This is a genomic window from Leptolyngbya sp. GGD, assembly GCF_026735145.1.
GTDB lineage: Bacteria > Cyanobacteriota > Cyanobacteriia > Leptolyngbyales > Leptolyngbyaceae > Leptolyngbya > Leptolyngbya boryana.
The window spans coordinates 56,567-114,237 of sequence record NZ_JAPQKE010000011.1 but is presented as its reverse complement, the minus strand read 5'-3'; the positions used below and the strand labels follow the sequence as shown (position 1 = coordinate 114,237).

The 57,671-nt window shown below is 46.8% G+C and carries 44 protein-coding genes and 21 tRNA genes (2 of these 65 running past the window's edge); 46 read left to right on the top strand and 19 right to left on the bottom strand.

Translation table 11 applies throughout. The features are described from left to right. Positions 1–3,047: the 3' portion of a magnesium chelatase subunit H gene (bchH, locus tag OU814_RS29160; protein ID WP_268242997.1), read on the top strand. It extends 622 nt beyond the left edge of the window; the window shows 3,047 of its 3,669 coding nt (coding positions 623–3,669); its start codon lies beyond the left edge, outside the window; the stop codon is at positions 3,045–3,047. A 246-nt stretch (positions 3,048–3,293) separates the two neighbouring features. On the opposite strand, the gene OU814_RS29155 is transcribed toward bchH, so the two are convergent. Continuing rightward, positions 3,294–4,247, bottom strand: a complete 954-nt coding sequence (locus tag OU814_RS29155) for a hypothetical protein (RefSeq protein WP_268242996.1) — start codon at positions 4,245–4,247, stop codon at positions 3,294–3,296. A 369-nt stretch (positions 4,248–4,616) separates the two neighbouring features. Here OU814_RS29155 and OU814_RS29150 point away from each other — a divergent pair, with 369 nt between their 5' ends. Genes OU814_RS29150 through OU814_RS29135 form a run of 4 tightly spaced genes read left to right on the top strand, consistent with a single transcriptional unit; the run spans position 4,617 to position 8,839 of the window. Further along, a complete protein-coding gene (locus OU814_RS29150; protein WP_017288439.1) occupies positions 4,617–5,924 on the top strand; it encodes an ABC transporter substrate-binding protein in 1,308 nt (435 codons plus the stop codon). Between the two features lie 3 nt (positions 5,925–5,927). Next, positions 5,928–6,833, top strand: a complete 906-nt coding sequence (locus OU814_RS29145; RefSeq protein WP_017288438.1) for a carbohydrate ABC transporter permease — start codon at positions 5,928–5,930, stop codon at positions 6,831–6,833. Position 6,834: 1 nt separating this feature from the next. Further along, positions 6,835–7,719, top strand: coding sequence for a carbohydrate ABC transporter permease (locus OU814_RS29140; RefSeq protein ID WP_017288437.1), 885 nt, complete (start codon positions 6,835–6,837; stop codon positions 7,717–7,719). A gap of 19 nt (positions 7,720–7,738) precedes the next feature. Beyond that, complete coding sequence (locus OU814_RS29135; protein ID WP_017288436.1) at positions 7,739–8,839, top strand: ABC transporter ATP-binding protein; 1,101 nt, start codon at positions 7,739–7,741, stop codon at positions 8,837–8,839. Between the two features lie 148 nt (positions 8,840–8,987). On the opposite strand, the gene OU814_RS29130 is transcribed toward OU814_RS29135, so the two are convergent. Next, positions 8,988–11,507, bottom strand: a complete 2,520-nt coding sequence (locus OU814_RS29130; RefSeq protein ID WP_268242995.1) for a beta strand repeat-containing protein — start codon at positions 11,505–11,507, stop codon at positions 8,988–8,990. Between the two features lie 486 nt (positions 11,508–11,993). Between OU814_RS29130 and OU814_RS29125 the strand changes: the two genes are divergently transcribed. The 21 genes from OU814_RS29125 to OU814_RS29025 all read left to right on the top strand — a co-directional run bounded on the left by OU814_RS29125 (position 11,994) and on the right by OU814_RS29025 (position 19,621). Then, complete coding sequence (locus tag OU814_RS29125) at positions 11,994–12,998, top strand: hypothetical protein (RefSeq protein ID WP_268242994.1); 1,005 nt, start codon at positions 11,994–11,996, stop codon at positions 12,996–12,998. Between the two features lie 20 nt (positions 12,999–13,018). Further along, the gene (locus tag OU814_RS29120; protein WP_017288433.1) at positions 13,019–13,225 is read left to right on the top strand and encodes a hypothetical protein; all 207 of its coding nucleotides are present in this window, start codon (positions 13,019–13,021) and stop codon (positions 13,223–13,225) included. Beyond that, positions 13,225–14,007 carry a hypothetical protein gene (locus OU814_RS29115; protein ID WP_017288432.1) on the top strand — a complete coding sequence of 261 codons (783 nt, stop codon included), beginning with the start codon at positions 13,225–13,227 and terminating at the stop codon, positions 14,005–14,007. Before OU814_RS29120 ends, OU814_RS29115 begins: the two co-directional genes overlap by 1 nt. 21 nt (positions 14,008–14,028) lie before the next feature. Continuing rightward, positions 14,029–15,543, top strand: coding sequence for a GMC family oxidoreductase (locus tag OU814_RS29110; protein ID WP_268242993.1), 1,515 nt, complete (start codon positions 14,029–14,031; stop codon positions 15,541–15,543). A 2-nt stretch (positions 15,544–15,545) separates the two neighbouring features. Continuing rightward, entirely contained in the window at positions 15,546–16,868 is a 1,323-nt protein-coding gene (locus OU814_RS29105) for an FAD-binding protein (RefSeq protein WP_268242992.1), read from the top strand. 330 nt (positions 16,869–17,198) lie between these two features. Continuing rightward, entirely contained in the window at positions 17,199–17,717 is a 519-nt protein-coding gene (locus OU814_RS29100; protein WP_268242991.1) for an HNH endonuclease, read from the top strand. Positions 17,718–18,123: 406 nt separating this feature from the next. After that, positions 18,124–18,198, top strand: a tRNA-Cys gene (locus OU814_RS29095). 178 nt (positions 18,199–18,376) lie between these two features. Beyond that, positions 18,377–18,453 (top strand) — tRNA-Glu (locus OU814_RS29090). 5 nt (positions 18,454–18,458) lie between these two features. Next, a tRNA-Tyr gene (locus OU814_RS29085) sits at positions 18,459–18,543 on the top strand. A 3-nt stretch (positions 18,544–18,546) separates the two neighbouring features. Further along, positions 18,547–18,634, top strand: a tRNA-Ser gene (locus tag OU814_RS29080). A gap of 13 nt (positions 18,635–18,647) precedes the next feature. Continuing rightward, positions 18,648–18,720, top strand: a tRNA-Phe gene (locus tag OU814_RS29075). Positions 18,721–18,741: 21 nt separating this feature from the next. Continuing rightward, positions 18,742–18,817: transfer RNA gene (locus OU814_RS29070), tRNA-Asn, on the top strand. A 5-nt stretch (positions 18,818–18,822) separates the two neighbouring features. After that, positions 18,823–18,899: transfer RNA gene (locus OU814_RS29065), tRNA-Gln, on the top strand. Between the two features lie 36 nt (positions 18,900–18,935). Next, positions 18,936–19,010: transfer RNA gene (locus OU814_RS29060), tRNA-Gln, on the top strand. Between the two features lie 51 nt (positions 19,011–19,061). Next, a tRNA-Leu gene (locus tag OU814_RS29055) sits at positions 19,062–19,139 on the top strand. A gap of 8 nt (positions 19,140–19,147) precedes the next feature. Beyond that, positions 19,148–19,224 (top strand) — tRNA-Pro (locus tag OU814_RS29050). Between the two features lie 4 nt (positions 19,225–19,228). Further along, positions 19,229–19,301: transfer RNA gene (locus tag OU814_RS29045), tRNA-Leu, on the top strand. Positions 19,302–19,305: 4 nt separating this feature from the next. Further along, a tRNA-Leu gene (locus OU814_RS29040) sits at positions 19,306–19,382 on the top strand. A 3-nt stretch (positions 19,383–19,385) separates the two neighbouring features. Continuing rightward, a tRNA-Ile gene (locus OU814_RS29035) sits at positions 19,386–19,463 on the top strand. Further along, positions 19,464–19,535: transfer RNA gene (locus OU814_RS29030), tRNA-Lys, on the top strand. 11 nt (positions 19,536–19,546) lie between these two features. After that, positions 19,547–19,621 (top strand) — tRNA-Leu (locus OU814_RS29025). A 33-nt stretch (positions 19,622–19,654) separates the two neighbouring features. Here the strand turns inward: OU814_RS29025 and OU814_RS29020 are convergent. After that, complete coding sequence (locus tag OU814_RS29020) at positions 19,655–20,062, bottom strand: HNH endonuclease (RefSeq protein ID WP_225885739.1); 408 nt, start codon at positions 20,060–20,062, stop codon at positions 19,655–19,657. Between the two features lie 337 nt (positions 20,063–20,399). On the opposite strand from OU814_RS29020, the gene OU814_RS29015 reads away from it, so the two are divergent. The 6 genes from OU814_RS29015 to OU814_RS28990 all read left to right on the top strand — a co-directional run bounded on the left by OU814_RS29015 (position 20,400) and on the right by OU814_RS28990 (position 20,976). Next, positions 20,400–20,476: transfer RNA gene (locus OU814_RS29015), tRNA-Thr, on the top strand. A 3-nt stretch (positions 20,477–20,479) separates the two neighbouring features. Further along, a tRNA-Gly gene (locus OU814_RS29010) sits at positions 20,480–20,553 on the top strand. A 25-nt stretch (positions 20,554–20,578) separates the two neighbouring features. After that, positions 20,579–20,653 (top strand) — tRNA-Arg (locus OU814_RS29005). Positions 20,654–20,659: 6 nt separating this feature from the next. After that, positions 20,660–20,732 (top strand) — tRNA-Arg (locus tag OU814_RS29000). A 4-nt stretch (positions 20,733–20,736) separates the two neighbouring features. Then, positions 20,737–20,810 (top strand) — tRNA-Ala (locus OU814_RS28995). Positions 20,811–20,892: 82 nt separating this feature from the next. Continuing rightward, positions 20,893–20,976: transfer RNA gene (locus OU814_RS28990), tRNA-Ser, on the top strand. A gap of 16 nt (positions 20,977–20,992) precedes the next feature. On the opposite strand, the gene OU814_RS28985 is transcribed toward OU814_RS28990, so the two are convergent. Then, positions 20,993–21,760, bottom strand: a complete 768-nt coding sequence (locus tag OU814_RS28985) for an RDD family protein (protein ID WP_268242990.1) — start codon at positions 21,758–21,760, stop codon at positions 20,993–20,995. Between the two features lie 43 nt (positions 21,761–21,803). Further along, positions 21,804–22,622 (bottom strand): hypothetical protein, encoded by an 819-nt coding sequence (locus OU814_RS28980; RefSeq protein WP_017288426.1) that lies wholly within the window; start codon positions 22,620–22,622, stop codon positions 21,804–21,806. 85 nt (positions 22,623–22,707) lie between these two features. Here OU814_RS28980 and OU814_RS28975 point away from each other — a divergent pair, with 85 nt between their 5' ends. Beyond that, on the top strand, positions 22,708–23,673 hold the full coding sequence (locus OU814_RS28975; protein ID WP_268242989.1) for a stage II sporulation protein M: 966 nt from the start codon (positions 22,708–22,710) through the stop codon (positions 23,671–23,673). A 48-nt stretch (positions 23,674–23,721) separates the two neighbouring features. Here the strand turns inward: OU814_RS28975 and OU814_RS28970 are convergent, their stop codons facing one another. The 3 genes from OU814_RS28970 to OU814_RS28960 are packed head-to-tail and all read right to left on the bottom strand — an operon-like array spanning position 23,722 to position 27,041. Continuing rightward, entirely contained in the window at positions 23,722–24,441 is a 720-nt protein-coding gene (locus tag OU814_RS28970; protein WP_316426451.1) for an ABC transporter ATP-binding protein, read from the bottom strand. A gap of 2 nt (positions 24,442–24,443) precedes the next feature. After that, on the bottom strand, positions 24,444–25,658 hold the full coding sequence (locus tag OU814_RS28965) for an ABC transporter permease (RefSeq protein WP_268242988.1): 1,215 nt from the start codon (positions 25,656–25,658) through the stop codon (positions 24,444–24,446). 9 nt (positions 25,659–25,667) lie between these two features. Beyond that, positions 25,668–27,041 carry an efflux RND transporter periplasmic adaptor subunit gene (locus OU814_RS28960; RefSeq protein WP_268242987.1) on the bottom strand — a complete coding sequence of 458 codons (1,374 nt, stop codon included), beginning with the start codon at positions 27,039–27,041 and terminating at the stop codon, positions 25,668–25,670. A gap of 583 nt (positions 27,042–27,624) precedes the next feature. Here OU814_RS28960 and OU814_RS28955 point away from each other — a divergent pair. Next, positions 27,625–28,692 carry a hypothetical protein gene (locus OU814_RS28955; RefSeq protein ID WP_071596163.1) on the top strand — a complete coding sequence of 356 codons (1,068 nt, stop codon included), beginning with the start codon at positions 27,625–27,627 and terminating at the stop codon, positions 28,690–28,692. A 30-nt stretch (positions 28,693–28,722) separates the two neighbouring features. Here the strand turns inward: OU814_RS28955 and OU814_RS28950 are convergent, their stop codons facing one another. The 4 genes from OU814_RS28950 to OU814_RS28935 all read right to left on the bottom strand — a co-directional run bounded on the left by OU814_RS28950 (position 28,723) and on the right by OU814_RS28935 (position 35,811). Further along, positions 28,723–29,571: an alpha/beta fold hydrolase gene (locus OU814_RS28950; RefSeq protein WP_017288420.1), complete on the bottom strand. Its 849-nt coding sequence runs from the start codon at positions 29,569–29,571 to the stop codon at positions 28,723–28,725. Positions 29,572–29,792: 221 nt separating this feature from the next. After that, a complete protein-coding gene (locus OU814_RS28945; protein WP_225885695.1) occupies positions 29,793–32,360 on the bottom strand; it encodes an MHYT domain-containing protein in 2,568 nt (855 codons plus the stop codon). A 970-nt stretch (positions 32,361–33,330) separates the two neighbouring features. Continuing rightward, positions 33,331–34,239 carry a histone deacetylase family protein gene (locus tag OU814_RS28940; RefSeq protein WP_268242986.1) on the bottom strand — a complete coding sequence of 303 codons (909 nt, stop codon included), beginning with the start codon at positions 34,237–34,239 and terminating at the stop codon, positions 33,331–33,333. 42 nt (positions 34,240–34,281) lie between these two features. Then, positions 34,282–35,811 (bottom strand): SagB/ThcOx family dehydrogenase, encoded by a 1,530-nt coding sequence (locus tag OU814_RS28935; RefSeq protein WP_268242985.1) that lies wholly within the window; start codon positions 35,809–35,811, stop codon positions 34,282–34,284. Between the two features lie 221 nt (positions 35,812–36,032). On the opposite strand from OU814_RS28935, the gene OU814_RS28930 reads away from it, so the two are divergent. After that, positions 36,033–36,584 carry a pentapeptide repeat-containing protein gene (locus OU814_RS28930; protein ID WP_202806921.1) on the top strand — a complete coding sequence of 184 codons (552 nt, stop codon included), beginning with the start codon at positions 36,033–36,035 and terminating at the stop codon, positions 36,582–36,584. 12 nt (positions 36,585–36,596) lie between these two features. On the opposite strand, the gene OU814_RS28925 is transcribed toward OU814_RS28930, so the two are convergent. The 4 genes from OU814_RS28925 to OU814_RS28910 all read right to left on the bottom strand — a co-directional run bounded on the left by OU814_RS28925 (position 36,597) and on the right by OU814_RS28910 (position 41,163). Beyond that, complete coding sequence (locus tag OU814_RS28925; RefSeq protein WP_268242984.1) at positions 36,597–37,427, bottom strand: hypothetical protein; 831 nt, start codon at positions 37,425–37,427, stop codon at positions 36,597–36,599. Positions 37,428–37,695: 268 nt separating this feature from the next. Beyond that, the gene (locus tag OU814_RS28920) at positions 37,696–38,883 is read right to left on the bottom strand and encodes a lipase family protein (protein WP_268242983.1); all 1,188 of its coding nucleotides are present in this window, start codon (positions 38,881–38,883) and stop codon (positions 37,696–37,698) included. A gap of 3 nt (positions 38,884–38,886) precedes the next feature. After that, complete coding sequence (locus tag OU814_RS28915; protein WP_268242982.1) at positions 38,887–39,372, bottom strand: hypothetical protein; 486 nt, start codon at positions 39,370–39,372, stop codon at positions 38,887–38,889. 24 nt (positions 39,373–39,396) lie between these two features. Next, the gene (locus OU814_RS28910; protein WP_268242981.1) at positions 39,397–41,163 is read right to left on the bottom strand and encodes an alpha/beta hydrolase; all 1,767 of its coding nucleotides are present in this window, start codon (positions 41,161–41,163) and stop codon (positions 39,397–39,399) included. 340 nt (positions 41,164–41,503) lie between these two features. Between OU814_RS28910 and OU814_RS28905 the strand changes: the two genes are divergently transcribed. Then, positions 41,504–43,129 (top strand): gamma-glutamyltransferase family protein, encoded by a 1,626-nt coding sequence (locus OU814_RS28905; protein WP_268242980.1) that lies wholly within the window; start codon positions 41,504–41,506, stop codon positions 43,127–43,129. A gap of 87 nt (positions 43,130–43,216) precedes the next feature. Here OU814_RS28905 and OU814_RS28900 read toward each other — a convergent pair whose 3' ends face one another. Next, positions 43,217–44,719, bottom strand: a complete 1,503-nt coding sequence (locus tag OU814_RS28900; RefSeq protein ID WP_268242979.1) for an N-acetylmuramidase family protein — start codon at positions 44,717–44,719, stop codon at positions 43,217–43,219. A 163-nt stretch (positions 44,720–44,882) separates the two neighbouring features. Here OU814_RS28900 and proB point away from each other — a divergent pair, with 163 nt between their 5' ends. From proB to OU814_RS28875, 5 genes are all read left to right on the top strand, one after another. Continuing rightward, positions 44,883–45,986 (top strand): glutamate 5-kinase, encoded by a 1,104-nt coding sequence (proB, locus tag OU814_RS28895; RefSeq protein WP_268242978.1) that lies wholly within the window; start codon positions 44,883–44,885, stop codon positions 45,984–45,986. Between the two features lie 37 nt (positions 45,987–46,023). Beyond that, positions 46,024–46,815 (top strand): WecB/TagA/CpsF family glycosyltransferase, encoded by a 792-nt coding sequence (locus OU814_RS28890; protein ID WP_268242977.1) that lies wholly within the window; start codon positions 46,024–46,026, stop codon positions 46,813–46,815. A 90-nt stretch (positions 46,816–46,905) separates the two neighbouring features. After that, entirely contained in the window at positions 46,906–47,547 is a 642-nt protein-coding gene (locus tag OU814_RS28885; RefSeq protein WP_268242976.1) for a DUF488 domain-containing protein, read from the top strand. After that, on the top strand, positions 47,531–47,977 hold the full coding sequence (locus OU814_RS28880; RefSeq protein WP_268242975.1) for a DUF488 domain-containing protein: 447 nt from the start codon (positions 47,531–47,533) through the stop codon (positions 47,975–47,977). Before OU814_RS28885 ends, OU814_RS28880 begins: the two co-directional genes overlap by 17 nt. Positions 47,978–47,984: 7 nt before the next feature. Next, positions 47,985–48,797 carry a dual OB domain-containing protein gene (locus OU814_RS28875; protein WP_268242974.1) on the top strand — a complete coding sequence of 271 codons (813 nt, stop codon included), beginning with the start codon at positions 47,985–47,987 and terminating at the stop codon, positions 48,795–48,797. A 79-nt stretch (positions 48,798–48,876) separates the two neighbouring features. Here the strand turns inward: OU814_RS28875 and OU814_RS28870 are convergent, their stop codons facing one another. Next, the gene (locus OU814_RS28870) at positions 48,877–50,307 is read right to left on the bottom strand and encodes a hypothetical protein (protein ID WP_268242973.1); all 1,431 of its coding nucleotides are present in this window, start codon (positions 50,305–50,307) and stop codon (positions 48,877–48,879) included. Between the two features lie 243 nt (positions 50,308–50,550). On the opposite strand from OU814_RS28870, the gene pyrR reads away from it, so the two are divergent. The 3 genes from pyrR to OU814_RS28855 all read left to right on the top strand — a co-directional run bounded on the left by pyrR (position 50,551) and on the right by OU814_RS28855 (position 53,817). Continuing rightward, positions 50,551–51,087 (top strand): bifunctional pyr operon transcriptional regulator/uracil phosphoribosyltransferase PyrR, encoded by a 537-nt coding sequence (gene pyrR / locus OU814_RS28865; RefSeq protein ID WP_017288410.1) that lies wholly within the window; start codon positions 50,551–50,553, stop codon positions 51,085–51,087. Between the two features lie 2 nt (positions 51,088–51,089). Beyond that, positions 51,090–52,124 (top strand): type 2 isopentenyl-diphosphate Delta-isomerase, encoded by a 1,035-nt coding sequence (fni, locus tag OU814_RS28860; protein WP_268242972.1) that lies wholly within the window; start codon positions 51,090–51,092, stop codon positions 52,122–52,124. Positions 52,125–52,323: 199 nt separating this feature from the next. Beyond that, a complete protein-coding gene (locus OU814_RS28855) occupies positions 52,324–53,817 on the top strand; it encodes a NupC/NupG family nucleoside CNT transporter (protein WP_017288408.1) in 1,494 nt (497 codons plus the stop codon). On the opposite strand, the gene OU814_RS28850 is transcribed toward OU814_RS28855, so the two are convergent. Then, positions 53,804–54,394: a Uma2 family endonuclease gene (locus OU814_RS28850; protein ID WP_268242971.1), complete on the bottom strand. Its 591-nt coding sequence runs from the start codon at positions 54,392–54,394 to the stop codon at positions 53,804–53,806. The two genes, OU814_RS28855 and OU814_RS28850, sit on opposite strands and share 14 nt — an antisense overlap. A 101-nt stretch (positions 54,395–54,495) precedes the next feature. Between OU814_RS28850 and OU814_RS28845 the strand changes: the two genes are divergently transcribed. Together OU814_RS28845 and OU814_RS28840 are read left to right on the top strand one after the other, a co-directional pair. Further along, complete coding sequence (locus tag OU814_RS28845; RefSeq protein ID WP_268242970.1) at positions 54,496–56,121, top strand: DUF2079 domain-containing protein; 1,626 nt, start codon at positions 54,496–54,498, stop codon at positions 56,119–56,121. Between the two features lie 121 nt (positions 56,122–56,242). After that, a protein-coding gene (locus OU814_RS28840; RefSeq protein WP_268242969.1) for a DUF3352 domain-containing protein crosses the window boundary here: on the top strand, positions 56,243–57,671 show its 5' portion. 179 nt of this gene lie beyond the right edge of the window; 1,429 of the gene's 1,608 nt are visible here — the first part of the coding sequence; its start codon is at positions 56,243–56,245; the stop codon falls past the right edge of the window.

Below are 57,671 nucleotides of genomic sequence, written 5' to 3'. Positions count from 1 at the left end.
ATGATGGTTATTTTGAATCTCCAAAGCAATATCTAGGCTGGTATCGCCAGCGTTTTAATTCTCATCATCCGACTGTTGGAATACTGCTCTATCGAAAGCATGTCATTACAAATCAGCAATATATTCCAAAATTGATCAAAGCGTTTGAGAAAGCCAATTTAATTCCCGTTCCAATTTTTATTAACGGCGTTGAAGGTCATGTTGCTGTTCGTGATTTGATGACGACAGACTATGAACAGCAACAGCGCGATCGCGGCATCAATGCAACGCTTTCACTTTCAGATCAAGCGGTAAAGGTAGATGCGATTGTTTCCACGATCGGATTTCCCTTGGTCGGAGGCCCCGCCGGATCAATGGAAGCAGGAAGGCAGATCGAAGTGGCTAAACGCATTCTCAATGCTAAGAATGTTCCCTACATTGTTGCGGCTCCATTACTCATTCAAGACATTCATTCTTGGACAAGGCAGGGAATTAGCGGATTGCAGAGTGTGGTGTTGTATGCGCTGCCTGAGTTAGACGGCGCGATCGATACGATTGCGCTCGGTGGTTTAGTCGGAGAAACCATTTACCTCATTCCAGAACGAGTAGACCGATTAACCGGGCGATTAAATCAATGGATTAAACTCCGCCAAACTCCTGCTGAGCAAAGAAAAATTGCGATTCTACTATATGGATTTCCGCCCGGATATGGAGCAGTTGGAACAGCAGCATTGCTGAATGTTCCGCGATCGCTGATCAAACTATTACACGCGATGAAAGAGCAAGGATATGCGATCGCGGATTTACCCGAAGATGGAGAAACTCTGATTCAAGCTGTCAAACGCTCAGATGAAGGAGATGCGATCGCAATTTCAACCCAAACACTTGAGAAATGGTTAGGCTATCTGCTCACGTCTAGAGTTGAAAAGCAGTGGAAATCGTTATCCAGTAGTGGCATTAAGACACTCGGTGATGATTTAGTGTGGGGAGGCGTTCAGCTTGGCAATGTTTGGATCGGAGTGCAGCCTCCACTCGGAATTTCAGGAGATCCGATGCGACTGATGTTTGAGCGGGATTTAACGCCTCATCCGCAGTATGCAGCATTTTACAAATGGCTTCAGAACGACTTTGGGGCAGATGCGATCGTGCATTTCGGAATGCATGGCACAGTCGAATGGCTCCCCGGTTCACCGCTTGGAAATACAGGTTATTCTTGGTCAGATATCTTACTCGGCAATCTTCCAAATCTTTATGTCTACGCGGCAAATAATCCTTCAGAATCGATTCTGGCAAAGCGCCGAGGCTATGGCACTTTAATCTCTCACAATGTTCCGCCTTATGGTCGAGCAGGATTGTACAAAGAGCTAGTCAACATTCGAGACTTAATTGCAGAGTATCGCGAAGATCCAGAAAAGAACTATGCGCTCAAATCCGCGATCGTGCAAAAAATCATCGATATAGGAATTGATGCAGATTGCCCGTTTGCAGAAGCAAAGCAACTAGGCATTGCGTTCAATCTTGAGAATATCAATCTCTTTAGCAATGATGCTTTTAATCGTTATCTGATTACTCTGTACGAATACTTGCAGGTCTTAGAAAATCGATTGTTCTCATCGGGCTTACATACCTTAGGTGAAATGCCCTCACCAGAGATGCTTGAAAGTTATCTCAAAGCATATTTTGACGATCGCATTCCTGAATCGTCGATCGCTCAAATTGCTCAAGGTGAAGATTTAGCACAATGGCAAGAAGCCGTTGATATTCGTAATCTGCTACTACAAACGACTGACGAACTGACGAATCTACTACGCGGATTGAATGGCGAATATATTCCTCCTGCGCCCGGAGGTGATTTACTTCGAGATGGCTTAGGCGCATTACCCACGGGTCGAAATATTCACGCCCTTGATCCCTATCGAATGCCTTCTCCTGCTGCTTATGAACGCGGTCGCGAGATTGCTCGTAAAATTATCGAGCAACATCTGAAAGAACATCAAACCTATCCAGAAACGGTAGCAGTAATGCTCTGGGGACTGGATGCCATTAAAACCAAAGGTGAATCGCTCGGAATCTTACTCGAACTCGTCGGAGCGGAACCTGTTAAAGAAGGAACTGGCAGAATTGTCCGATACGAACTCAAGCCAATCTCAGAAGTTGGACATCCTCGAATCGATGTTCTCGCAAATCTTTCAGGCATTTTCCGAGATGGCTTTGTCAACATCATCGAGCTACTCGACGATCTCTTTCAACGAGCCGCAGACCTGGATGAACCAGCAGACCAGAACTTTATTCGCAAACATGCGATCGCGCTGCAAACTCAAGGAGTAGACAATCCAACCGCCCGCTTATTCTCCAATCCCGCAGGTGATTACGGTTCGCTCGTCAACGATCAAGTGGTTGCCTCAAACTGGGAATCCGGTGAAGAATTAGGACAAACTTGGCAGAGTCGAAATGTCTTTAGCTATGGCAGAAAAGATAAAGGAGAAGTGCGATCTCAAGTCTTAGAGACTCTCTTGAAAACTACCGATCGCATTGTCCAAGAAATTGATTCAGTCGAATATGGCTTAACTGATATTCAAGAGTACTATGCCAACACAGGCGGACTCAAACGCGCCGCAGAACAGCAAAAAGGGACGAAAGTTCAAGCGAGCTTTGTCGAAAGCTTTTCAAAAGATACAACGCCTCGAAACCTAGAAGACCTATTGAGAATGGAGTATCGAACAAAACTGCTAAATCCAAAATGGGCAGAAGCAATGGCAGCCCAAGGATCAGGAGGAGCTTACGAAATCTCGCAACGCATGACTGCTTTAATCGGTTGGAGTGGAACAGTTGATTTCAAAGAATCTTGGGTCTACGACCAAGCGGCGGATACATATGCTTTAGATGCAGACATGGCAAAAAGACTTCAAGAAGCGAATCCTGAAGCCTTTCGCAATATTGTGGCACGAATGCTAGAAGCAAACGGACGAGGATTTTGGAATCCCGATGATGAGAAGCTGTCGAAACTCAGAGCGCTCTATGAACAATCGGATAGCAAGCTTGAAGGAGTAGAAATTGCTTCAGTTTAGCTTGCTTCCCGACGATTCAATCGGAGCACATCCTAAGAGTATGCTTTAAAAGTAATCGTTGAGGCGCATTCACCCGCCCTGGAATGGAATTCCGGGCTAGTTGAACGAAGTCCACTGAAGGGACTAACAGCCAATCAGAATGGGGTCTTCAGTCCTTTTCAAAGGACTTCGCACCGTTAGCCCCGAATTCATTCCGGGGCGAGCTAGAACGGAGCGAGGAAACGGTTGATACTTTTAAAACACCCTCTAACGGCGCAGGTAGGTAAACTTCGCATTCGGTCTGCCCACAAAGCAAGACTGATTAAATCCATACTTCCGAATCACCGCCAAAGACTGTTCTGCCTCAGCCTGATTTCCTTCAAAATCAAACATCCAGTGATTGCCATCTACAATTTTCCAACGATTGTTAATCTTGCTCACCGTCGTCGTCGCCGGATTGAACGGAATACAATCTTCACCGCGCATTGCGCCTACTGGAGCAGCATTGTTCACCAACATATATTGGAACGAAGGCTGAGGTCTGCCCACAAAGCAAGACTTGTTCATTCCATAGCGCTTGATCGTGCGGAGAGACTGTTCTGCTCTTGCGCGATCGCCCTCGAAATTAAACATCAAATGATTGCCATTTTCCACGATCGTCCAACGCCCCTGCACATTCTCAACGGCTGTATTGTTGGGATTGAACGCAATGCAATCTTCATTCAGCGCAGTTTGACCGAGCGAAACTGCATTCGATCGATATTTTCGATCCGTTTTACGATCGTGCAACACAATGTAAACCGATTGGGGCGGGGTTTTGCCTTGCTGAACTGCAAACCAGAGCTTCGTCAGATTTTCTGGATTTGAAAAAGCACAGAACCCATAGATTCTCTGATTCGATTGAGCATCATAGATATCAACCCAAGTTCTCGAAGAATTGGTGTTCGCACCGCAAGCAGGCAAATCCGGAGCACTCGTAAACAGCGCAGCATTGATTTGCTGCCAGTTCGTAACCGTCAAATTGTAGTAAGTATAGCCATTTTTGTTTTCGGTTCCTTTGAAAGCGAGAACAGGATTTGGAGAATTCAGTGCAGTCAAGTTACCAAACAGATTTGGATTCACATGAATCGGTTTAATTTCATTTGCAAACCCGGCTGTTGTGCCTAAACTTAACATTAGCCCAGCCAATAATGTGCTTGCTAACAAATGTTTAGATTGCATATTCCTTGAAGCTCCAGTAAATGAGTGGATACGGGTTAATAGGGAAGCGATCGAGACTTTATGCACTGCATTTCTATCGCTTGTCATTTCAGCCTAAGCGCCCCTACAAAACATCCACAGTGCCCAAACGGGTAAGAAAAACGGAGCGAATTATTATTAGGTATTGGTAGGTTTATTCAAGTAACTTAACAGCTTTTCTCAGGCGATCCATCTTAGAGGAGATGAGGTAGGGATCACCGTATTCGTATGATTTTCCAATGCTAGGACTTCTACAGAAATGATGAGTTTTAGCGATCGAAGTGTGAAACAAACCATTTATTCACTAAAGCGCGATCGTGAGTGAAGTTGCGATCGCAGGGTGACACGCCTATGGAAATGCTACAAGAATATCGCTATAAATTAGCGCAGTTTTGGCGATCCTCGATCGTCTTTCGCAGTCTTAGCTTACTTACAATCTTTGCCATCTCTGCGCTTCTGATCGTGTTACCTGCGCGATCGCAGCCCGTCGTTCTCACATTTTTGATGAATGCACCCGAAGTGCCAAATCTGCGACCTTTAATTGCAGAATTTGAGAAGCAAAATCCAGGCATCAAGCTCAACATGATTGAAGGTCCCAACGCTTCAAACTTGATCGAAGACTTGAATACGTCTGCTTTTCTTTTAGGAAGTGCGCCTTATGATCTCGTCAATATGGATGTCACTTGGGTCGCAAAATTTGCAGCAGCAGGATGGCTGCGTGACTTAACTAATGAAATTCCCCAAGAACAGTTAAACGAGTTCTTGCCCGGAGACATCGAAGCCAGTCGCTATCAAGGCAAACTCTATCGAGTGCCCTGGCGAACAGATGCAGCGTTACTCTTCTACCGGAAAGATTTGCTTGACCAAGCAGGACTTCAGCCACCCGAAACTTTTGATCAGTTGATCAAAGCCTCGCAGCAAATTCAAGGTAAGAATGGCGCACAGTGGGGATACGTTTATCAAGGGCGACAGTACGAAGGCGTTGCTGCGATGTTTATTGAGGTCTTAGAAGGCAATGGCGGCTTCTGGGTCAATCCTCAAACAAATGAAGTTGGACTCGATCGACCTGAAGCGATTCAAGCCTTAAACTTCTTAAGAACCACTGTTGACAAAGGTGTGACACCAGCTGGGGTCAGTACCTATCAAGAAGAAGAAGCGCGGCTCCTCTTCCAAAGTGGGAACACCGTATTTATGCGAAACTGGCCTTACGCCTGGGCATTACTCAACAAAGAAGACTCACCTGTTCGCGGCAAAGTCGCCGTCAAACCTGTGATTCACGCACCTGGAAAACTGAGCGTGTCTTGTCTAGGCGGATGGGGTTGGGGAATCGCTAGCACGACTCAGCATCCCGTAGAAGCTCGGAAAGCGCTCGACTTCTTTACAGGAACCCACGTTCAAAAAACCACATCCCTTTCCTCTGGGTACTTGCCGAGTCGCAAAGCGTTGTACAAAGACCCAGAAATTCTCGCGAAATACGACTTTTTCCCAGTCGCGCTCAAAGCTCTGGAAAATCCTGGAATTCGACCTCCGATCGCGCAATATGCCCAAGCGTCTGATATTTTGCAGCGCTATCTCAGTTCCGCAATCTCAGGACGCATTTCACCCGAAGAAGCGATGAAGTCAGCAGCCCGGGAAACACGCGCATTGTTAGGAGTTTAGCCGATGAAAGATGTGATTCGAGAGCGAGAACGTCGTACAGGTTGGCTCTTAACGATTCCAGCCTTGCTGATTTTGACGCTGGTCTTTGCTTATCCAATTCTGCGAGCGTTCTGGCAAAGTCTATTTGTTCAGAACTTAGGAAATCAACTGAATCCACATTTTACAGGATTGTCTAATTTTGCCCGGATGGCTCAAGACGGGCGATTCTGGCAAAGTATGGTCAATTCAGCGATTTTCACGTTTTCATCCGTGGCGATCGAACTTGTGCTCGGGATGGGAATTGCGCTCGTACTCAACCAATCTTTCCGAGGTCGAGGAGCAGTAAGAACGATCGCAATTCTGCCGTGGGCTTTGCCGACCGCACTGATTGCACTCGGTTGGACATGGATTTTCAATGATCAATACGGGATTGTCAATGACATTTTGCTGCGGTTGGGATTCATCGATACTGGTATCAACTGGCTCGGCAATCCGACTTTAGCCATGCTAGCAGTCATCTTTGCAGATGTTTGGAAAACAACACCCTTCATCAGCATTCTATTGCTCGCTGGACTGCAATCCATTCCAAATGATCTGTACGAGGCACAAGCGATCGATGGAGCTTCCCCTTGGCAAAGCTTTCGACAGATTACCTTGCCTCTACTGATGCCCCAAGTGGTTATCTCACTGTTATTCCGGCTCGCTCAGGCATTCGGAATCTTTGACTTAATCAGTGTCATGACCGGAGGTGGTCCTGGAGGTGCGACTGAAACAGTTTCGCTCTACATCTACGCCACAGTAATGCGCTATCTAGACTTCGGTTATGGAGCAGCATTAGTTGTGGTGACGTTCTTACTGTTAGTGTTAGCCGTTGCGATCGCAAGTTACTTCCTAACTCGATCCAGAGCTAAAGCATCGGGAGCAATTTAATATGACAACTGTATTTCCAGAATCCGTCGATCGACGAATGCCAGGAGGCAAATCAACTCGAATTGGGCGAAAAGTCGTCTTGCCGATTGCAGTTGCCTTCACTGTCATCTTTTGCCTGGCTCCAATCCTTTGGCAGCTCTTAACCTCATTCAAAGTGAATGCCGACATTGCGGCAATTCCCAATGTTTATTTCCCAACTCGATTTACATTAGATCATTACCGTTCTTTGTTTGAGCGTCGCCCATTTTTGAACTATATCTTCAATAGTGCGATCGTCTCTTTTGCTTCAACTATCCTCGCTTTAGGAGTCGGCTCTCCCGCAGCTTATGCGCTCGCCAGACTGAAACTTCAAGGAGAACGCTGGATTTTAGCAGGTGTTCTGATCGTGACGCTATTCCCACCGATTCTGCTCTTCCTGGGACTCCTCGAAATCGTTCGGGCGCTTCATCTTGGAAACAACTATCTTTCATTGATCATTCCTTACACCGCGATTAACTTGCCGCTCACGATTCTGGTGATGCGAAGCTTCTTTCAGCAACTTCCCAAAGATCTCGAAGATGCGGCAAGAGTTGATGGCTATAGCACTCCTCGAATGCTGCTGGAAGTCGTTTTACCGATGACAATCCCAGCACTCGTGACGACTGGAATTTTGACTTTCATTTCTGCCTGGAATGAATTCATCTTTGCCCTGACTTTCATCACTCGCGAAGACATGAAAACAGTTCCAGTTGCAGGCGCACAGCTCGGCGGAGCTTCGCCCTTTGAAATTCCATTTGGACCGATCGCAGCAGCAACGGTTCTCGGAACAATTCCACTGGTGTTGTTAGTTCTCTTCTTCCAACGCCGCATTGTTCAAGGGCTAACGTCTGGCGCAGTCAAAGGTTAATTCACTCTTCTCAAACATCATGGATAAGAAACTAGAACTCATTAACTTGAGAAAAGCTTACACTCAGCAAATTGTTCCTGTAAAAGACATTAACTTGAGTGTCGAACAAGGCGAATTTCTCACTTTGTTAGGACCTTCAGGATGCGGTAAATCGACGATCTTGCGCTTGATTGCGGGATTAGAACAGCCGACTAGTGGACAAATCCTGATCAATGGTCGGGATGTGAGCCGCTTGAATCCGGGCGATCGCAATATTGCAATGGTCTTTCAAAGCTATGCACTCTATCCGCACATGACCGTGTATGACAACATCGCATCCGGGCTAAAACTGCGGAAAACGCCCCATGCAGAGATCAAAGAAAGAATTCGTGAGGTCGCAGATTTCCTAGGATTGCATGATCTGATGAATCGTAAGCCGGGTCAACTGTCTGGCGGACAGCGACAGCGAGTTGCAGTCGCAAGAACCTTGGTTCGTCGTCCTGATTTATTCCTACTAGACGAACCGCTGAGTAACTTGGATGCGTTACTCCGGGAACACGTCCGGGCTGAATTGAAGCAATTGTTTGGTTCACAAAATGCGCCTGTTGTTTACGTGACGCACGACCAGACTGAAGCAATGACCCTTTCAACCAAAGTAGCTGTGCTGAATAATGGTTACCTGCAACAGTTCGATCGACCTGATGTGATCTACAGCCAACCTGCCAATCAATTTGTTGCAGGCTTTATTGGTAGCCCACAGATGAACTTTTTACGGGTTCCTTGTCAGAATGGCAATGCGATCGTGGGCAATACTAAAATTCCTCTACCCCGAAGCGTTAGCGCTCAAGAGATTATCTTAGGAATTCGTCCTGAGCATGTGCATCTTGCGCAAAACCGCAATGAACCGACGCTAGAGGGTGAAGTGTTCCTAACCGAGAATTTAGGCATGCACGATTTGGTCAGTGTACGGATCGGACATGGAACAAGTGAACCGATCAACCTGCGCGCGATCCTCCCAGTCCATTCGGGCTTAAAAGCAGGAAGTGCCGTGCAGTTAGCCTTTTCAGATGAAACCATTCATTGGTTTGATGTGGCAACGGGCGATCGCATAACAGATGCGCGATCGCATGTGATGGCATAGCTCTGTTGCAATCTGCAATTTACCCCTCAAATCTTCACTGCCTGAAGACTTGAGGGGTATAGGTTTATTTGATAATAGATTACAGCAATGCCTGTATAGCTCTCAGTGCTAACCTTATTTGGAAATCTCAGAATACTCAATCTTTTAACTAAGGTGCTGAATTAATGTTTTCTCCAGCGCAATTCAGTGCGGAAATTGATGATACAGGGGCGTGTTTCGCAATTAATTCAACCTGACCCGCCGCATTGCGTCGCCATTCGGTTGCCTCTACCATCATTTCATGCATTTCACTGCCCGAAGACACTGTTGAGCGAGATGCACGACCGTTTGACAATTTTAAATCAGCAAGATCTCGCAAATCAGACCAGACCGAATTGTGAGCCACAGCATGAGTCGGATCTTCTGGAATTCCACCTCGCCCTGTGACGACAAAACGGCTGCCTTCGAGCGCTGAACATCCTTTTGCAACTTGCTGTCCTGCGTCAAGGAACTCAACAGGTAATTGCAACAATCCTGCATTGATATCTACATCAGGACTCTTAATGGCAACACTGCCATTCACACCAAAATCCGAACTCGCAGTAATGTCATTTTCAGGGGTCTGCTGCGATCGAAACTTTAAGCCAAAAATGCCTTGAGTCGTAATTTGAATATTACCGCCATTGCCTCGCTCAGCCCTAGCAACAATATCACTGTTTTCTAACCCTAGTAGAATCGGCGCATTGACAGTAAGATTGCCTCCATTGCCTCCTCCCCTCGCCTCAGCCGTGATTCCACTTCCACGACGCATGATGATCGACTCTTGAACTTGAAGATTCATATTTCCACCATTGCCAACCGTCGTCGAAGCAGCAAGACTTCCTCTTTGATCTAGATAAATTGAATTTGCATTGACATTCAAGTTTCCAGCATTTCCAGAGCCAAGATTTCTCACTGTGACCAGTGCGCCATTTGCTACCTGTAAACGATCAGTATTGATCGTGACGCTGCCTGCATTCCCACTTGGCAAACGTGGAGTATTGTAGAGCAACCGTACGCTCTCTGGCAGAATATTGCCAGCAGAACTAATTTGGCTAGGAATTCTGGCAACAGGCGCAATTCCTTTCACAGTTACAGATTCACTTGCATTGACGGTAATATTTCCAGCATTACCAAAAGCAACCGTCGAAGCACCAAGCCGTCCCCCGTCCCGAATCAACAATCGCTTTGTATCAAGCGTGAGGTTGCCTGCATTTCCTGTTCCAAAAGAGACATCAAACAAAGTACTAAACTGCCGGAATTTCGGCTCTTCTCCTCCCAATTCTACAGACTCAGTTGCTTTAATATCTAGGTTTCCGGTTGAGCCAGCGCCCAAAGTCCCAAGCCCAATCGATCCTCCATTTACACTGCTCAACTCACGAGTTGAAATACTGATATTGCCTGTATTTCCTGCACCGCTGCTTCGACTATAAGTGTAGTTAGTAATCGAAGAGAAATTAGAAGAATCGATCGCTGAAAAATCCTGTACTCGGACTGCTTGATCAGCATAAATTCTGATATTTCCTGTATTAGCACTGCCAAAGGTTTTACTGCTAATTCCAGCCCCCGCTAGTACTTCAACCTGTGGCGCAACAATATTAATCTCATTTCCATTTCCCGTATTGACTTGTTGCATGTGCAGCCCAGTCTGAATCGTGCCATCTGGTGTCGTGCCGCTCAGATAAAGCTTTTCAGAAGCGCGAATTTGAATTTGACCAGAAGATACCGTTCCTTGATTCTGAATCAGCGCAACAGACCCTCCACTTAGCGAGATCTGAGCACCATCAAGCTGGATAGATCCATTTCCTAAACCACTCGCATCGAGTAGAGCCTTCTGAGATAGTTGAATGTTCTGCTTGCCCTGGACTTGTTCATAGCCTAGCTGCCAGCCCTGTGCATTGGGCAGAAGGCTTACATAACCTGAACTGACACTACCCAACGCCAAATGCCCCTCAGGTGCACTGAGAATTCCGCCATTAAGTGTTACGCCAGAGCCAATCAAAGCCAACGTCTTTCCAGACTTTACGCTCAATCCTGTTGTGCTCGTTCCTGCACCTACAAGAGGATTTCTCACATCTGGACGTGTTCTACCCGTTAATGGATGTCCAATACCTTGAACTTGGATTGCTCCAGCAGGTTGCCCAAACTGCACGCCAATCGGGGCACTGACGGTTAGTAAAGGACGCGCATTAAGATCTGTTGCTCTAAATTCTGCACCATCTGCGAACCGAATACTAGAAGCTGTTGTCCCAACAAAAGAGCCGCCAATATTCAACTGTGCATTCGCACCAAAGAGAATCCCCGCTGGATTGAGCAGAAACACATTAGCAGTGCCTTGCGCTTCAATCAAACCATTAATATTAGATACAGTGCCGCCTGTCACTCGACTGAAGATGTTCTGAATCTCTGAGGCATGATTGAATCTCGCCGATCCCGATGTCGGAATTGAGAACTCCCGGAAACTGTGGAATAGGTTATTACCCATACGATCGCCAAAATCGATCGTGAAGTTTAATCCATCTGGAGAGGTGACTTTTGTCGATAACGTACCATCTTCAACCACTCGAAGCTGAGCAGATGCTGGACGTGCAAAGCTTAATCCAAGCAGCGCAATACTAGTTAAACCAAGGGAACAAAGTAAAGGGCGCATAAGGAGAACAGAGCATAATTCAACTTTAATGTGCCCAAAAGATAATAGTTTGAGTCAACTTTTTTCGTAAAGATATAATTAATCCAATCTTCAGAAAATTGATAGCAGGATTCGCCATTTTTTCACTCTATTTTATTAAAAATTAACTTAGACAAAGCAACATATTTCACGAATTCTAAAGATTTTGCTCTGTTTAAAACAGCGGATTCGTATTGAGTTAAAGCTCAATTCTAAGCAAATCAATTAATATATAAAATCTTCATTGAATCTTGATGTATAAGAGCTTCACATTTATAAAAAGCCTAAATTCCAATTTTTTCAGGCTGAAAATTTAGTGTTAATACTGAATTAAATAGAAGAAATAAATTGATAGGCTAAAAGCTCAAGATGAAACCACAATTGACTTGAGTACTACCTTCTCGCTATTACTCAACCCAATTTCATCAAGGTGCAGAAACCATGACCTACTCGATTTTCAGTTAAATCATGCATGCTCTAGCGCTCTCTCGAATCTCATCCGATCATTCAGCAAAGCTCTTAACTGTCCCAGAATTTGAATCCGTCAATTTTGGTCAGGTGTCACTCAATCCAGAGCAAACTTCAATGCTCTCCTTCATGAATCGCCAAATGATTGAGCTATGTCGCGCCCTCCCAGAGCCATTGCGCGGATCTGCTCTTCTCACAATTCAAAGACACTACACAGGGTTTCAACTCTCAAACTTGGTGAACTTCTTTACGAAATTCTATACTCCAAGTTGGTCGATCATCTATTGGATGCAGCAAAATCAGCCTACTCTGCAACAAGATGAGCTAAAAGCTGCCTTGAGCGCACAGGCAATGGCATATTTCCTACATATGCTGGACGATCACATTTCAGATGGGCAGCTTGCACCAAGCCATCTCCTCCTGCAACTGAGAACACAGGCATGGATGAAGTTTAATCAAGAGACCTTATCTCTTGCTAAATGTTTACCTGAAGGCGAAACGATTGTTAACTCTCTGTTAGCTCGATACTTTAGTGGGGTACATTGCCCGACTCCAGTAGTTGGGTTGGATGCTTACTGCGAATTGTTCCGTAAGCAGTTGAGTACGACCTTAATTTCACCGATGTTGACTGCACATCGTACAGGAAGTGATGCGATCGCGGTTCAAACTGCTTACGAGGCATTTTGTATTGCATGGCGACTGTTAGATGATTTGCGCGACTGTAGCAGCGATGCCTTTGCAGGGGAACTCTCAGCTGTGTATCACCTACTGTCTCCAGAATACCAACTCGTCTGGTTGGGGTGCGGAGGGAAAAATCATCAGTCTCCTGAATGGAGAATTCTGCAACAGCATCTCGAAGAAACGAAATTGCTTTCTACTCTCGTTTCTTACATTCTTCTCTGGTTAAGGGAAGCCCAACAGGCAGCAGAATCAATTTCCCTCAAAACCTATGCTTCTGAGTTGCGGCAACTCGCTTGCCCCTTGGAAGAATTATCTACAATTTGACTTCAATAGGAAGTACTCTCATGAAAACTTACACCGATTTCATTTTAGATATCACAACTCAAACCGATTTGCTTCAAGAACTCAATCTTGTTCTACCTTTTCCCGAAGCTGAGCAGATGCAATCGTGGTTTGTCAGCAAAGGTTACCATCTGGAATCCTTTGATATTGAGATGCTTTATCAAAACCAGAATGCATTATTAGAGGCAAACGAACAGGTCAACTATTAATGCTGAAACAACTACAATCCGCTCCTACCGTCCAAACAATTTTTAACTTGAGAGGATGGAATCCGCGCCCTGTCTTTCGCGTTGAAGCAGGTTGGTTGCCTAAGATTTTCTGCCTTGCCATGCAACCTCACTGGCAACACATTCAATGTGGGGATGCCATTCAAGATCTCAAGGGGACAAGCTATTTGCTGTTTCCTGCACCTACCCCTGGTTGTTCTTACTCTGCTCATTTTGATGCAACGAGTCCTTATTTTCATGCCTTTTTTGGGGTCTATGTGATTCCATCTGTTGATGGGCAGAGACTACCGCCAGAGATTTTTGCTGAACTTGGCAATCGAGATAACTTAGGTTGGCTTCGCCGCATGGGAGATCCATCTCCTGTTTCAATTCCGACCCAAATTGAAGAACTAGAACAGATTGAAACAGATAGATGGTCATTTCAAGTCACTTACAAAATGCATAGTGGCTTGGGGGATAACATGCCTCAGTCGGGTATTCCAGAGTTATTCATTGCTCCGAGCGATGCTTGGGATTCGCATCTCGATAGTTATCAAGAACTTCATCTCACGTCTTATGGTTTTATTTGGTATGAAGGCAACTATCTTGTCATGAATTTCTTTAATGGCATTGAGTTTCAAGACAAGGCAGGGCGATTCGTGAATACAATGCAAGACTATCCAGAGTTGCGATCGCAGATGGAGCGCATGGCATCTGCAATCAAAATCATCAATGATGGCACTGACTTTTCATCGCCTCCAGTCGGGAACTTCGCTGGAATCTAAAAGAACCTTGGAGTAGGCGGGATGCTACAGCAGCAGTCGTTTGACTATGTCGTGATCGGTGCGGGTTCCGCTGGATGTGTAATTGCGAATCGTCTCAGTGCTGATTCTGACACTACTGTTTTAGTCTTAGAAGCAGGAGGTTCAGCAAAGCATTCTAATATTGATCAACCGTCGGAATTATTTAGTCTTTGGGGATCTCAACACGATTGGTCTTACTTCACTGAGGAACAGCCTGGACTCTGTAACCGCCGCATCTTCATGTCACGAGGCAAAGTTTTAGGGGGATGCAGTAGTATTAACGCGATGATCTACGTTCGAGGCAGCCGTCATGATTTTGATGGCTGGAAGAACTTAGGGAATGAGGGATGGAGCTACGATGAAGTACTTCCCATCTTCAAGAAGTCAGAGAATTATGCTGGAGATGTCTCTGATTTTCATGGAATTGGTGGGGAGATGAGTGTTCGGTACTGTCCTGAACCCACTGCCGTTTCAAGAGCTTTTGTGCAAGCAGGCAGAGAACTTGGCTATGGCGTAGATTGGGATTTTAATGGGGAGCAGCAAGAAAATGGAGCGGGCATTTATCAAGTGAATGTAACTCCAGATGGGCGAAGATGTAATGCCGCGATCGCATTTCTCAATCCGGTTCTCCACCGCTCGAATCTAACGATTCAGACACAAGTCCAAGTCACTCGTATTTTGCTAAAAGGCAATCGTGCCATTGGTGTGGAATATATTCAAGCAGGTGAAATTCAGCGAGTTTACTGCAATCAAGAAGTCATTCTTTGTGCAGGAGCGATCGACTCACCCAAACTTTTAATGCTTTCTGGGATTGGTTCTACCGCTCAGCTTAAAGCGCACGACATTTCAGTTCAAGTCAATTTGCCAGGAGTCGGACAGAACTTACACGATCATCTGATGATGGTTTTGATGTATCGAGCTAAACAAAATCTTGAGCTTCCTACTTTTCTAGGAGAAGCCGGATTATTCGTCAATACAGATGATCAGCATGAAGCACCAGATTTACAATTTCACTTCACAGGAAATATGCGTGGATTGATTCCTCAAGAATTGTCGATCGAAGATTCTGTGTTTTTTTGTGCGCCAACGTTAGCCAAACCTGAAAGTCGAGGTCAGATCAATTTGCGCTCTGCCAATCCGTTGGATTCAGCAAGGATTGATCCAAATTATTTGAGTTGCGATCGTGATTTGAAAGTATTACGACAAGGGATTCAGCTCGCTCGTGAACTGACTCATACTTCAAGCTTAATGGAGTTCAATGGCGGCGAATTTACAGCAGATGTCGATGACTTGAACAGTCTCATTCGCACTCAGGCAACGACGATTTGGCATCCTGTTGGAACCTGCAAAATGGGACAAGATGAAATGGCAGTAGTGGACTCAAAGCTCCGAGTCCATGGGGTTGAAGGACTGAGAGTTGCCGATGCCTCGATTATGCCTGTGATTGTGAGTGGGAATACTAACGCAAGCTGCATCATGATTGGTGAGAAAGCAGCTCAAATGATTCTGGATAAGTAATTATGTCTGACATTCTAGATTCACTTCGGCAAGGCATACAGGGCGAAGTTACAGATATTGTGCCTGCACAGTATCAAACTGATTTCGGAGGGTTGCGACGCAAGCAACCTGGCATTTTAGTAACAGCGCATCAGGAGAAAGATATTCTTCATGCGTTAGAAGTGGCTCAGACGACTGGAACTTCGCTAACAGTTCGAGGGGCTGGTCATTCATGTAATGGGCAGAGTCTCAATTCTGGAGGCATTCTTCTTGAAAACTTTAGTCGATCGGCTGAAGTTGAGTTCTTAGAAGATGGCTTGGTTGAAGTTTCGGGGCGAAGCTGTTGGCGTGCGGTTGAGGAATGTTTGAACCAGGCAGGCAGACAATCAGCCGTTCTGACTGATTATCTGGATTTGTCAGTGGGTGGAACGCTTTCAGTAGGTGGAATGGGGCTGAATTCGATCGCGCATGGTTTCCAAGTCGATCAAGTTCGTCGCCTGCGTTTGATTCAGCCGAATGGACAGGTTCTTTGGTGTTCTCCGCACGAGAATGAAACGCTGTTCCGCTTTGCTTTGGCAGGATTAGGACAAGTTGGCATTATTGACAAAGTCGTAATGCAGACTCAGCCCTTCTCAAAATTTACACATACTGTTAAGCGACAGCATGATAGCGTTTCTGAAATGCTGGAGTTTTTACCAGAGCTAGCTGCCCCGAACAGTGGAATTCAGCATTTCAATGGCTATATCTCTTTGAATGAGATTGCTTCTGAGTATGGTTATATGAGCCAGCAAGAGCAATTTAGTGACGCTTGTATTGCCCCTGCTTTGTATCAAGATTCAGATCAAGTCAAGACTGAGCAGGATTTTCCCTTTCAGCTACAAGCGCGCAGAGATGTCTGGCTTTCCGCATTCCCAGATCATTTTCAGATTTGGACAGATTATATCTTTGACTATGCTAACGTAGTTCGCTTCATGGAATTTCTGGAACCTTTGATGAGAGAACAGCCTCTATCTGAAGCACTCAAAGCAATTTACATTCTCATGATTCGTCGCCCAGTAGACCATACGAATTTTGCTTTTCTTCCAGCACCGAAAGGAACATTACTCTTTAGCGTGGGGCTTTACACAATGGTGAGCCGCTGGAACCCGATGCTGCTGACCAAGACGCTTCCAGTTTTACAAATGGCACTACAACAATGTTGTGCTCTAGGAGGTCGTCCTTATCTTTATGGCTGCAATGAGATGGACGAACGGCAAAAGCAAGCGTTTTATGGTGCAGACTATCTCACCTTGCATGAGTTACGTCGTCAACATGGGTTGTCGAATTTGAATCGAGAGAGTTTCTAACGAGATTGACGATCGCTCAAAGCTGAATTGACGAAAAAATTCCCGAAATCGCCTGGACAAATTTGTAATATATCTGTAGTATGTAAATAAATCATACTACAGATACTACATCGCAATGATTTACGGCTTTTCCCATTTATGTGACTGCACCTCTGCCCCAGTTCCGGGTGTAGAAAGTGCGTGCATGTCGGAAAACTGGCTGAAAAATCATGGTGCAAAAAGCGGGCGAAATCGGGAGATTCTATCTCCAGCGTAAGGGCATTTACTCACCACCCTTTCCCCGCTTCTGGCACATCAGGAGCGGGGTTCTTTTTTAGGAGTGAAACCGTCATGCAGGCAACTGAACCACATATATTACAAGCGTCGATCGTGGTTTTTTCTAAAAACTATTTACCGATCGCGCGCATCAACATCAAACGTGCAATTGTTCTGATTATTTCTGGACAAGCTGAAGCACTCGATTTTGAAGATGCTCAGCAATGGGAAGTTCGTTCTCCCAATGTTGTACTACATGTTTCTGAGCACATCCGTTTAACGGGATCGAATCCAGAACGGCATTGGAAAGTGCCAGCAGTCAGTCGCCGAGAAGTTCTCCGACGAGACAGTCATACTTGCCAATACTGCGGCAGCACCAAGCATCTGACGATCGACCATGTGATTCCCCGTTCCAGAGGTGGAAGCCATTCTTGGGATAACGTTGTGACTGCTTGTGCAGGTTGTAATTCTAAAAAAAGCGATCGCTTTTTGTCTGAACTCGGAATGAAGCTGAAAACCAAGCCAAAAGCCCCGATTCATCCCGCAATTGCCTTTGCTGAACAGTTCTGGAAGGCATCTGAAAAAAAGTTGTAGTACGCTCTTGACAACCCTGTAATACAGAATGTAGTATTAATGTAGTACGAAAGAAGACAAACCGGAGGCGACGAAATGATTCTGTTTCTAAGACATCCGCGATCGGACTCCTGGAACTTTAGCTGGGATCGACGCAGAGATCAATCAGCATCGGATCGGCGAAAACAAGCCGAAGCCGTTTCAAAAGTGCAAAGTGAAGGCTTTTTGCAACGGCGAACACTACTTTAGACTGCACTAACTTCTGAACCATGAAAACTGAATAGTTCACCCATATGATCCAGAGCAGGTAAGCCTAGCAATCTTACCTGCTTCTTGAGAGGATGTAGTTCAGCCGAGTCAAGCACTGAACTATCAAGCCAGAAATCGCAAGGTTCAAATCTTGTGCCAAATCTCGTTATCCTCGCCTGTCCGGGTAGCCAAGTGGGAAGGCGGCAAACTGCAAATCTGCTCAACAGGGGTTCGATTCCCCTCCCGGACTCCAAATTCTAAAGTTTTGCAGTGTCCTGACGGTCAGGATCTTGATTCATATCCAAGACATTCGGGGTTCAACTCCCCGCACTGCGACCAAACACGTTGGGATGGTGTAACGGTAACATTTCGGTCTCCAAAACCGACGATCTGAGTTCGAGTCTCAGTCCCTTCGCCAAATCAAATTTCATGGTGCTGTAGGCAAATTGGTAAAGCCACAACTCTTTCAAAGTTGCGTTTGCGGGTTCAACTCCCGTCAGCACTGCCAAATCTGGGTCGATATCCAAGTCTGATCAAGGAAGCCGTCTGTAAAACGGTTGCGCAAGCATCGTTGGTTCAAATCCAACTCGACCCACCAAATGGAGAGGTCGCCATTGGCAAGGCAAGTCGTTTGCTAAACGATCGAGGTTTAATCCCCTCTGTGGGTTCGACTCCCACTCTCTCCGCCAAACAAACTTTTCAGGGAATGTAGCTGAGTTGGTTTTAGCATCAGGTTGAAGCTCTGAGGACGCGGGTTCGATCCCTGCCATTCCCATCCTGAAATCTTCAGGAACATTGCCCCATAGCTCAACTGGCAGAGCATCCGACTGTTAATCGGAGGGATGTAGGTTCAAATCCTACTAGGGCAGCCAATCAATGCCGAGTGGACGACTTGGAAAGTTGCTATGACTCTGAATCATGGAGATGTTGGTTCAAATCCAACCTCGGCATCCAAACTATTCAAATCATTCAGATCATTCAAATCGATAGTGGGAAGTGCGCAAATTAGGTAAAGCGATCTGTCTTTGAAACAGATGGTTGAAGGTTCGATTCCTTCCTTCCCAGTCGGGAGGCATGAAATGCTTTTGGGTCAGCACTTCTATCCTCCTGTCTTTTGCTCCTGTAGCCCAACTGGTAGAGGCAACTATCTCAAAAATAGTTCATGTATGAGTTCAAATCTCATCAGGAGTACCAAACACGATCGGGGTATGGCGCAATTTGGTAGCGCGGCGACTTTGGGAGTCGAAGGTTGTAAGTTCAAATCTTACTATCCCGACCAATTCACCCTTGTAGCAGAACGGAATATGCACTGGTCTTAGAAACCAGGTTTTGTGGGTTCGACTCCCACCAGGGGTACTGTGCTCTCGTGGCGAAACGGTAAACGCCTCCGTTTGAGGGACGGAGTTTATGCAGGTTCAAGTCCTGTCGGGAGTACCAAATGCACCGAAGGCGGAAGTGGTCTACGCGCACGCCTGATGAGCGTGTTACTAGCAGGTTCGAGTCCTGCTCGGTGTACCAGGGCGTTTGGCAGAGCGGTGATGCATCTGGCTTTTAATCAGACTCAGACAGGTTCGATTCCTGTAGCGCCCACTAGACCATCTGCCCCTGTGATGCAATTGGGAAGACATCGCTTACTTAAAATAAGCGTCTTGCTGGTTCGAGTCCAGTCGGGGGTATAGCGGGGGTAGAGCAGGAGTGGCTCGGCAGTCTCATACGCTGCGATCACTGGGTGCAACTCCCAGCCCCGCGTCCAACTCTTTCAACAAGAGTAATCCATTATCTAGCTCCCAATGATGATTTGGACAAAGAGCAATCAAATTTGAAAAAGCATTAATTTCGGAGATAAGAGCATGATCTGAAAATTGACTAACAGGCTTTCTATGGCAGATTTCTATATGCAAGCTATACCCGCAAATAGCACATTGTTTTCGACCACCACTAGCAAGATAGATTCTTGAGGCATGATTTCTAATGCTAGTTCTAGCTGATTGCCAGTTCTTTCTTCTACTAAACAATTCTGCTTTTGTTAAAGATAGAACATTGATTCTCTTAGCCTGGTACTCTTTAGTATTCTTGGCAATAACTGTTGTGCCATGTTCGGATAGAGAACGTTTCAAACATGAATCGCAGTACTTTCTCTTGTAGTACCCACCTCTTGCTGCTCGCTTAAGCTGAATAGGTGCAGAACATCGTTGACAGGGAAGAATACCCCCTGTTGGTGAAATTGTAATTTTTCTGGGAAACATCCTACCGTTGTACGACGCAGAGCAAGAGCGATCGCAAAACTTCTTCTTTTTGAAGTCAGAAAGACGCTCATTTTCGCGCCTATGAAAGAGTTGCCCGCAGTGTAGGCATGTTTTTGGAGGAGGATTAATAGCCATGAAAATACTATAAGCGTTCTTAAATGCGTTAGAAAAACTGTCTAGAAAGTTTTACACAGTATTTCAAGTTCTTGCTGATGTAGCTCAATTTGGCAGAGCAGCTACCTTGTAAGTAGCTAGTTGCAGGTTCGATTCCTGTCATCAGCCCCATTTGTGGATATAGTGTAACGGTAGCATGAGAGTCTTCCAAACTCTGGGTGCGAGTTCGAGTCTCGCTGTCCATACCAATTTTTTACTATCTGAGAACTATCTGAGAGTGTCGTCTAATGGAAGGGCATCGGTCTTCTAAACCGATCTGTGTAGGTTCGAGTCCTACCACTCTCGCCAAAACATAGGAGTGTAGCTCAATTGGAAGAGTACCAGGTTTCGACCCTGGATGTTGTAGGTTCGAGTCCTATCACTCCTGCCTTGGGTTCGTAGCTCTAACTGGGAGAGCGATCGTCTTGCACACGATAGGTTGCGGGTTCAAATCCCGCCGAATCCACTGTGACTGAATCCGAAGTGATCGAGGAGCTAGTCTGTGAAACTAGTGTTAGCGAGTTTGAGTCTCGTCAGTCACCCCAAATGGAGAGTATCGCTAAATGGCAAAGCAACTCGTCTTGAAAACGAGGACTGGGTAAAACCTGGGGGTTCGATTCCTCTACTCTCCGTCTATTGTTGCTGAATCTATTGTCTCTGATACGCCAAGTAGACTGCTTCCAAAAACAAATCTGCTGTCATCTCAAATGGAAGCTCTTTCATCTCTAGTAAATCTCTGACCTGTCTTGCTAACTTCAGGCTGAGATCATTTTTAGCTCGATTGTCTAACATCGATCGACGTTGCAAATACTCCCGAATGACCGCAAAATCATCAGGTAACAACACGGCGACATTTTGAGTTGCGACTAGTTGATTTGCCAGCGAGTCTGCTTCTGGAGACAGCTTAAAATTCGCAGACGAGATCGAACGTTGTTCTTGAACAACCAAAGTTCCCGCAATCCAATCTCCCAAACGTTTTTCGCGTTTCGTCAGAATAATCAACAACATTCCGATAAAAGCAATATCATCGATCGGGCGAACCAATGCTCGTAAAATTGCCTGAGTCGCCCCCACTGGCTGTCCATCATCTCGAATGACTCGGATTTTGGTATAGCGTTTTCCTGGCGTTTGTCCCTGCCATAGGGTTTCAAACAGAACAAAATAGCCCGTGTAGATGGCAAACGAAAGCAGGATCGAAATGGCAGTCAACCACATCTCAATGTTTCTGGTATTTGGAAAATACTGCTGAATTTGGACAGACAGAATTAACCAAACCATTAATACACCGATCAGCAACGCACCCCAGATGAGGTAATCCACAATCAGCGCGATCGTACGATTGCCAATTCCTGCGAGCGTAAACTCTAATTCGACGCTCTCTGGAGTGCGGACTTTGATGTGGTTAAACAGACTCATGACCGTGATTCGATAAGGAGGACTATCTCAAGTCATTCCCACTTTAACCGCGATCGCGCAATTCCAAGCCAAAACCTTCTCGTCGCGCTCTCAAATCGTAGTACACCACCGCTTTAATGGTTTGCCACAGCGGAGTAATGAACGCACTGCCAATTAGGCTAATCGCAAAAAACAAGAGTGTGGCAGTCACAGCAATGGCAGGATCAGTATCTTCCCCTACAGGAAACGCTGCACCCACAAATTGAGAAGGAACGTTGACGATCAGCGTCAGGATGAATGTGACAAAGAAAATCCACTGAATCCGACCGACCGATCCTTTCGTCAGATTCCAACTGCGACCAATACAACTCGAAGCATCCAGATTATCCTCGATTGCTAACGCCGCATCATAAATAAAGACCCGAGACATAATCCGGATAAAAGTAAACAATCCAAATATGAATGCAACAACCATTAACAAGCCACCAACGATTCCTAACGGCGGATTCACCGCTGTTAATGCTGCTGTAATCACAATCAGGATGAAAAAGGCAATTAAAAAAGCCATGTATATCCCAATCACAATTAACCCCATCAGTAATCCCGCGCCTAGAAAATTCCAGACTTTTGGTTCAGTGTTTTGCTGAGCTTCAGTGAGAGTCTCTGGTTGATTAATTAATTCTTGATAAGCAAGGCGAGAGATGCGACCCGTAATTTCTGCACTTTTTGCCCATCCGTACACGGGAACAAAAATCCAAAGATAAGTCCGCAACACTAAAATCAAGTATCGTTTGAGATTGGAGCGGTACAGACGCACACCTGCACTGATCACATCTCCAACACTGAGGGGCTGAATGGGATTACTAGGGCTAAGATTAGACATAAATTTCGACGTGAATGAATCAAACCGTACGGTCTGAGGCTATCTTAGGCGAGGTTGTCCGAAACACCCGAAAATTTTACAAACTATGAATGTTAAGCGCTGGATTGCTCGACGTGAGCCGAATTGGAAACAATTAGACGAACTTCTCACCCGGATAGAAAAGCGAGGACTGCGATCGCTCTCGACACAAGAAATTAAAAGTCTTGCCAGTTTATATCGCTCGGTATCTGCCGATCTAGCCAGAGCACGCACCAATCAAGCCCAGGTTGGCAATACGCTCGTCCAGGATTTACAACGGCTCACCTCTCGTGGATATAGTCAGATTTATCAGGGATCGCGCAAGCAAGATTGGAAAACTGCGATCGACTTTTACAAATGGGGCTTGCCTGCGGTGGTGCAGGAGACGTTCGGCTATACTGCGATCGCAACCGGAATATTTTGCTTAGGTGGATTAATCGCTTGGTGGTTTTCCTGGCGCGATCCGCAGTTTCTCGAAATGATTGTTCCAGATCATCTGATTCGTACTGTAAGGGATGACGGGAGACTTTGGATGGGTTCGATTCTAGGGGTTGAGCCAGAAGCAGCAAGCCAGATTATGACGAACAATCTAGGGGTGACTTTTCGAGCCGTTGCAGGGGGGATGACACTCGGACTATTTACAATCTTCTTGCTATTTATGAATGGCTTGCTGATTGGGGGGGTAGGCACTTTAGTGGAACAGAACAATCTCGCTTTTCCATTTTGGGCGTTTGTGTTTCCACATGGTTCGTTGGAACTTCCTGCCATCTTCTTTTCTGGCGGAGCAGGATTGTTAATTGCAAGAGGCATTCTGTTTCCAGGACAGTATCGACGGATTGATGCGATTAAAGTCTACAGTTTGAAGGCAGCACAACTCATGTTTGGAGTTATTCCCATGTTGATTGTTGCAGGCGTGATTGAAGGCTTTTTCTCACCGAGTCCAATCGTGCCTGATCCCCTGAAATATTTTGCAGGCATTGGCTTATTCATTGCATTGATTCGCTATTGCAGTCGCCAGCGAGAGCATGTTTAGCGATCGCGAGAAACTTGCTAGATCTTCTCTTGGAAGCAGATCAATTTTTTAGCTCACCGTTGCAACGCCTATCTCTTCTGGAGCTAAGTACGGCGTGAGTACCTGTCCATCTTTGAACCAAATCACTCGCCGAGTACACCGAGCAACTTCCGGTTCGTGCGTTACCATCACAACTGTCATTCCACTCGCATTCAACTCGGTGAAAATATTCAGAATTTCCTGAGTCGTGGTCGAGTCTAATGCTCCCGTTGGTTCATCTGCTAGCAATAGCACCGGACGATTGACGATCGCTCTGGCAATGGCAACCCGTTGCTGCTGTCCCCCCGAAAGCTGAGTCGGCTTATTTTGCATGCGCTGCTCTAAGCCGACTTTGATCAAAGCTTCTGTTGCGCGATCGCGCCTCTCTTGAGCAGGTACATTCCCATAAACCATCGGCAACATCACATTCTCTAATGCAGTCAGTTGCGGCAGTAAATGAAACTGCTGAAACACAAAGCCCAACTTCTGATTACGAATATGAGCTAAAGCCCGATCGTCTAACTGAGCAACATCTTCTCCGTCGAGATAGTACCGTCCGGCAGTGGGTCGATCAAGACAGCCGATAATGTTCATCATCGTCGATTTACCCGACCCAGAAGCCCCCATAATCGCGCAGTACTCACCCTGTTCGACGATCAGATCGACTCCTGCTAAAGCATGAACAGTTGTATCTCCGATTCCATAGACCTTCGTAACTTCTTCTAAGCGAATAATAACTGAATTTGGCATGATTAAGCACTCCGGAGCGCAACGATGGGGTCGAGTTTGGCAGCTTGGCGAGCAGGAATCACACCAAATCCTAATCCGATCGAGCCTGAGACTCCAACGGCAAGAATAATAGCGGCAGGAGCAACGATCGCTTCAAGCGGCGTAAAGGCAGCTACCAGCACCACACCGCCCACACCAACGATCGTTCCAATTAATCCACCTGCTGCTGAAAGAATCACAGCTTCGATCATAAATTGCATCAGAATGTCATTCCCTGATGCTCCGATCGCTTTGCGTAAACCAATCTCTGAAGTTCTCTCCGTCACAGAAACCAGCATGATGTTCATAATGCCGATACCGCCAACCAGCAGAGAAACAGCCGCGATCGCCGCTAGCATTGCCGTCAATCCGCTCGTAATCGTACCAACGATTTGCAAAATATCTTTCTGAGTTTGCACTGTGAAATCATCATCTGTGACAATTTTGTGTCGTCGTCGGAGTAAGTTTGTAATCTGAAACTCAGCCGCCGGAATACTCGCTTCATCTTTCGCTGAAATCGAAATAAACGACAGATCTAATCCGTAGGGCGATCGACCCGTCAAAGTACTCGACATGGTCGTTAAAGGAATATAAGCCGCGTCGTCTTGGTTACTGCCAAGAAAAGAGCCTTTCGCTTGCAGAACACCGACAATCTTGAAACTGACGTTGCGAATTCGGATCTCTTCTCCGATCGGATTTTTATCTCCGAAAAACCGATTTGCCAAATCTGCGCCCAACGTGACGACTCGCTGATTTCGCTTCAAGTCAATCTCGGAAATAAATCGCCCTTTTTCAACATCAAAGCTCCGCACCGTCAAGAATTCAGGAGTCGCACCCACAATCAGCGACGTAGAATTTCGACTGCCATACACCACTGGAAACGAAGCATTTTTCTGGGCAGAAACGCCTGCTGCGCTCGGAACTTGTTCGGAGATCGCTTTTGCATCGTCCCAGACTAAGGTTCTCGGGATATTATTCGTCCGTTGCCGTGCCTGATTTCCGCCCGGTGACACAAACAATACATTCGGTCCCAACGATTCAAATTGATCAGAAGCAAGCCTTTGCGCGCCTTGTCCAATGCCAATCATGGCAATAACCGACGCATTGCCAATGATCATGCCCAACATTGTCAAACTACTGCGAAGCTTGTTGGCAGTCAGCGTCTTCGCTGCCATTTTTAAGCTCTCACCAAAATCCATTGCTCTACCCTACTGATTGGAATTCTCGATTTTCTGTCCTGCAGGTGGCTGTACGTAAATGCGATCGCCTGCCTTAATTCCCTCTAAAATTTGAGTCTCGTTATCAAAACTCAGTCCAGTCGTCACGGTTTGGAAACGCGGTTTATTGTTCTCACCTGGAACCCAAACGCCCGTTTTACCTTTCTGAGTTGAAAGCGCAGCCGTCGGAACAACCAGCGTTTCAGGAATCGAATCGCCTAAGAAACTGACATCGGTATTCATCTTCGATCGCAGTTTGTCGCGTCCTGTGAGAATATCAATCCGCACTGAGAAAGATGTCACATCCCGCTCTGTCACGGCTTCAGGAGCAATTAAGCGCACTCGACCTTTAAACGTTTCTTGCGGATAAGCATCGACTCGAATATCGACTTCTTGACCGCTTTTGATCTGAGCAATATCCACTTCTGGCACTTTCGCCCGCACTTCTAATCCACTGGCTAAGGCGAATATCGAAGTCGATGCCGAACCATCTGCTCCCGCACTTGCCTGAGTCGTCGGCGTGACAAACGCTCCAACGGTGGCATATCGCTGAGTAATGACTCCTGAAAAAGGAGCACGAATAAAAGTATCTTCAAGACGGTTTTGGACTTGCTGAAGCTGAGCGATCGCGGATGCTAACTGTGCCTCAGACTGCCGAATCTCCTCCGGTCGCGCCCCATTCTGGCGCTGTTCTAATTGTTGATTTGCTTGACTCAATTGAGCTTCCGCTTGGCTCAACTGCGCACGAGCTTGACTCAGCGTTTGACTCGCATTCTGTTCCCGTCGCACAAATTCATCCAGTGAATTCGCCGAAATTGCCCCCTGGCTTGCCAGATCTCGCTGTCGGCGCGTTTGAGTTCGAGCAAAATCTAGCGCAGAGTTCGCATCCGCAACTAATCCTCGCACTCGCTGCACTTCGCCTTCTGCTCTCGCAACTTCTGATTCTCCTTGGCGCAGTTCTTCAACCCGCGTTCCCGCTCTCAATTGATCTAACTTCGCCTCAGCCTCCGCAACTCGCGCTTGAGCCTGATTGCGTTCTGCTTCAATATCTTGGCTTTCCATTCGCGCCACAACCTGTCCTTGCGTCACCTGATCGCCTTGATCGACTAGCAACTGAACGATCTTCCCGGCAGTTTTCGGACTTAAATTAACCGTGCGAACTGGGATAATCTCGCCACTCGCTGAAATTCTCGCAGTCACGGTCTTCGATTCGACAGAAATTGTAGCGGTTTCCTGACGAGGGCTAGACTGCCGTGAAGCCAGAAATACACCACTTGGAATCGCGATCGCGCCTGCTGCAAGCAATGCCAATACCCAACGAGATGGCTGACTTTTGCCAACCTTGCCAAAAAACGGAACTTGCATGTTCAAACTCACCAAACTCGGTGAAACACTAAATACAAAGGAGCGCTAATCCACATCTGCTTCACAATGACTTCATTTCGCATCCGAAAGATTCCTGAGGCGACGGATGTGAAGCGATATGTATTACTCGTTTACAAATTTTAACGTAATTGTCAAGGTTTCGTGTAGCGCCATAAGTATTGATTCTAGGCTCTCTACTGCTGGGTAGATTTCTATATCGAAATTTCCGAACAGAGACACACAGGCAGAAATCTCTGTTGATCTCAATCAAATCACGGGAAATCTTAAGATTGTTGCCGTCCAAAGCGATTTGGACGGCATTAGAAATCAGTATCATAGGCATAGTATTCTTGCTGACACGATGCCGAAGATGCTAAGAAAGAGGTCTATGAAGTGCCGTATTTTCCAGTATGGCATTCTCGTAGTCACTCTGGAGAATCCGAAACAACCGCAAGTTTAGCCGATGAGAAATATTTTTTTTGTAAATCGGTCTAAAAGCGTTCGGATTCTTGAAAGCCAGCCTGCATTCAGTACAATAAGCGACTGATTGCTTTTTGCCCTCAGCCTGTGACGATGACAGCCTATGAGTCCCTTGCCCAACCGACCGCTCCAGCCTCCTAAATCCTATGCCGCCGAGACTGCGGCTGAAGGCTCTGACATGCCACAATCCCCAGATGCATCTGATCCAAAGCCGCCGACCGCCCAGCGCCCGCTGGTGCGACCTGTCGCGCGCCCTCAACCTGCTCCTGCGGCTCCGACCTCACCTCCGCCTGCTGTGGAGAAGCCTCCTGAGCCAGAGATCGAATTGTTTGATCCTGCAAGTTTGCGCCAGCAGCCGATTCCGGCTCCGAGCGAACCGATGCAGTATCGTGCGATCGGGCTTTTGAGAGGTCGCTATACTCCGTCTGAAGAACAGTTCACGCGGGGCGAGATGAAGACCGCAGATGGAACCACGATCGAAGCCGTGCTGCTCGGTCGGGTGATGAGTTTAGTGAAAAACCATTTAGACCTCGAACAAGAGCATCTCTGGGTCGTGTATCCGCGCACTCGTGAGAAGCACGAAGATCTGCATGTTCAGATCGTCGGAGTTTGGGAGCCTGAAAATCTCAGTAAGTCTGAAGAAGAGTCAGAAGCCGAGGAAACCCCGAATTATCTGCCTTCTTCTGAGGTAGAAGATAATTACTTTTCGATTCGAGGCGAAGTGATTTTTCACACGCCTGAAGAGAAGTCGATGGTGATTAAGATTCAGCAAGCTCCACGCAAGAAAGACGATCGTGCAAAAGCCTTCAAGCTGAAATTGCGCGGTGAGTTGACCGGAAAATCGGTTGGATATTTCTGGGAAATTAACGCGAAGCGCGAAGGTGCAGATCTGGTCGTCATGACTGCTAAGTCGATCGGCATGATTCCGCCTCGGAAGAAGTCGAAAGAGGAGATCGAACGCGGTCGCTTCTCTCGCCCAGGCGGGCGTTTTGGCGGCGGCGGTGGTGGCGGCAGAAGACCGTTCGGCGATCGTAGACCGAGTGGCGGCGATCGTAGACCGTCAGGAGCTGCGCCTCAACCACAGGCGGCTCCGCGTCGGACGGAACCTCTTCCCAAACCCGTGAAACGTCGAACCGACGAAGGCACGGACAACGTAACAAGCGAAGCATAGGCAAAACGGGGCGATTCTGAGGGATCGCCCCTATTTTTTAGCAATGAATTCTGAAACTGCACTCAGTAGGGCTTGTGGTTCATCTAAACGGATGAGATGTCCACTGTTCTCAAAAATTTTCAGCTCCGCGTTGGGAATCGCGTTGGCAATTTCTTCTGAGAATTCGGGTTGGCAGATCCAATCGTGCCGTCCGCCAATGACGAGCGTAGGAACAGTGATTTTGTGAAGCTGATCGAGAACGTTATACGATCGCAAAAATCCTCCAAACGCCATGTTAATTGCATCGATCGAGAGAATGGTACGCGATCGACTTTCTGCAACGGGACAATTCACAGAGTACATCGGCTGCATGATTCGGAAGTAGTCGGCAAGTTGCTCTTCGGTTTCAAAGTTGCCATTCCAGAGATATTGAGCGATCTCGATTTGTTCGGGGGTGCCTCGTTCGTTGAGAATTGCTTGAGCACGTTTGAGAAAGCGGAAATCGGGAACAGTGGCGATCGCGATCAGATGAGAGAGATTTTGGGGATAGCGAGTGGCATAGGTTAGAGCAACCATGCCCCCGTACGAACCGCCGATCGCAGCAATTTTCTCGAGTCCCAAATATTGTCGAAGTGCTTCCATATCTTCGACATTTTGATCGAGCGTGTAAGTTGATTTGTCGCCTCTTGCCGATCGTCCTTGTCCGCGATGATCAAAGTAGACGAGCTGCAATTGATCACTCAGGGCAGAGAACGTCGGCTTGTAAGAACTATGATCCGCACCAGGACCACCATGAATCAGGAAGGCGATCGGCTTTTCTCGCATACGATCGCCATCGGGAACGAGTCCTGCGCCTTCAATATCAAAGTAAATCTGTGTATCCCGAATCTTCGCAAACATAGAGCACTCCTGGTTGATTCATAAGGTCTTGCAAGTTGGGGGAACAGGGGAACGAGAAGCGATTTCCCTATTCCCCTATTTCACACCGATTTAAGACTGTTATGAACTCTACATCGGCTAGTAAGGTTTTTAGAAATTGGCTGGTGAGATGTGCAGCGATAGCATGACAGTCCAAACGATTTGAGCTTGTCGGAATTTGAGATTAAACCACTCTTCTAGGTTTACTGTTTGATAGGAATCCGGATCACAAACTGTGCGCCCTGATTAGGCTGTGAATAGCACTCTAGTTTGCCACCATGTTGTTCAACGATGATTTTATAGCTCAGGGATAATCCCATACCAGTTCCTTTCCCAACTGGTTTTGTGGTGAAGAATGGATCAAAAATCCGTTCTTTAACTTCTTCAGGAATTCCCGCACCATTATCGACCACTTCTATTTCGATCCATTGAGCGTTGATCGAGGATGTGCGAAGTGTGATCTGACTGGGATGATCTTTGATGTCTTGCAGGGTTCGTTTTTCGTTCTGGTCTTCCAAAGAATCGATCGCATTACTGAGCAGATTCATCAATACCTGGTTGAGTTGTCCAGGATAACATTCCACGATCGGCAAATTGTCATATTCCCGAATGACCCCGATCGCTGGACGGTTTTTACTTCCCTTTAACCGATGTTGCAAGATCATCAAGGTGCTTTCAATTCCCTCGTGAATATCGACGGCTTTAAATTCTGATTCATCCATGCGCGAGAAGTTACGCAACGACAGCACAATCTGACGAATACGATCAGTGCCAGTCTTCATTGAAGTCAGCAGTTTCATCAAATCTTCCTGCAAGAATTCGAGGTCGATTTCTTCAGCCTTCGCCTCAATCTCTGGCATCGCATCGGGGTAATACTTGCGGTAAAGCTGTACAAAATCTAATAAATCCCACGCATAGGTTTGTAAATGATTCAGATTAGCGTGGATAAAGTTGACTGGATTGTTGATTTCATGAGCGACGCCCGCGACCAGTTGACCTAAACCAGACATCTTTTCGCTCTGAACGAGTTGGAGTTGAACGCTTTGTAGCTCTTCCAGGGTTTTTTGGAGAGTTCGAGTTTGCTGCGTCAGTCGGACTTCAGATTCGAGCAATTGTTCAGCTTGAGCTTGAGCTTGCAGTGCAGTATTCTCCATCCGGGCATAGAGATCTCCTTGTTGAATCGCAATCCCTAGCTGACCCGCCAGGCGATACAGTAGATTGCCTTCTTCCTCCTTCCAAACCCTAGGGTGACTACATTGATGCACAATCAGCAAGCCCCAGAGTTGATCGCCCACCATGATCGGCACAATCAGATTAGCTTGCACCTGCAAGCGTTGCAAGAACTGAAGATGCGTTGGATCTAACCCCGCTTCAAGCACATTGTTAATGGCTCGAATTTGACCCTGGCGGTATTTTTCAAAACATTCACCGGGCGCACAATTATCTGCTGCCTCGCCTAGGGTAGGAGACCAAGGTTCTGCCACATCTTCAAGTGAAACCTGTCCCCGCCAATCCGCATTAAATTGGTAAATTAAAGCGCGATCGACAGCAAATAGTTTCCGCACTTCGGAGACTGCCGTTTGCAAAATCGTCGGAAGATCCAGAGATTCTCGAATCTGAGATGAAAGCTGGTTGAGCAGTTCTTCCTGAGTTGCTAAGTCTCTGAATTTTGCTTCGGATTCCTTGAGACGATTTTCAGTCCGCTTTAACTCAGTGATCTCATTAAACGTACAAACCATCTGAGTGACCGCAGCATTCGATAATTTCAAAGGAACAGCATTAACTAGAAGCGCCGTTGGTTCTTGCTCCTCAGCTTCAACATAAATCACAGCATTCTGTACTGGCTGTTTAGCAAGGATGTTTTGCAATACAGGTTGCATTGAATGAAGCAGCGGATTCTCTGAATCCTCAAGCAAAGTTGAATCCAGGCAGCTTGTAATACCTTGATTCCACAGCTTTTGTAGGTCTGCTTCACTGGAGAAATGTAATAGATCGAGCACTGCGCGATTGGATAACTGAATTTGAGCATCTTCTTCAACCACCAACACACCAACTTGAATGCCTTGAAGAATCGTTTTGAGATATTGTTGGCTCTCCTGAATCGCCTGGGCATAGATGATTTGAGCAGATAACCGCCGATCGAAAAACGCGGCTAGTAATGCGAGTCCTAAAATAATTAGCGTGCCAACAATCACAGCAGCAGCTAAAGGGACTACGTTTTTGGGGGGTTGTAAGCTTGACTCCGCGAGCATATTAGACATCGGCATGAAACAGGCGGCAGCCATGCCAGTGTAGTGCATCGTCGGAATTGCTATCCCCATAATTAAGGAAGCTAAGAGTTTTTTCCAGAGTTGGCGCGATGTGGTTTCTTCTCGCAACTGGAAGACCAAAAACAGTCCTGCAAACGAGACGGCGATCGCAATCAGAACCGAGAGCGCAACCACGCGAACGTCATAGTGGATGACTGCCGAGGCATGCATTGCAAGCATACCGATATAGTGCATAGAGGCAATCCCCAAGCCCATGCAGATACTGCCACCTAGAAGTTGAGACCAGCCCAATGTTGGACGACTAACCAGAAATAGCGCCAATCCTGAAGCAATCATGGCTGGCACAATCGAAACAAGAACGGTGAGAAAGTCGTAATTTACCAGAACAGGCAATCGGAATGCCAACATACCAATAAAGTGCATTGACCAGATGCCGATGCCCATCGAAGCAGCACCACTGAACAACCAAATCTTTTGAACTCGGCTTTGGGTTGCAGTCACTCTTCCAGCCAGATCTATAGCAGAGTAGGAGGCTAAAACAGCGATGAGCACTGAAACAAGAACAAGTTGAAGATTATAACCAGTGGTTAAAGAAGCCATAGACCTAAGGAATGTGAGAAGGCAGGGGAAATGAATAATAGAGATGCTTCGATCGCACTGCTTCCTAAGTCATCTCTCTAAGCTAAAAAAGAACAACTTTGTCAATTCGTTTTGTGACAATCAATTGGAGCAGAATTCTAAATTTTGTCTGAGAAAAGCATTTTCTAGAGACTATATGTCTAGTAATTCCCAATCAATGCAAATCATGGTCTATGCCTGAAGATAGAAATCGATCATTCTGTCTCACATTTAAGAAAAGTGTGATCGCTAATCTCAATCAAATCAAATCATCCATAAGGCAACAATCGAGTGCCGGAAAGCCAGTTATTCAGGGCTTTCCTAGAGACTAAAGTGGATGAATGGATGGAAAAAAGACTAAATCAATCTGAGATCCAAGGAGTTGGATAGATTTAAGTTTTCTTTTAGAATTGCGAGTTTCAGATATTTATAGACTGGGAAATAAACTTAAGAGATTTAGACAACCAGATAACGGTAAAAAAACACAAGAAGAATTAGCTAAAAATTGCTCAGAAAGTTAAGAAAAAATGAACCAATAAGATCGGCTAGGAAGTTATAAGGGATGAGGAGAGCTATAAAGATCATGACACAGCGGCAGTTCACAGAACAGTAGATTCGCGTATTAATCTCGGAGGGATACAGTAGGGGGATTGAAGCGCACGCGATCGAACTTTTTTAACCACGATGATTCATCGCTGACCCTACCTCAAGAAGTTCCGCAAAGCTATCGAGCGACGCTACAGCAGGATGAGGACGTGAGCGATTAGACAAGTTTGAGACTGATCGAGAAGCATTGCGAACTGGGGGTTAATCAATCTCTAAACCTTTTGGCTCTAATCTTGAAAAAGCACTCTTAATCCTTCAGACAGGGTGAGATCGTTGCCACCACCGATCGCGCTAGCGCATCATAGTCATATCCGCCTTCTAACCCAAACACAATCTTGCGAGTCAGCCCCAAACAGTATTCTGTAAACACACGATAATCATCGGGCTGGAGTGAAACGCCTGCTAAAGGATCGGCAGCATTCGCATCATATCCAGCACTAACGATCAGCAGATCCGGCTCAAATTCACTTAGAAATGGAATCACTTTCTGCTGAAAGAGCGGTTCATAGTCTGCGATCGTACTTCCCGCCGACACAGGCAAATTCAAAACATTCTGATAAAACCCTTTTTCAGAAGCATCTCCTGTTCTCGGATATTGAGGCGATTCGTGCAGCGAACAGAAGCGAATGTTCGGATTCTTTTCGACGATCGCTTGTGTGCCATTCCCGTGATGTACATCCCAATCGAGAATCGCAACGCGATCGCACTTTTGCAGCGCGTAATGAGCCGCGATCGCAGCATTACTCAGTAAGCAAAATCCCATACCCAAATCTGCGATCGCATGATGTCCAGGCGGGCGTGCCATCACAAAACAAGGCTGACCCGAAAGCGCCATCTCAACCCCATCAATCCAAGCATTGACCGCAAGCAGTGCAACTTCATAGCTGCGTGGAGAAATCACAGTTTCACCATCGACAAACCCACCCCCGCGATTTGCAGTCAACCGAACTTGATCTAGATAATGCTGAGTGTGAACCGCTTGAACCGATGAAAGGGGAGATCGAGTTTCGACCGGAGTCGGAAGTTGCCAGTGAATCTGACTGGGGAATGTTGCTTTTAATGCAGCTTGAATTGCAGTCAGTCGCCCAGAGTTTTCGGGGTGAAAATGCCCCGTATCGTGCAGCAGAAACTCATCGGAATAGATCACCGGAAACATAAGCGGATATCTGCAATAGATTCAGTTTTTCACTATAGCAACTTATTCTCGCTTTCTCGGTCGTCCCAAGGCTGTGATGTACAAGACCGCTTCATCTTCGGGAATCCCTAAGACCTCATTGACTTGATCATCAAAGAATCCACCAATGCCACTTGCGCCTAAACCGAGGTGAATGGCAGCCAGATTCATTCGTTGTCCAAGATGTCCGGCATCCATATGCAGATAGCGATAAACTCGATCGCCATATTGCTCGATCGCCGTGCGTAAATCAGCCGTGTGAAACACAATCGCACTCGCATCTCGCCCTAAATCTTGTCCTAAGCAAAGAAAATGCAGTTCTCGGCGAAAGTTTTTAAACCGAATCTGCCGAAGTTCTTGAGTCGCAGGCGCATAGTAATAACACCCATCCTCCAGGTCTTGAATCCCAGATACCGCAATGAATGTCTCCACCAAGCTTAAATCAAAATAATCAGGAGATCGATCGAAGTTTTGCTCAATGTAATGCTGAGGTTGATAAGTAAAATCGAGGACAGCGCGAAGTTCATCCAGCGATAGCTTCTCTCCACTAAACGCACGAGTGGAGCGACGGTGAATGATCGTTTGTTCAAGTCCAGATAAATTCGGACTCCAATCGATCGGTGGACAAGTCATGGAAACCTTTAAGCAGAAAGGAAAATTGTACTTATCCTGCTGCGCTTTCGGTTCAGGAACTTGCCAATTTACTTTTGCATTCGGATTGTCGGGAATTTGGGTAGCTTGATGAAAATAGCTCAATAAACTGCCGTCTGGAATACGAGGATACTCTAGCTGAGGAGTCGTGGGTAGCGCAGTGCGAGCTAGGGGCAAATTTTCGCGCAGTTCTCGTAAATCTGCGATCGGTAATACTGCGATCGCACCTTCTTGATTCACGTCAAAATACAGCAATTGATTGATCGCTTCGTCGGCAAATCCCCCAATCAAATGGGGACGAAAATCAGTCATCGCACAGGCAAGTTCAATGTTGCCCAGTAAGTGCCCACTGTCGAGAAAAATCCGTCGATACGCTCGATCTTGATACCGCCATACCGAGCGGAAAAACACAGCAGAAACCACGATCGCAAGCTGTGTATCTTCGAGCACTGGATTCCAAAAACACGCCGATTGTAAAGCTGTCCAGACATCACTCTGCCAAAAATGAACCAGCGTATGCGTTTTCGATTGATAGTTGTAGAGTCCGGCAGGAAGATAGGGAGTGCCGCGTGAGATCAAATATATCTCCGCCGGATAAAGACCGCCTGCCGATGGGGACGATCGCAGATAATGCGGTTCGCCATTGGTGGGGATTGCTCCGGTCAAACCGTAACTACAAACTAAAAGCTTAGAGAGCCTTTGCCACCAAATCGTCTCATCGCCTTGGTTGGTCTCTTCGCTCAGATAGGGCTTCAAATCGAACGATGTGCCAAATCGGTATGCTTTGAACGGAATGGGTTGTTCTTCCCAATTTAGGGCTTGGCTTTTGGCATGAATCGTTTGGGGGTCGTATTTGGTACGTTCGTGATAGTGTTGAGCGATCGACACTTGCAAGTCCGGCATAGTCCTGGTTCGGCAGCGTACTGTTTCTGATATTGACACGAGATGGGGTTGAGAGCTAGTCGTTCGCAGAACAACTTGATTCCAAGATAGAGACTTTTCAATTTCTTGGATTGCCGTTCCCCATATTTTCAAGATCTTTTTTGGATGATCCCTAAAGAAAATGTTAAGTATCCTTAACCTATTACAATTCTTTTTTACATTTTTGTAATGAGCGTTGATTGGTGGACTTTAGAACGGTAATGGATACGATCGCAGCAGAAGAGCTAATTTCAAGGTACAACCAGGGAGAACGGAATTTTGAACGGTGTAACTTAGAACAAGCAAACTTTTTTGAGGCGATGTTAGTCGATATCAATTTGGCTGAATGTCGCTTGAATCGAGCCTATTTACCGTATGCGAATTTGCGACAGGCGAATTTGACATCGACTCAGTTACAGTTCGCAGAGTTGAGTGATACCCAACTGCATCAGGCGAATTTATCAAATTCAGATTTACAGCAGGCGAAAATTTCGCGATCGGATTTGAGTTTTGCAAATCTAAGCGGAGCAAATTTGACGGGAGCCGATTTAGCGGGAGCGGATTTGAGAAACGCCGATCTCAGCGATGCAGATTTAAGCAATACGGATCTGCGTCGCGTGAATTTCCGCGATGCAAATTTGAGTGGCGCGAATTTGAGCCGAGCCAATTTGGATCGAGCCATTGATCTCGACTTAACAGGTGCGATCGTTGATGCCTTTACGATTTACCCGGACGGACATCGCCATGCGGACTAATCTCCGCTCACACTAATCTCCGCTCACAAAGGCTTGCATTTTCCATTCCCCTTGTTCTTTGCCAAAGAAAACTCGATAACCGACTGGACTGTAAGCATATCGACTCGAAACATATCCGCGTTTATCATTGGGCAGTACGATCGGAGTCCAACCATTTGGATCATCCAGTCTTAGCGCCTCTTTTGCAGCGGCATTCTGAAAGGTTTCCATGTCATACTTGACAATTTCGTTGGTCAGGGTGGCGATGACAGCAGCATTTTCCTGGGGTTGCGATCGCACATTCACATTTTGTCCGACTACGACAATGGCAGAAAAAGCATCAATGTCCGCATTCCTTTTCTTGATAGCTTCGTCGAATTGATGAAATACAGTTGGGCAAGAATAGGCTTGAGCCTCCTGCGAACAACCAAGCGATAAGGCTTTTTCCAGGGATGTCCAGAAAGGAGATTTGGGATTGTCGGGATTGAGATAGTTAATCGATCGATGTTCGCCAAAACTGAAGCGAGTTGCTGGGGTGACAATACTGCGAATATATTTTGCATCGCGATCGCGGACAGCTTGTTTTGTGCGATCGAGAAATTTCGCAAATTCTGGCGATTGCACAGACTCATCGACTAGAGTAATCGGCTGACGAGAAGATGCAGATGCAGGTGTGGGAGAAGTTGCAACCGGGGGATTGAATTTCTCTGTTGAGGGGGTAGATGTGGGAGCAGGTTGAGGTTGTTCAACTGGCGGTTGCTCAACTTTTTCTGCTGTCGGACGTTGATAGGTGACGGTCGCGATCGTTGATGCGATGGCGGCAGTTAGCACCACGGCTCCAGTCAAAAGTGCAGTTTTGTTCATATGCGTCAGTACCTGAACTGAGACGATTTAGGCACTGTCCTCTTGTCTATAGATTCACGGGCAATGAAACGGGTTCCGGATGGGAGGAATTGTACATTGCGCTTCGTCAGGGTTGCTTGTCCAGTAGATTCGATGCAAATGTGTCAATCGAGCGAGTATAACGAAACACACAGCAATCGTCGCACAGGTAGTAAAGCAGCGAGTTGGACTTCCTGCATAAATGCTGGTGTTAAAAGTAAACGTGACTGGCTTAGCTTACAGCGATCGCCTAAAACCCTGCAACTGGCTGAATCCGGGCTTTATTCGTTTCAATAGACTGGGTTACAGCCGCTTGATACGTGACAATCATGTGATTGCGAGTAATATCTCCCGTATTTGCCAGAAATGACCACATCTGACCCACATGAGAATAGCGATTGCCATACACCTCAAAGGGCGGAGTGAGCGGAATCGTATCTCCCAGATTCACCACCCTGTAGCTGTTGGGTAACAGTTGACTGTGCTGGGTAGCAAATTCAGGAGTACCCACCCGTGGGGAAGCGTAGGTATAAAGCTGAATACGAGTTTTGAGATTTGGAAATTTTAACGCTAAATCGAGTGCTGCTAAAGTTGCGAGTGCACCTCCTAAACTATGTCCGGTAATATAGCAGGGAAGGTTAGGATTGAACGTTTTTGCCGCTGCCTGCACCTGATCCAACAGAGATTGATAAAGATCTAAAAAACCCCCATGAACTTTGCCATAGCCAGAAATTGGGTAGTCATTTTGAAAAACGATCGCATCCGTAATGGCTTCGATTTCCCGATTCGTGCCGCGAAATGCAATGATGTTGTGTTTGGGAGAAGTCAGCACATACCCAAAGTAGACAGGAATTTTACGGGATACTTTAACGACTTCCTTGAGACGCTGGTGTAAATTAAACCCGGCATCCTGTAACAGTTGTTGCGTTGAACCTTCGACATGGGGTGCGCTCTCTAACGGCAGATCAACTTCAACATCATCGCTCACCGTATCATCTTCAGTTCCGCGTAGGATAGCAATCTGAGTGTATCCAGTAAGACGTTTGGGAAAGGTTGGCAGAGTTTTGATGTCCCCGTTATACGTCTCATCGAGCTTGCCCAAAACGTATTGATGGGTCGTAAGGGCACAACATTCGATTAATAATTGGGAAATTTCACGCCGATAGGGTCGTGTTGGAGATGTCAGTTTAGCGGGTTCAGCGTGAATTTCAATATGACCTTTTGCTCGTTGGGCATCGCCTCCAAACCATTCTTTCAATTGCTCCCGTGGGTCGCGCTTAGACAGTTCTGCTTTTGCCAAGGTTTCCAGAGCGAGTTGGCGTTTACGAGCCTGTTCCAGTTGATAGTTTTTGTAAAATCCAGTGGAGATCGCTCCTACACCTAATCCACCTAGCAGCAATTGTCGTCGTGTGAGTTTGCGATGATCAAATAAAGTCATTTTCTAATCTCTATCCTGCGTTGATGGCAATTCTTGGGTCGTGCGATGGTGAGTCCGTTTGGGAAAGCCATTGGCAAAAAAGTGATGAATAGTTTGTCCCCAAGCCCAAGTCAACGTAAACAGGACAACTGAAATCGTAAAAGCAGACAACAAGGGAAACAAATGCCCCATCAATAACATCACCAGAAAAACCATCACGCTTAGGACAAAAGCTCCAACCACCCCAAGCATCACCCCTAAAAACGCGAGGGGATCATAAACGGCGGGGAACCCCCATTTTTTGCCCACATCGCGGCTCATTTTCACTAACAACACGACTGCAATCAGAAGCGTCAGCCAGAGAGTGTTAGGAATTGGATTCAACCCAACGATCGCCATGCCCAAGGCATAGTCCAAAATTAACCCCCGAATTGCCCGATGACGGCGCACAAACGCCGCATGATGAGCAAAATCAAATGAGTCGTGGGAGTGAGCTTTCGGTTTGGACATCGAATCAATACTCCAAGTCCATAACTATTTGGCAGCAACAGGTTTAGGAACGATCGGCGTGGGTGGAGTGCTGCCGTAGGCTTGTTCTAGTTGGGTGGCAGTCAGCGATCGCGTCAGGTAGATTTGCAAATTAGCTTGACGAATGGATGCAGCGTAGGCAGCCGTGAGCAGAGGTTGATAATCCGGTGCATTGGTAAGATGCCGCTTGAAAAATGCCGTACTCATGGTTTGCAGATAAGATCGTCCCGTTGATAGTCCGGGACCAACAAGCGCTGTTGGGAACGATCGCACATGGGCATCTTCACTGGTCGAGAAGTGAGTACCCGGCACGATGAGCGCCAGATACTTTTCGGGCGTTTTTAGCCAGAGAAAGGGATGAATTTGATCTTGTACTACCGGAGCGACAATGTCATTGCTGCCACCCATGATGAAGGTTGGAACCGTAATCTGGCTTAGGCTTTCGGGACCAAAGATGTGGCTAGTCAACGGATAGGCAGCGAATACCGCTTTAATACGGCGATCGCCTAGGTTCACAAAAGCTTGGGTTGAGGCAGTTTTGGTAACACACTGCACCAGAAACGACATACTCAATGTGATGCGATCATCATTGCAATCCGCCCGTAATCGTTGCAAATTTAGAGGCGCGCCCGCCACCGATAATGCAGTAGTTGCGCCTAAAGAGTTACCCAAGACTCCAACGCGAGTCACCTCGATCGCCCCTGCCAAGGTTCCTCCCAGAGCAACCTGTTTTTCCAATTCATCCAGCAGGTAGGTAATATCCCTCGATCGATTGATCATCTCCTGAGGCAAGATCAAATCGCTCAACTTGCCAGCTAGAAACACCTGACGATAATCCAGGTCGCTGCCCAAATGTTCCACTGCTGCTACGGCAAATCCGTGAGACGCAAGATGCTTAGCGAGATAGGCGTAGGCATCACTGCGGGCACCAAACCCATGCGAGAAGACGATTAGCGGGGCAGGTTGCGGGGCATTCTTGGGTAGATAGAGATCCACGGGAAGCAGGTAGGAACTGCCTGCTCCAGTTTGGGGCAACCGAGGTTTGACAATCTTGAACTTGAGCGATCGCTCTTGTACCGCATAGGATCCCGCATTTTGCACTCTAGGCAACCGGGCAACCGGGGGCAGCGTCATTGCCGCTGGTTCCGTCTGATCCGCTTGTTCAACGGCTTTCACTGCTGCATCTCGATATTGACTGAGAACGGAGAGTTGAGTCATGAGTTGCAACAGGTAGATCAGATTCACCTGCACTGTTTGTTCCGGATAACCCCGCAGAATGCCTAACAACGATAGTCCATAAGATGAAGCGGCAGCCCGTTTAAGAGCCGTTCGCATTGGGAGATTACCAGGATTACTAGATGTAGATTGGAGGGCTTTGCCCAGGGTCTTCATCAAAGGTTCAAACAGGGTAGTGCCAGTCAGCCGATCTACATCAGCAGCTTTCAATGGCAGAATCGGAGTGATTAATGCCTGACGCAGTTGTTGGCGAGAAGAATTGTCCAATGTTTGGGTGATCAGAGCCAAAGCGGGATTCACCTGTCCTGTTTTAGCAAAGCGCTCGACTTCGCTGAGAGGAACCATCACTGGGCGATCGCCAACACGAACCGTCATTTGCTCAGCGCTAAACCCTGGTCGGATCGCAACACTCCATGCCCCTCCTAAACTCAGACAGCCACTTAGAACCAATCGGAACAGGGTTCGAGTTGGGAAACCTGAAACCTTCTTGGGGCGGAGCGGCATCGCTTGAACTAGGGAAACGACGGCATGTGGCATGATTCAGGTCGTCAGAAAATAGATAGCAATAGCATAAGACATCTAACTCTCTGGAGGAAGACATTATCAGTAATGTTTTAGAAATGTAGATAGACCGTCCACTTGTCCAAATTCATGACGATCGCTGATTGGTTGCTTGACTTCCTTCAGTCATTCCCGATCTCTGAAGGCTCAGATAAAAAGCTCCTAAATGTTCTCATGTCTCAACTGCAAAACTTCTATCTCCCAATTAAATAACACCTAGACAGGCATCGGGTATTTGACCTTCAAGGCATTGCAGGTAAAGTAATCATCTAATCTAAACCAACACCGCACCAAACTTAACCAAAAGGAGTCCATCTTGGAGACTAATACATGGGAGCGATTCTCGGCTGCAAGTCAGCTTCTTCATTATCCTTACCCGACGATGAGACAGGTTGTGATGGGAACGCGAGGAGCCGTTGCAACTAGCCAGCCTTTAGCAACGTTTGCAGGCATCCAAATGCTACTGGCAGGTGGCAACGCGATCGATGCTGCCATTGCAACCGCGATCGCACTAACAGTTGTCGAGCCTACATCGAACGGAATTGGCTCTGATGCTTTCGCACTGGTCTGGGATGGCAAACTGCATGGACTCAATGCTTCTGGCAGAAGCCCGCGCCATATTCCAGTCGAAACGCTGCTCAATGCTCCGAGAATGCCTGATTTAGGCTGGAACACGGTGACAGTTCCGGGTGCGGTTTCTGCTTGGCGATCGCTCTCAGAACGTTGGGGAAATCTGCCGTTTGAAAAGCTGTTTGAACCTGCCATTGCATATGCAGAAGCAGGCTTTCCGGTTTCTCCTGAAACGGCTCGGGCTTGGCAACGAGCCGAGCAAATTTTTACTCCACTTTCAGGCGCGGAATATCAGCCCTTTCAAGCGGTCTTTTTTCCGAATGGACGTGCTCCCCGTGCAGGCGAAATTTGGAGCAGCCCGAATCATGCAAAAACGCTCAGATCGATCGCTCAAAGCCAAGGAGAGTCTTTTTATCGAGGTGAACTCGCAGACGCGATCGCCCAATTTGCAGAACAGACGGGAGGATGGATTGATCGCACAGATCTAGCAACTCATCAAGCAGATTGGGTAACTCCGATTTCAACGAATTATCGAGGCGTGGATGTTTGGGAAATTCCACCGAATACCCACGGAATCGCAACATTAATGGCTCTGAACATTTTAGAGGGATTCGACTTGACTCAATTTCCACGCGATTCGGTCGAGAGCTTCCATTTGCAGATTGAAGCCATGAAACTTGCATTTGCAGATGTCGATCGTCATGTGAGCGATCCTGCATCAATGATCGTCTCCGCTGTGGATCTCTTAGATAAAACCTATGCCGCTCAAAGGCGACAACTCATCTGTGACACCGCTTTACCTGAAACGAGTTCAGGACTACCCAAAGGTGGAACCGTCTATCTAGCAGCCGCAGATCAGGACTTTATGGTGTCTTTTATCCAATCGAACTATGCAGGATTTGGCAGTGGCATTTTAATTCCTGGTACTGGAATTGCACTTCAGAACCGAGCTTCAGGCTTTTCAACTCAAGCTGGACACCCCAATCAAGTTGCACCTAGTAAACGTGCCTATCACACGATCATTCCTGGCTTTTTGAGTGTCAATGATCAACCGATTGGAGCTTTGGGTGTGATGGGTGGCTTCATGCAACCTCAAGGTCACTTACAGATGGTTGTCAACCTCATCGACTATGGCATGAATCCGCAAACGGCTTTGAATGCTCCACGCTGGCGATGGTTCGCAAAAAACCAAGTTTTACTAGAGCAGACTGTGCGATCTGATATTGCGATCGCACTGACCGACAGAAATCACCAAATTCAACTCACCGCCGAACCGAGTGCATTCGGACGCGGACAGATGATTCTCAAGTCTGGCAAGGTTTTGATTGCAGGTTCAGAACCGAGAGCAGACGGATGTGCGATCGCATTCTAAACCTCAGCATTGCGAAACCCAATTTTGAGACCACATCAGCCCAGTGAATTCCATGCACCAGGCTCGATATGGTTTGAATCTGCACACCTAAGCAACATTTGACCAACGACTGTACGCATCGGCAAGCTTTTCATCGTAGCGATTCACACGATAGCTCTCGCCATTGTAGCGAAGCGCAAATCCTGCCCAATCGCGGTTAATCAAAAAGCGATCGAGACGATTGCTCTTGATGAAATTGAACATTGCTGCAAGCTGTTTTCCTTCACTCTCATGCATATCTCGCACAAACGATTCAGCATCCCGATAGCCCGCTGCACTATGATTGAATCCCATGATTTGCCCCAGTCCCCAAGAAGCAGACATCAAAGCCGCATTCCGATTCAAATTCACTGCTTTATACAATCGATCCCATTCACCTGCACCCCCAATATAGAGACTACGGTTCCAAACTGGGCTAGAAATATCACCATTGCTATTATCAAAGCGCCCATTGGTAAATTCTGAGAACCAATGCGCCTCAAATAGAATCTTCGGTCTACCATCCCGCAAGAATCCAGATCCTGCTGCTTCAACTTCGACAACCGCTCTCACGGCTGCAACCTCACAGCCAATCGATCTGGCAACATCTTGAAAATCTTTCGATTGTAGCGATCGCACTGGACGGACAACCTCAATCTGAGGAATCGCAGGCTCCAACAACATCAAAGCTGCTTGCGGTGAAAGCTCATCGGCTTGAAAGCCATAAACTCTAGTAAACCCGGCATAAGCCGTTTGCGTTCTGCCTCCCCAGAGTCCATCGATCGATCCAGGCTGGTGCCCCATTGCATCTAATCCTTGTTGCATCTGACGAACCAAGCGAGCATCTGTGCTGATTCGATTCAATTGCCAAATCCAAACATCATTAGCAATGGGACGTAGTCCAGTCGGTAAAGCTTGAGTTGCTGGAGCAAAGCGAGGAGACGAACTAGGAGTTGGAGTTGGGGTCGGGGTCGGAGCAGGGGTTGGGGTCGGAGTCGGGGTTGGGGTCGGTTGTTGAACTGAGGTCGGAGTCGGAGTTGGGGTCGGAGCAGGCGTGGGGGTCGGAGCAGGCGTGGGGGTCGGAGTTGGAAGAGATTGACGTCCTAGTAGCAACTGGGCAGCACGAGGAGTCACTTCGGTCGCTCTAAGCTGAGCACGGGTTGCAAAAGCAGCATAAGCTGCTTGAGTACGACTGCCCCAGATTCCATCAATGGGTCCAGGTTGAAAGCCTAAATTTGTCAAGCGCTGTTGAAGCTCTCTGACGATTGTTTGTACATTTTGAATCGTCGATAGTGCGATCGTCACTGTCCCTGATGCAATGTTATTTAGGGTATTGATGCCGAGTAAGACTTGAGCCGCACGCGGGCTGATTGCAGTGGTTGTGAACTGGTTGCGAGTCGCGAAAGCAGCATAAGCCGCCTGCGTACGACTGCCCCAAATTCCATCGACAGGACCCGGTTGAAAACCTAATGCAATCAGGCGTTGCTGAAGTTCTCGTGTCAAAGTCTGATTGGTCTGAACAGTCGTCAAATTAATAGTTGCGGTTCCTGATGCAATGCTGTTAAGGTTCATATCTCTCACCCACGCACGTTTGGCAGTCTAAATTGTAGGCATGTTTGCCCTTTATTCTTTAGAAGATCCTACGTATTTTCCAGAATTGTGAAATATTTTGTCACATCTTAATCGGTGAAACCGTTTGATAGGATATTTGAGCGGTTTTAGGTCTTTCGCGCTCATGTCTCAAACGATCGTGGTGAAAATTGGAACGTCGAGTCTAACCACTCCGGATTCGGGGATGTTAGCACTATCTACGATCGCGTCTTTGGTCGAAGTGCTCAGCCAACTCCGCGCTCAAGGAAATCAAGTGGTTTTAGTCTCATCTGGTGCAGTAGGCGTAGGCTGTGCGCGGTTAGGGTTGATTGAACGTCCGAAATCGATGGCAAAAAAGCAAGCCGTTGCAGCAGTTGGGCAAGGGCGATTGATGCGAATTTATGATGATTTTTTCACTGCATTACAGCAGCCGATCGCCCAAGTGTTGTTGACTCGCGGCGATTTGATTCAACGCAATCGCTATATCAATGTCTTGCATACTTTCCAAGAACTGCTAAAGCTGGATGTCATTCCGATCGTCAATGAAAACGATACTGTGTCCGTCGATGAGTTGAAGTTTGGGGATAACGATACGTTGTCGGCTCTCGTTGCCAGTGTAGTCGATGCGGATTGGTTGTTTTTGTTAACCGATGTCGATCGCTTGTATTCTGCTGATCCGCGTAGTAACCCCAATGCTCAACCGATTACGATTGTCAAAAATCTCGATGAACTCGCAGAAGTCCAAACTGGAAGCTCTGGAACGCAATGGGGCACAGGGGGCATGGTGACGAAGATCCAAGCGGCTCGAATTGCAACTGGGGCAGGCGTGAGAACGGTAATTACTCAAGGTCGCACACCTCAGAATTTGAGCAAGATTCTAGCAGGTGAGTTCATTGGAACGCAGTTTGAACCTCAGCCTCGCCCGTTTAATGCGCGTCAGCGTTGGATTGCTCATGGATTGGTGCCGACGGGGCAAATTTACTTAGATGAGGGTGCTGTTAGAGCGATTCGTAGCAGTGGTCGATCGCTATTAGCTGCCGGAATTGTGCAGATTGAAGGAGCATTTGAAAGTCAGGAGGCAGTGAAATTGTGCGATCGATCTGGGCAAGAAATTGCGAGAGGGATTGTCAATTACAGTCATGACGAACTCGAAAAAATTCGCGGACGTCAATCCGATGAAATTCCTGAAATTCTAGGCTATGCCGGGGAAGAAACCGTTGTACATCGCGATAATTTAGTCCTGTCGTAAGGCACAATTCCTGGTACAATTTTGTCCCTGAACACCTATGTGTGAGGATCGCGTGTCGAACATTCCCTATTCATCGGATATCTTGCAGTCTGTCTCGGTTTTAGGCTTACCGATGCACCTTGTTCAGGATTATCCACGCTGGATTATGCATCGTTTGGAACAGGGTTTGGGATGCCATGTGATCACACTGAATGCAGAAATGACAATGCAAGCAGAGGAGACTCCAGTACTTGCACATATTATTCATCAAGCAGAATTAGTCATTCCAGATGGTTCGGGGATTGTCTTCTACATGCGAATTCATGGCAAGCGGGTGCAGCGAATGCCAGGGATTGAACTTGCGCAGACGTTGCTAGAACGATCGACGCAATTTGGCGAACCCTGGTCAATTTTCTTTTTCGGGGGTGCACCAGGAGTAGCCGATACCGCAGCAGAACATTGGCAAAAAAAAGTACCCGAAATCTCGATCGTGGGAACGCAAAATGGCTATTTACAGCCAGAAAATGAGCGGGAATTTCTCGATCGATTGAAAACTCTACAGCCGCGCTTAATCTATGTCGGTTTAGGCGTTCCGCGTCAGGAGCTATGGATTTCGCAACATCGCCACATTTGTCCGAATTCGGTCTGGATTGGTGTAGGAGGGAGTTTTGACGTATGGGCAGGAACGAAAGAGCGTGCGCCCCAATGGTTCTGCGATAACCATTTGGAATGGTTGTATCGGCTGTATCAAGAACCTTGGCGATGGAAGCGGATGATGGCTTTACCAAAGTTTGCAGCAAGAGCGATCGTCTATCGGTTGACGAAGCTAAATCCGGTGAGTGAGCTTTAAGATCGTGAAATTCATCTAATGAGAAGTAACCTTAAATCATGAAGTTTTGGGAAATGGCATAATGAAATTCAGCGAGTTATTCTTTCTGGAATGAAACTTTTCACTATCGGGCATTCAAATCACAGTTTGCAAACATTCATCAACTTGCTATACCTTCATCAAGTTGATGCAATTGCCGATGTGCGCTCTCATCCCTACAGTCGCTATCTTCCCCACTTCAATCAATCCAGTCTCAAAACGGCTTTACCCCCATCTGGAATTCAGTATGTTTTTCTGGGTCAGCAACTCGGAGCTAGAGCGAGTGATCCGAATTGCTATACAGCGGGCAAAGCCGTTTATGAAAAGATTGCTGCAACAACGGAATTTTCACAAGGCATCCAGCGTGTGGTGCAGGGATCACATCGATATACGATCGCACTCATGTGTGCTGAAAAAGATCCGCTCACTTGTCATCGAGCCATTTTAGTCTGCCAGCATCTTCGCCAATTCGACCTCGATATTGCTCACATCCATAAAGATGGTGAATTAGAAACCCACACTCAATTAGAGGAAAGATTACTGGCGCGTCATGGCTTTGCCACCAGTCCATCTCAACAACTTTCGCTCTTTGCCGACGCATCACTTACATCTTCAGTTTCCAGGGAAGAATCACTGATAGAGGCATACCGTAGACAAGGCGATGAAATTGCCTACGTTGAGAAGTTCCAAGAGAATCATGAGCAAGTCAGTTAATTTATTTACGATCGGGTTCACTCAGAAAACAGCACAGCAATTTTTTGAAACTCTCACCAAAGCTGGAGTCAAACTGATTATTGATACAAGGCTCAACAATGTTTCTCAACTTGCAGGCTTTGCAAAACGTACCGATTTAGAATACTTTCTCAAACAAATTGGAGAAATTGAATATTTGCATCGGCTAGATCTCGCTCCAACTCAGGAAATGTTAGATGAATACAAAAAGCAGAAAGGCGAATGGAGTATTTACGAACAGAAATTTCTGCAATTAATGTGCGATCGAGAAATTGAAAAATCAGTTTCACCAGAACTCCTTGAAAACTGTTGTTTACTCTGTAGCGAAGCCAAACCACATCACTGTCATCGTCGGTTAATTGCTGAGTACCTGAATCAACATTGGGGAAATTTAAACATACATCACCTTTAGTTTTTGTATGCCCCAAATCATTTGTCTCGCAAACTCTTGGAAGTTTGAGGAACGCTGTATTGCAGGAATTGATCGCACAACAGGTGCATGGATTCGACCAATTTCAGATTTATACCCAGAAGATGGTAGAGTTCCTCCAAATGTTCGATTGATTGAAAATCAAGAACCTGCTCTGCTTGATATTCTTGAAATTCCTCTAGCAAGTGACGGCAATGATTTCGGCTTTGAAAGCGAGAATCGCACCATTATCGCTGGAACATGGCGACGGGTTGGACAGGTTAAGGCAGAAGATTTACTAGCTTATTGCGATAATTCTACGGATATTTTACATACTTCTGAGAAGTACGTTAGTGTTTCATACTTACAATCGCTACCTTTTGCTGAGCGCCGCACATTACAACTTATCTACGTTCCGCAATTGGCTGTTCGAGAAGTCCCGCGAGACAAAGGCGGAAGAAAATGGTTGGGAACAATCGTTACAAAAGCGGGACAGCAACTTTCTAATTTAAGTATTACTGATCCAGCCTTTGTGGCTCGTCTGGAGTATGGATATGTTCTGCGTAATCCCTGTCTCGTTACTGTAAGTTTGAGTATGCCTTATCAACCTTCTGGAGAGTGGACGGATGCTGTATGTTGGAAGCTGATTGCCGGAGTGATTGAGCTAACAGAATCAGATCAGATCATGGTAGAAATACGCCGTTTGGGGTGGAGCCTGGAACAAGGGCGAAGCGTTTTACAAGAAAGATTTGGTCGGCGATCGCGAACCCAACTTAATCAACAAGAACTGATAGCATTTCTCACATATCTCAAATCTCTCTAACCAATCTCAAATGCAAAACCTCGCAGCAGTTCTTCTCAGAAAAAAGCTACTGCGAGGCCGAATTGTTGAGATCCAAATCCTATTTTTTCGGGAAAGTTGGCAGTTCAACTGCTGCTAAAGAGTCGAGTTTCTTTTGCGATCGCTGAGGATATACAACAGGTGAAGGACTTTCTCCCACAGGTGGCAGATCCTCATCCGGTTCATCCCGTCGAATTCGATCATTCACACCTAATGTGATAAACGGAGAAGCAGCCGGAACAGTTGGCTCAATTGTAGGTGGCAAAGCGAGAGTCGGACTTGCTGCTACTTCCTCGACTGGTTCAATGGCAGGCATCGAATCAATGTCGATCGCAGGTTCACTGACTACAAAATTCTCAGGTTCTGTTTGCACCGCAGTCGGCTCAAACAGGTGAATATCGTGATGGACTGACGGGGATTCTTCCGTCGATCGCTTAATCGTATAGCTCAGCGGTGGGCTAATCACAATCGGTTCAGGAAGCTCAACCTCAGTGTCATCTACATCTACATCAAGAGACGCTGGCTCAACTTCTGGTGCGATCTCATCTGAAATTTCTGGCTCAAACAAAATGTCATCATCTGGTGCAGTCGCCCAAGCGGCTGGAGTCAGTTCAGGTTCGTTCCAGCTTGTCGTACTATCGAGCGTCGTAGACCAAGGTTGAACTGGCTGCGCTTTGACAAAACCAACTGGCTCAGCATGACATTCACTCTGTGAAATCGCTTGATCCACAGACTCTTCAATCTTCTGAGTTGCGGACACATCCAAGCATTTTTCTAAAGCAGCCTTGAATTGCAGCGTGTATTGCTGCTGGCGATGCAAGCGCGATCGCAAATCCCGACACGCTGCCTCAGATTGGCGCAATTGCTGGATTTGCTCATCATATTGCTGCTTGGTTAACGCACAATCTCGCTCTAACTGGGCAACTTGAGCCTGACTCGCTTCAAGCTGAGCGGTCAAAGTCTCGATTAAAATCTGCTGTTTTTGATGCACTTGATGCGCTTGATCCAAATTCTGAGCCAGCTGCTTCACTTCCAGTTGAACTGCATTGATCGCCTCAACTTGTTCCGAAAGCTGTGCTTCTTGATCTTGCAATCTTTGGCGCGACGCATCTAGCGCTTGACGCTGTTTGGCAATCATCACCGTTTGCTGCTGAGAAAGCTGAGCTTCTTTGAGCGCTCGCTGTTCTGCCTCTGCTTGCTGGGTACTCAACTGAGTTTCTAAGCGCTTCGTCTCAGAGCGCAAGGTGGCATGAGCTTCACCCAACGCAAACTCCAACTCCGCAGCCCGCGATCGCAGACGTTGATTTTGCTGCTCTAAATCCTTGACCCGAATGCCAATTTGAGTCGGTTCAGGCGTTGGTTCAGGCGCAGCTTCTGGAATGCTATCGAGGTCGATCGCATTCGGAAAGTTAACAGTTGTCCAACCCGACTCCTGAGTTGAAGGAGCTTCGATCGAATCAGCGGAAGAATTGGGAATTTCAGATTCACTCATGGGATAACCTGCAGGACGTAATCAGCTCAGCTCAGCAGAGGAGTTTAACGTTCAAGGACGTTTAATGATACTTAGTTATAGCGACAGTTCATCAGAATTGAACGTTTTCTTCTAAATTTCTGTCACACCCTCACATCACAGCTTAATTTATCAACCTTTAGAGAAAAGAATCAATGTCTTGAGGCATTGTAATTGCTGATTTTTCGTCATGTAAACTATGGCTATCCCTTTTGACGATCGCTCATGCCTCTAGAACAGATTGAAATTTTATCGACTGAAGAAGTGCGCCGAACCGTGAATCGCCTTGCCTCAGAGATTGTAGAGCGATCGGGTGATTTGTCCAAGTTAGTCTTACTGGGAATCTATACGCGCGGTGTTCCCTTGGCAAAAACGCTGTGCGAACAAATTCAAATCTTAGAGAAAATTGAGGTTCCCTTAGGCGCGATCGACATTACATTCTATCGAGACGACCTGGATACCATCGGCGTTCGCACCCCTGCAAAAACGGACATTCCTTTCGATCTCACGGGGAAAACGGTTGTTTTAATCGACGATGTGATTTACAAAGGACGCACGATTCGCGCGGCATTAGATGCAGTCAATGACTACGGACGACCCGAAGTGATTCGATTAGCCGTATTAATCGATCGCGGACATCGAGAAGTCCCCATTCACCCAGATTACATTGGAAAACAGCTACCCACGGCGAAAGAAGAAAAAGTCAAAGTCTATCTGCAAGAAATCGATGGACGAGACGGTGTTGAACTTATCAAAGGATAAAAATGGACGGAGCGATCGAAACCCAAAACCGCAAAGCAGACCATCTCAAAGTTTGCTTAGAAGATGATGTGCAATGTCGTGAAGCAACCACGGGATTGGAAAATTATCACTTTACACACTGCTGTTTGCCCGAACTCGATCGCGCTGAAATTGATATCAGCACTCGGTTCTTCAATAAATGCCTGAGTGCGCCGATTCTGATTTCCTCAATGACCGGGGGCACAGATTTAGCGAAGACTATTAATTACCGACTTGCTGCGATCGCACAAGAATATCGGCTGGCAATGGGAGTCGGTTCGCAGCGAGTCGCAATCGAAAATCCAGCCGTTGCAGATTCGTTTAAAATTCGCTCGATCGCTCCAGATGCCTTGCTGTTTGCGAATCTTGGTGCAGTGCAGTTGAACTATACCTATGGAATCGAGCAGTGTTTACGCGCGATCGATCTTCTAGAAGCCGATGCATTGATTTTGCATTTAAATCCTTTGCAAGAAGCGGTGCAAACCCGTGGGGATCAGAATTTTCGCGGCTTGCTCGACAAAATTGCTCAACTTTGTGAAGCGCTGCCTGTGCCTGTCATTGCCAAAGAAGTCGGCAATGGGATTTCTCAAAAAATGGCAGAAAAACTGATTCAAATCGGGGTCAGTGCGATCGATGTCGCGGGAGCCGGAGGAACCTCTTGGGCAAAAGTCGAAAGCGGTCGCGCTCAAGATCCAATCCAACGACGATTAGGCTTAACCTTTGCCGATTGGGGTATTCCGACAGCCGACTGCATTACACAAATTCGGCAAGTCGCACCCACGATTCCCTTAATCGCCTCTGGCGGATTGCGAAATGGTTTAGATGTCGCAAAAACGATCGCACTCGGCGCAGATCTCGGCGGCTTAGCCCTACCATTTTTACAAGCAGCGAATGATTCAGAAGCAGCGCTGCATCTGCTCGTCGAAATCCTTGAAGCAGAAATTACAACGGTACTCTTTTGTACCGGAACGCGCGATTTGAACGAATTAAAGCGATCGGGCGTATTGGAGAAGCGCTGAGAAACTGAGTCGTTACTGCATTTACTTTGCAAAACGGGAGAATATGGAGAACCCACACCCAGACTGCTCCCCCACTCCCCACTCCCCACTTCTTATTCAGTTGCCTACTAACCAAGGAAAAAATTGCGCCGAACTGAGAAATCTTAGCTATCTTTCTAGGGGCACTTGTAATGTGCGATTTATTACCCAGCCTCTACCCATGAGCTTACTCAACCTCGTCTCTTTTCTTGGTATTTTCGGCTTATGCATCATTGCGTGGCTCTTCTCGGAAAATCGCAGTCTTAAAGTGTTTCCCTGGAGAGTCGTTGCGACTGGAATCTTACTGCAATTGGTTTTGGGTGCATTCGTCTTCATCGTGCCAGGAACCCGTGATGCGCTTCAGATTTTCAGCAATTTGCTCGATAGCGTCTTTACTGCGGCAGACACGGGGGCGCGTTTTGTCTTTGGGCGCAACATCGTTCCTGCTCCTGGATCTCCACCCGACGTAAATTTGGGATATATTTTTGCCTTTCGGGCTTTGCCGACTGTGATCTTTTTCTCAGGCTTAATGGCACTCCTGCAAAATCTAGGTGTCATTCAAATCGTCACCAACGCATTCGCGAAAGTGTTCTATCTCACCATGCGGTTGAGTGGAGCAGAATCACTCAGTGGAGCAGCCAACATTTTTGTTGGAATTGAAGCCGCGATCGTCGTTAAGCCTTACTTACCCAAAATGACCCGCAGTGAACTCTGTGCAATTTTGGCGTGCTGTTTTGGGACGGCTGCTTCCTCGACCTTAGCCATCTATGTCAGTTTCTTACGTCCTGTGTTTCCCAATATTTTGGGGCACTTGGTTTCTGCCTCGATTATTGCGATTCCAGCTTGCTTTGTACTGTCAAAGATTCTGGTGCCAGAAACTGAAAAGCCTTTGACGATGGGTGGAATTCCCAAAGAAGAGAAGAAATGGTTGGCAGAAGACGGAGAAATGCTCGAAGAGGTCGCTCTAGCTGAACCGATCGAGAAAGCTAGCCCTTTAGATGCAGCGATCATCGGCTCATTGGATGGGGTAAAAATGGCGGTGTCGATCGCGGCTGTGTTGATCTTGATTCTGGGTTTAGTCTCATTGATCAATCAAATCTTTGCTGGATTAGCCACGATACCGGGTCCAATTGGCAGTACTTTCCAAGTCGTGACACTGGCAAATATTGCAGGGGTGATCTTCTTGCCGTTTACGCTCCTGACTGGGGTTTCATTAGAGTGGAATGAGCTTTGGGAATCTTCGGTGATTATTGGTCGGCGTTTACTCGAAACCGCAATTCCGCCTTATCAAGCATTAGCAGCAGCAGCAGCAAGACCCGAAAATCCGATCAGCGATCGAGCTGTTCTAATTGTCAGCTATGCGCTCTCAGGATTTGCTCACTTAGCATCCGTGGGAATTTTTGTGGGTGGAACAATCGCTCTCATTCCTTCTCGCCGCAAAGACATTTCTGAATTGGGCTGGAAGGCACTATTTGTCGGCACATTAGCCACAATGATGATTGCCTGTGTCGCAGGTGTATTTGACACGGGAGGCGCAGGCATTCTGGGCGAGAAGGCTCCGATTGTCGCCCCTAGTCCACAGCCGAGCGTTTTGCCAGTTCCGGCAACTCCACAGTCGGTGAAAGTTTCTCCGAAACCTACAAAATCGCCACAACCGAGTTCTACTCCTCGCTAAAAACTTGAGCAGCAGTAAAGTCGAGACTGGGAAAAGTGGGAGAGACAATGAGTTCATGATTTGCAAAAACGCCGAACGTAACGTAGTCGCGATCGCGCAATTCTAGAACCGTAATCGAACGAGTTTGAGGATCAAGAATCCAATATTCAGGAATTCCGCGCTCAGCATACTGGGCGCGTTTTCTGTTGAAATCTCGATCGCGGTTTTGACTTCCCGGACTGATCACTTCTGCGACTAACTGTGGAGGTGGCATATCTGCTTTTATCGTTAACCGAGTTTTCGTAAGCGCGATATGTTCTGGGCGCAAAATGACAACATCCGGATACCGATTTGCAGCATCCTTTTTTTCTAAAACAGGGACTTGAATCTCACACTGATGAATGCGAACCCATCGACGAGGGAGGAGCGCAGCGAATAAATCTCGCAAATTCAAAGCGAAGAAGTTATTCTCTTCTGATTCGGGTGGCACTTGGACGAGTTCTCCATCGATCAATTCGTAGCGTCCTTCGAGTTCGAGATCATCGCCCGCTGCAAAATATTCCTCAAAGCTAGAGAATCGCAGTTTCGCCTGAGTCATGTTCCGCTGCCTCTTATCAGACCGTGCGTTGATTATATCAAAAGGTGTTTGAGACTTCGGAATGCTATAGTTTTTCCTGATCTCAAGTGTGTTTGAACGTGATGAACTTCTCTACAGCATTAAAAGCGATCGTGCCCAGTCAAGATCAAGTTGGCTTGCGTCGCGCCTGGTATTGCGCGATCGTCTTTTTTACCATCACATTGATCATCTCAATCAATCGCTATTTCACGTTCTATACCTCTTACGACCAGGGACTTTTCAACCAAGTCTTCTGGAATAACCTGCACGGGCGTTGGTTTGAGAGTTCACTCACCTCTGGAAATTCCGTTGCTACGATTCAAGATGGCGTTACTCCAACCGTATCTTTTGTCCATTTAGGACAGCATCTTGTTTTAGATTTTCTATTCTGGTTGCCCTTATATGCGCTCTTTCCTCACCCTCTGACCTTGAGCTTTTTGCAAGTTGCTTTAATGACTGTGGGTGGCTTAATGCTTTATGCGCTGGCACGACATTACCTTGCGCCGCAGCTATCTGTTTGGATTACTGCAAGTTACTACAGCGCGATCGCAGTTGCAGGTTCTACGATCGCAAACTTCTACGAACACTGTCAAATTCCACTGTTTGCCTTTGGGACATTACTCGCATTAGAAAAAAAGCAATGGGTCTGGTTCTGGATCTGTGTTGTTCTAGTCTTAGGCGTTCGCGAAGAAGCAGGCATTATTCTCTTCGGGATTGGGGTGTATCTCCTGCTGAGCCGTCGGCATCCCTGGATTGGTTTAGCACTCTGCATCCTCAGTTTTAGCTATGTTGCTTTTGTCACAAATGTTGTACAGCCGAGATTTTCCACTGATGTCTCTCGACTCTATTTAGCCGCTCGCTTCAGGCAGTTTGTAAATAGCGACAATCCAACGACATTACAAGTTTTATGGGGAATGATCACCCATCCCGCTGAACTTGCAGAAAGTTTATTCACCCCGGTCGATCGCCGAATTAACTATCTGGCAAGTCAATGGCTCTCATTAGCATTTGTTCCTGCTGTCTCAGGAGCCGCTTGGACAGTCTCAGGCTTTCCTTTGATCTCACTGTTTGCACAATCTGGGGTGACTGCTTTAGCGGTCAACATTCGCTACGCAGTTGCAGTCGTTCCAGGTGTGTTTTACGGTGCAATTCTCTGGTGGTCACGCAATCCTCAGAAATTCACACCCAAGTTTCGCCGCTGGTGGAAAGTTGCCATGATTCTGTCTGTGCTGTTCATGCTGAGCGGCAATCCCCATCGAACTTTTTCGTTCATGATTCCCGATTCGTTTCGTCCTTGGGTGTTTGTTCCTCTAACCCGCCAATGGGAACATGCAGGTCATATTTACAACGTGATTCGCAATGTTCCAAAAGATGTCAGCGTGACGACGACAACGCACTTAATTCCGCAGCTTTCGACTCGACGCGCGATCGTGCGATTACCCCTGATCGAAATTTATGACGATCGCAATCAGAAAGTTCAACTCGAATACGCGATCGCGGATTTGTGGCAGCTCAAAGAATACAGCAAAGCCTTCAAAGACAGCCAGTTCTACCTCACGAAAACGCTGCCGCTGCTTGAAAAACTCGTGAATGAAAAACAATATGGCGTATTGCAAGTCGAAGACGGCGTTGTGATGATTGCAAAGGGTCAACCTTCTAATCCAGCCATGCTCGCAGAGTGGCAGAAACTTGCCGCCAGTCTGAAATAAGTTGATTGCTTCGGTGAGCGGGAATTCTAAAAGGATTCACCTCGACATCATTTTGCCCGCCCGGATTCATCCCAAACTGAGGTGAAGTTCACCGTAGCGATAACAATTTTGAGGAACGCTCATGGCTTTAAAAAAGCTCATTCTACCTGGTCTGGCTGTAGTCGCTCTCGTGGGGGGTGCTGCAGGCTTCTTTTTTCTCAATCGCACATCTTCTGATAAAACCACACCTTTAGCGATCGCCAAAGTGCTTCCCGATGAAGCGTATATGGCGACCTTCGTTTCAACCGATGAGAAGACTTGGGAAAAGCTGAAAAAGTTCGGTACGCCCGCCGCTCAAAAAGCGATCGAACAAAACCTGCAAAAAATGCAGCAAGACATGATGAGCGATGCCAAGCTTGATTTCGACAAGGATATCAAACCTTGGATGGGCAACATGATGATTGCCGTCATGCCCAGCAGCAAGCAAGAAGACGCCGAAGTCGTTGCCGCGATCGGCATCAAAGACAAAATGAGTGCCTTGAGTTTCGCCAACAAAGTGAAGAGCGACTCCAAAGCCAAAACCACCGAAACCGAATATCAAGGAGTCAAAATCTTTGAAACCTTGCCGGAAAAGAGTAAAACACCTTACTACACCGCTGTTCTCAACGACGCTTACCTTGTCATCGCAAGCAATCGCGCTGGCATTGAGCAATCAATCGAGGCAACCAAAGGCAACCCCTCTTTCGCAACCAATCCCGAAACGGCAACGCAACTCGCTCAACCAGACGCTGGAGAAGCAGTGATTGCTCGCGTTTATATGCCTATTCCTGCGATCGCGAAAGCAATGAGCGCTGATCCCAAAATGGATGCGACAGCGATCGAATCTCTAAAAAGTCTGCAATCGGTAACAGGCACACTCAGCATCGCCGATGTCGGATTGCGCTTCAAAGGAGAAGTCAAAGTTGATCCCAAAATCGCGATCGACTTCAAACCTTCGGCAGGAAAAGCCGCGGCTCTTTTCCCCGCTGACACGTTTGCTTTAATCTCTGGCTCGAATCTCAATTCTTACTGGAATCAAGTGACCGAGCAGTCACAAAACAATGAGGAGGCTAAAAGAATCGTCGATTTGATGCGAGGCAGCAGTCAGATGATCGGGCTTGACCTCGACAAAGACATTTTTGGTTGGATGACCGGCGACTTCGCGATCGGACTGATGCCGATGAACCAAGGCATGATGGCGGATTTGGGATTTGGTCAAGCCCTTGTATTTCAAACCAGCGATCGCAAAACTGCCGAATCGACTTTAGGTAAATTGGATACTTTGGCGAAAAACCAATCTTTGTCGATCGCGCAACGCGATGTAAACGGCAAGAAAGTCACCGAGTGGCAAACTCCGCAAGGTGCGCTGTTAGGACATGGCTGGATCAACGACGATACGCTATTTATTGCCACGGGTGAACCGCTTGTCTCTTCTTTCTCAAGCCAAGCAAATCCAGCACTCGACAGCAGCGATGGCTTCAAAACCGTAATGGCTGCCTTGCCGAAGCAAAATACGGGTTATTTCTACATGG

Excerpts from the sequence above, each read along its gene's own strand:
- OU814_RS29155 (WP_268242996.1), bottom strand. The coding sequence starts at position 4,247 with ATGCAATCTAAACATTTGTTAGCAAGCACATTATTGGCTGGGCTAATG.
- OU814_RS29150 (WP_017288439.1), top strand. The coding sequence starts at position 4,617 with ATGGAAATGCTACAAGAATATCGCTATAAATTAGCGCAGTTTTGGCGA.
- OU814_RS29145 (WP_017288438.1), top strand. The coding sequence starts at position 5,928 with ATGAAAGATGTGATTCGAGAGCGAGAACGTCGTACAGGTTGGCTCTTA.
- OU814_RS29140 (WP_017288437.1), top strand. The coding sequence starts at position 6,835 with ATGACAACTGTATTTCCAGAATCCGTCGATCGACGAATGCCAGGAGGC.
- OU814_RS29135 (WP_017288436.1), top strand. The coding sequence starts at position 7,739 with ATGGATAAGAAACTAGAACTCATTAACTTGAGAAAAGCTTACACTCAG.
- OU814_RS29130 (WP_268242995.1), bottom strand. The coding sequence starts at position 11,507 with ATGCGCCCTTTACTTTGTTCCCTTGGTTTAACTAGTATTGCGCTGCTT.
- OU814_RS29125 (WP_268242994.1), top strand. The coding sequence starts at position 11,994 with ATGCATGCTCTAGCGCTCTCTCGAATCTCATCCGATCATTCAGCAAAG.
- OU814_RS29120 (WP_017288433.1), top strand. The coding sequence starts at position 13,019 with ATGAAAACTTACACCGATTTCATTTTAGATATCACAACTCAAACCGAT.
- OU814_RS29115 (WP_017288432.1), top strand. The coding sequence starts at position 13,225 with ATGCTGAAACAACTACAATCCGCTCCTACCGTCCAAACAATTTTTAAC.
- OU814_RS29110 (WP_268242993.1), top strand. The coding sequence starts at position 14,029 with ATGCTACAGCAGCAGTCGTTTGACTATGTCGTGATCGGTGCGGGTTCC.
- OU814_RS29105 (WP_268242992.1), top strand. The coding sequence starts at position 15,546 with ATGTCTGACATTCTAGATTCACTTCGGCAAGGCATACAGGGCGAAGTT.
- OU814_RS29100 (WP_268242991.1), top strand. The coding sequence starts at position 17,199 with ATGCAGGCAACTGAACCACATATATTACAAGCGTCGATCGTGGTTTTT.
- OU814_RS28985 (WP_268242990.1), bottom strand. The coding sequence starts at position 21,760 with ATGAGTCTGTTTAACCACATCAAAGTCCGCACTCCAGAGAGCGTCGAA.
- OU814_RS28980 (WP_017288426.1), bottom strand. The coding sequence starts at position 22,622 with ATGTCTAATCTTAGCCCTAGTAATCCCATTCAGCCCCTCAGTGTTGGA.
- OU814_RS28975 (WP_268242989.1), top strand. The coding sequence starts at position 22,708 with ATGAATGTTAAGCGCTGGATTGCTCGACGTGAGCCGAATTGGAAACAA.
- OU814_RS28970 (WP_316426451.1), bottom strand. The coding sequence starts at position 24,441 with ATGCCAAATTCAGTTATTATTCGCTTAGAAGAAGTTACGAAGGTCTAT.
- OU814_RS28965 (WP_268242988.1), bottom strand. The coding sequence starts at position 25,658 with ATGGATTTTGGTGAGAGCTTAAAAATGGCAGCGAAGACGCTGACTGCC.
- OU814_RS28960 (WP_268242987.1), bottom strand. The coding sequence starts at position 27,041 with ATGCAAGTTCCGTTTTTTGGCAAGGTTGGCAAAAGTCAGCCATCTCGT.
- OU814_RS28955 (WP_071596163.1), top strand. The coding sequence starts at position 27,625 with ATGAGTCCCTTGCCCAACCGACCGCTCCAGCCTCCTAAATCCTATGCC.
- OU814_RS28950 (WP_017288420.1), bottom strand. The coding sequence starts at position 29,571 with ATGTTTGCGAAGATTCGGGATACACAGATTTACTTTGATATTGAAGGC.
- OU814_RS28940 (WP_268242986.1), bottom strand. The coding sequence starts at position 34,239 with ATGTTTCCGGTGATCTATTCCGATGAGTTTCTGCTGCACGATACGGGG.
- OU814_RS28935 (WP_268242985.1), bottom strand. The coding sequence starts at position 35,811 with ATGCCGGACTTGCAAGTGTCGATCGCTCAACACTATCACGAACGTACC.
- OU814_RS28925 (WP_268242984.1), bottom strand. The coding sequence starts at position 37,427 with ATGAACAAAACTGCACTTTTGACTGGAGCCGTGGTGCTAACTGCCGCC.
- OU814_RS28920 (WP_268242983.1), bottom strand. The coding sequence starts at position 38,883 with ATGACTTTATTTGATCATCGCAAACTCACACGACGACAATTGCTGCTA.
- OU814_RS28915 (WP_268242982.1), bottom strand. The coding sequence starts at position 39,372 with ATGTCCAAACCGAAAGCTCACTCCCACGACTCATTTGATTTTGCTCAT.
- OU814_RS28910 (WP_268242981.1), bottom strand. The coding sequence starts at position 41,163 with ATGCCACATGCCGTCGTTTCCCTAGTTCAAGCGATGCCGCTCCGCCCC.
- OU814_RS28900 (WP_268242979.1), bottom strand. The coding sequence starts at position 44,719 with ATGAACCTTAACAGCATTGCATCAGGAACCGCAACTATTAATTTGACG.
- proB (WP_268242978.1), top strand. The coding sequence starts at position 44,883 with ATGTCTCAAACGATCGTGGTGAAAATTGGAACGTCGAGTCTAACCACT.
- OU814_RS28890 (WP_268242977.1), top strand. The coding sequence starts at position 46,024 with ATGTGTGAGGATCGCGTGTCGAACATTCCCTATTCATCGGATATCTTG.
- OU814_RS28885 (WP_268242976.1), top strand. The coding sequence starts at position 46,906 with ATGAAACTTTTCACTATCGGGCATTCAAATCACAGTTTGCAAACATTC.
- OU814_RS28880 (WP_268242975.1), top strand. The coding sequence starts at position 47,531 with ATGAGCAAGTCAGTTAATTTATTTACGATCGGGTTCACTCAGAAAACA.
- OU814_RS28875 (WP_268242974.1), top strand. The coding sequence starts at position 47,985 with ATGCCCCAAATCATTTGTCTCGCAAACTCTTGGAAGTTTGAGGAACGC.
- OU814_RS28870 (WP_268242973.1), bottom strand. The coding sequence starts at position 50,307 with ATGAGTGAATCTGAAATTCCCAATTCTTCCGCTGATTCGATCGAAGCT.
- pyrR (WP_017288410.1), top strand. The coding sequence starts at position 50,551 with ATGCCTCTAGAACAGATTGAAATTTTATCGACTGAAGAAGTGCGCCGA.
- fni (WP_268242972.1), top strand. The coding sequence starts at position 51,090 with ATGGACGGAGCGATCGAAACCCAAAACCGCAAAGCAGACCATCTCAAA.
- OU814_RS28855 (WP_017288408.1), top strand. The coding sequence starts at position 52,324 with ATGAGCTTACTCAACCTCGTCTCTTTTCTTGGTATTTTCGGCTTATGC.
- OU814_RS28850 (WP_268242971.1), bottom strand. The coding sequence starts at position 54,394 with ATGACTCAGGCGAAACTGCGATTCTCTAGCTTTGAGGAATATTTTGCA.
- OU814_RS28845 (WP_268242970.1), top strand. The coding sequence starts at position 54,496 with ATGAACTTCTCTACAGCATTAAAAGCGATCGTGCCCAGTCAAGATCAA.